Raw genomic sequence first — 42,019 nt, forward strand, 5'->3', positions numbered from 1 at the left:
CCGGGAACCCGACCACGGTGGCGTTCACCCGCAGCCACCCGGCCTCGGGCGTCACCGACGCGGTGAGCTGCACGGACGAGCCCGGATCCGTCGTCGACCGCACCTCGGTCGGCGACGCGGAGACCGGGGCCGAGGCCGACGACCGGGTCGGTGGTGGCTGCTGCGCGGCCACGCCGGGCGCCGTCCAGCGCCCGGCCGCGAACCCGGCGGCGAGCGCCACCACGACCGCGACGACCACCCACAGCTTGTTCACGGCATTCCCCCTGAAGCCCCCGAACCGGCCCCGAGGCTCCCACCCGGCGGCGAGAGGGGTGTACCGCCGAACCGGGGATGCTCCGCCCGCCACCGGTAGCGTGGGGGCATGCCACAGATCACCGTCGAGTACTCCGCCGAGCTGTCCGGGGCGTTCGACCGCCGCGGTTTCGCCCTCGCGCTGCACCAGACCCTGTCCCCGCTGGTCAGCTCGGAGGTGTCGGCGTTCAAGACCCGCTTCCGGCAGATCGAGGAGAGCGTGATCGGCGACGGCTCGCCGGCGGCGATGGTGCACGTGCGGGTCGGGCTGCTGGCGGGCCGGCCGGTCGAGCTGAAGCAGGAGGTGGGCCGGGTGGCCATCGGCCTCGCGCGCGACCACCTGAAGCCGGTCGAGGGCCTGCCGGCGCAGCTCACCCTGGAGGTGTACGACCTGGACCGCGAGCAGTACCAGAAGCTCGTGCTCTGACCGGCCGGACGCCCCGGCGGAAAGCGCTCGCCCAGAGGACCTCGCCGAGCGGCCCGCTCCGGGGCCTGTGACGTGGCACCGGTCGAACCGCCGCCCGCGCGGCCGGCGTGCGCCGCCAATGGTCTGGACAGGTGACGGTGTAGCGCGACTGCCGGACGTCCATCCGGTCAGTCGTGCCCCGAACACGTCCCCCTGAACGGCCGACTCACTGGCACCCTTTGGGACATGGAGATCGGCTGCGGGTTCGCCCCCGCACCAACGGACGTGTTCGCGCACGTCGTGGCCCCGTGGGTCAGCGCGGCGAAAGCCCGCCTGCGCACGGTCCTGGCCACATTGCCCCTGCACGCGGTCGAACCGGCGGTCCTGGCCGACTCGTGCGCCAGACGTCTCACATCGCGCCTGACACACCTGGCGGCACCGGTTCTCGTGCACGAACTCTCCCGCGCCACCGAGCTGCGCGGGGAGGACGAACGCGAGCGGTTCGCGGACTTCCTGAGGCGGAAGCACTTCACGTTCTACCCGGTGCTCGTCCGCGAGCTGGACCGGGAACGCGACACCGCCGTCGAGGTGACCGCCGAGATCGCCGCCCGGTACGCCGCCGACCAGGACCGTCTCGGTGAGACGCTGCTCGACGCCAGGTCCGCGCTCGTCGACGTGGACCCGACCGGCGACCGGCACCTGGGCGGCCGCGCCACCTCGATCCTGTGGCTCGCCGACGGGCAGCGGGTGGTCTACAAGCCGCGCGGAGTCGACGCGCACCTGGCGCTGGCGCGCGTGGTGGAGCTGGTCAACGACCTGGTGGACCTCGGCCTGGCGACGCTGACCACGTTGCCGCGCACCGGTTACGGCTGGACCGAGTTCATCGAGCCCGCTCCCCTGCCGACCGCCGACGCGCGCCCGTACTTCCGGCGGCTCGGCGGGCTGATCGCGGTGCTGCACCTGATGCGCGCCACCGACATGCACCACGAGAACCTGATCACGCGCGCCGACCAGCCCTTTCTCATCGACGTGGAAACCCTTTTCCGGGCGAAGCTTCCCGGTTCCCAGCCCGATCCCGCCGCCGTGGCCCTCGAACGCTCCGTCGCGCGCACCGGCGTTCTCCCCTGCCTCACCGGGCGCGACGGCCTGGTCGACATCTCCGCCGCCGGGGGCGACGAGGGCCAGGAAACCTCGGTCACCACAACGGAATGGGTCGACGCGGGCACCGACGGCATGCGCGCGGTGCGCCGGCCGGAGCTCACCCGCGGTTCGCTGAACCGCCCCACCTGGCACGGGCACCCCGTCGAAGCGGCCGGCCACGCGGACGCGGTGCTGGCCGGGTTCCGCCAGACCTACGACGCGATCTCCACCCACAGCGCGGAGTTCGCCCGCCTCCTGGCGACGTGCGGCCCGCTGCCCGTGCGGATCGTGCCCCGCCCGGCCGCGCAGTACACCGAGATGCTGTTCCTGGCGCGCAGGCCCGCGATGATGGGCGACCCCGAGGCGAGACTCGAGACGCTGCACCACGCCTGCGCCGCTTTCCAGCCGCGCCTGGCCGGAACCGAGGCCGCCGAACTGGACGCGGGCGACGTGCCGCTGTTCACCGCCCGCGCCGACGGCCGCGACCTCGAGTCCACCCGGACCACGCTCCCCGGCGTGCTCGGCGCGTCCGGCCTGGAGGAAGCGCTCTCGTGCCTCGCCGCGTCCGGCCCGTCCGACCGCGCCGTCCAGGAGTGGGTGATCGCCGCGTCCCTGGCCACCCGCCGGTCCGCGGTGGTCGGCCATCCGGCACGCCGGCAGGAGGTACCCGCCGACGACGTCCTGCCGGCCGCGTGCGCGATCGCCGACCGCGTCCTCGCGGCGGGCTTCGGCACCGACCGGGTCAACTGGCTCGGCCTGGAACCCGCGCGGGGCGACCGCTGGCTGGTGCTGCCGATGGGACCGGGCCTCGCGCACGGCCACACCGGCGTGGCGCTGTTCCTGGCCCAGCTCGGCCGGATCAGCGGCGACCGCCGCTACACCGACGTCGCCCGCCGGTCGCTGGCCGCGGTGCCCGACCTGCTCGACACCGTGCATGACAACGATGACCTGATCGCCGCGGTCGGCTCCGGCGGCCTCACCGGGTTCGCGGGCATCGGCTACGCCCTCGCCCGCACGGCGACGCTGCTCGACGACGAGCGGATCGCGCGCTGGGCCCGCGAGACCGTCCGGCTGACCGACCTGGCCGCGGAGGTGAACGCACCGGAACACGGCCTGGCAGCGGCGATGCGCGCCCTCGACGCCGAGATCGGCAGCTCCTACGCCCGTGAACTGGCCGAGCACTTCCCCGACGGCCCCACCGGCCCCGTCCAGTGGTGCCCGCACGGCGCGGCCGCGTGGACCGACGAGGACCTGTCGCTGTGCCACGGGAAGCTCGGGCACGCCGACGTCTCGGCCGGCGACTGGTCCGCCGCGACCCGCCACCGCCGCACGGACGAGGTGCTGGCCGAGCTCGACCGGTACGGCCCCGGCTGCGTGACCCCCGGCACCGTCCCGACCCCGGGCCTGCTCGCGGGCCTCGCCGGGATCGGCTACGGCCTGCTGCGCCTGGGCTTCCCGGACCGCACGCCGTCCGTCCTGCGTTTCGGCACGGTGGACTGACCGGGGTCGAGTACCGTGCGCGGGTGGAGATCACCGACGACCGCGAGTTCCCCGCCGCGCTGGCCGCGCTGGGCGGCATCGACTTCCCGTGGGAGTACGACGAGGAGGCCGACGAGGCCGCCGCGAGCAACATGGACTACGAGCCCTACCAGGAGTTCGACTCCGCGGAGGAGACGACCGGCTGGATCCGGGCGTGGACCGGCAACCAGGAGCTGACCGGCGACGCGTTCCGCGTGTTCGGCCAGGACGGCACCGGCGGCCTGGCCGCGCTGTGGCTGGTGCGCCCCGGCCCGCTGACGGCGCAACCGGTGGCGTTCTTCGGCTCGGAGGGCGAGGTCGGCGTCGTCGCGACCAGCCTGGGCGAGTACCTGTGGCTGCTGGCGGGCGGCGTCGGCCCGCTGGAGGCCGTCGAGTTCGGGACGGACAGCGGCGTGCCGAACGACGAACTGCGCGCCGTCGCCGAGAAGTACTCCGGCAGCGAGCCGCGCACCCCGGCCGAGGTGCTGGCGGCGGCGAAGGCGGAGTTCCCGGACTTCGCCGAGACCGTGCAGTCCTGGTGCCGCTGACGGTGCGGGGGCACCAGGACCGGTGAGGTCAGGCCGCGCCGATCGCCTCGTCCAGGACGGAGAGCCCCAGCGCGAGCTCCTCCTCCGAGGCGGTCAGCGGCGGCGCGATGCGGAACACCCCGCCCATGCCCGGGATCTGCACGATGTTCATGTGCAGCCCCAGCTCCAGGCACTTCGCGGTGATCGGCGCGCTCAGCGACTCGTCGGCGATCTCGAGGCCCACCAGCAGACCGCGGCCGCGCACGTCGGACACCAGCGAGTGGCGCGCGGCGATGTCGTCCAGGCCGTTGCGCAGGAACGCGCCGAGCTTGGCCGCGCGTTCGTCCAGGCGTTCCTCGGCCAGCACGTCCAGCACGGTGTTGCCGACGGCGGCGACCAGCGGGTCCGAGACGTGCGTGGTGAAGAACAGGTAGCCGCGGGCGTGCGCCTCCTCCTCGATCTCCGCGGAGGTGACCACGGCGGCCAGCGGCAGGCCGGCGCCCAGGGTCTTCGACAGGGTCAGGATGTCCGGCACGACGCCGTCGCGTTCGAACGCGTACCAGGTGCCGGTGCGGCACAGGCCGGTCTGGGCCTCGTCGAAGATCAGCAGCATGCCCCGTTCGCGGCACTTCTGCTGCAACGCGGCGAAGTAGCCCGGCGGCGGTTCGAGGATGCCGCCGGAGGACAGGATCGGCTCGACGATGCAGGCCGCGAGCGCGCCGACCGACTGCGCGTCGATCAGGTCGAACGCCAGGTCGAGCTGGGCCTGCCAGTCGCCGGACGGGGCCGGGATCGCGAAGTTGCCGGGGGTGGCGGGGCCGTAGCCCTTGCGGCCCGCGCTGTAGGTCGCGGCCGCGGCGGCGGCCGTCATGCCGTGCCACGAGCGGGCGAACGCCACGACCTCGTGCTTGCCGGTCACCAGCTTGGCCATGCGCAGCGCGGCCTCGTTCGACTCGGCGCCGGTGGTCAGCAGCTGCACCTTGGACAGCGACGGGGGCAGCGTCTCGGCCAGCCGCCGGGCGAGGTCGACGACCGGGCGGCTGAGCATGCCGCTGAACAGGTGGTCGAGGTTCGCGATCTGCCGCTGCACGGTCTCGACGATGCGCGGGTGCGAGTGGCCGAGGATCGCGCTCATCTGGCCGGAGGTGAAGTCGAGGACGCGGCGGCCGTCCTCGGTGAACAGGAAGCTCCCCGACGCGCTGTCGATGATCTCGCGCGTGAACGTGCCGCCGTAGCGGACCAGGTGGCGGTCGACGTCGTCCCAGAAGGTGTCCATGACCTCGAAGCTAGGACGCGCCGAGCATCAGGTCCATCTCACGATCCCAAGCTCGCTGTTCGGAAATACTGCACACCATGACGCTGAACCCGTGGCGCCTGCGCCTGCTCAGCCAGCTCGACGCGCTGGGCACCGTGCGGGCCGTGGCCCAGGCCGCGAACCTGAGCGCTTCGAGCGTGTCGCAGCAGCTCGCGGCGCTGGAGAGCGAGACGCGCACGCAGCTCCTCGAACGGACCGGGCGCCGCGTCCGGCTCACGTCGGCGGGCCTCATCCTGGCGCGGCGGGCCCGGTCGATCCTCGACCAGATGGAGGCCGTCGAGGCCGAGCTGCGCGGCCTGAACGACGAGCCGTCCGGCCGCATCCGGCTGGGTGCGTTCCAGAGCTCGATCCACACCCTCGCCGTCCCGGCGGTGCAGGCGCTCGAACACCCGCACCTCGACGTCGAGATCGTCGAACTGGAACCGCACGCCAGCATGCCCGCGCTGCTCGCGGGCGAGGTCGACGTCATCATCACGACCACCGACTTCGTCGAGCTGCCGGTCCCGAGGGACATCGACGTCGTGCCGCTGGGCGAGGACCCGATCGTGCTGCTCTCGCCGCCGAACCAGCCCAAGAGCGACCTCGCGGCGTGCGCCGACGAGCCGTGGGCGTTCGACGTGCCCGGCTCCTACATGGCGAAGCTCGCGACCCGCCTGTGCCGGCAGGCCGGGTTCGAGCCGAGGGTGGTCGGCCGGTTCAGCAACTACATGCTCACGCTGGAGCACGTCGAGGCGGGGCTGGCGGTCGCGGTGCTGCCCGCACTCGCCGTGGACCGCCGGTTCGACGTCGTCGCGAAGGAGCTGCCGGTGACGAGGAGGATCACCGCGGCCGTGCGGCGGGACTCGCGCGCCGCGATCACCGTGGTCCTCGACGCCCTGCACGCCCAGAAGACGTCCTGAGTCCACCATCTGGACATAGTTGAGATGTCACCTAAACTCGGAACCGGAGTCTCGACCGAGGAGGGGTCCGTGCCGCGGATGTCGGAGCCGTTGCGGAAGCTGGGTTTTCTCACCATCGGGCTGTTCGACGAGAACGATCCGGGTGCGGGCCACCGGTCCACGCTGGACGTGATCGCGCTGGGCGAGGAGCTCGGCTTCGACAGCGCCTGGGTGCGGCACCGGCACCTGCAGTTCGGCATCTCGTCGCCGGTCGCCGTCCTCGCCGCCGCCAGCCAGCGGACCAGCAGGATCGCCCTCGGCACCGCCGTGATCCCGCTCGGCTGGGAGAACCCGCTGCGCCTCGCGGAGGACCTCGCCACGGTCGACGTGCTGTCCGGCGGCCGGCTCAACCCCGGCGTCAGCGTGGGCCCGCCCATGCACTGGGACGACGTCAAGGGCGCGCTCTACCCGGAGACCGCCGACGCCGAGAACTTCGGCTACGACCGCGTGCAGCGCCTGCTGGACTTCGTCGGCGGCGAGAAGGTCGCGTCGTTCAGCGGCGTCGAGGGCATCGAGGTCTGGTCCGACCGCGTCCAGCCGCACTCCCCCGGCCTGCGCGAACGCATGTGGTACGGCGGCGGCAGCCTCCGCTCCGCCACCTGGGCCGGGCGGCACGGCATGAACCTGCTGACCAGCAACGTGGCCCAGGCCGAGGAGTCCGAGGACTTCGCCGAGACCCAGCGCTCCCACGTCCGGGCGTTCCGCGAGGCCGGCGGCGGCCGCGTCTCCCAGGGCCTCGTCGTCATCCCGACCGACTCCGCGACGCCCGAGCAGCGGGCGAAGTACCAGGCCTACGTGGACCAGCGCACGCCCCGCACCGCCTCGCCCGTCGGCCCGCGGCGGATGATGTTCGCCCGCGACCTCATCGGCACCTCGGCCGAGATCGCCGAGCAGCTGTACGCGCACCTCGGGTTCCAGGAAGTCGACGAGGTGGCGTTCGCCCTTCCGTTCAGCTTCGAGCACGAGGACTACGTGCAGATCCTCACCGACATCGCGACGCGGCTGGGGCCGCAGCTGGGCTGGCGACCGGCCTGAGCGCACGTTCCGGTCTGATCATCTCTCGCGATCTGGGAAACTGGACCCGTGCGCGTGGCATTGCTGGGTCCGACGCTCGTCGAGGCCGATGACGGCACACCGGTCGACATCGGTGGTGCCCGTGTCCGCATGCTCCTGGCCCGCCTCGCGCTCGACCCCGGCAGGCCGGTGCCCACGAGCACGCTGATCGACGACCTGTGGGGTGAGCAGCCGCCCTCGGACGCCTCGAACGCGCTGCAGTCGCTGGTCTCGCGGCTGCGCAAGGTCTGCCCCGTCGCACTGGAGCCCGGCGGGTACCGGCTCGGCATCGCGACCGAGGACGTCGACGTCTTCCGGTTCGAACGGCTGCGCGGTGCCGGGCGGCTCGACGAGGCGCTCGGGTTGTGGCGCGGTGCGGCGCTGGCGGACGTGCGGGAGGCGCCGTTCGCCGAGGTCGCGGCGGCGCGGCTGGACGAGGCCCGGCTCGCGGCCGAGGAGGACCGGTTCCGGACCGGGGAGCTCGACGTCGCCGCGCTGACGGCGATGCACGAGAAGCACCCGTTGCGGGAACGGCCGGCGGGGCTGCTGATGCGGGCGTTGTGCGCGCAGGGCAGGCAGTCCGACGCGTTGCGCGTCTACGCCGAGGTGCGCTCCAGGCTCGCCGACGAACTGGGCGTCGACCCGTCGCAGGAGCTGCAGGACGTGCACCTCGCGGCGTTGCGCGGGGAGCTCGGGCCGCGGCCGGTCGCCGACCGGCTGCCGGTGCGGCTCACGAGCTTCGTCGGGCGGGAGGACGAGCTCGACGAGCTCGCCGGGCTGCTGGGGCACGCGCGGCTCGTGACGCTGGTCGGGCCGGGCGGTGCGGGCAAGACGCGCCTCGCGACCGAGGTCGCGGCCCGGCACCCGTTGCACGGCAAGGGCCGGGTGTGGTTCGCGGCGCTGGCCGGCATCCGGGCGGCGGAGGACCTCGCCGGTGCGGTGCTCAGCGCGTTCGAGGTCACGTTCACCGGCGACCCGCTGCGGCGGGCGAGCGAGGGCATGAACCGCATCGCCGAGGTGCTCGGCGCCGGGGAGTCGTTGCTGGTGCTGGACAACTGCGAGCACCTCATCGGCGCGGCGGCCGAGTTCACCAGCGAGCTGCTGCGCCGGGTGCCCCACCTGCGCGTGCTCGCGACCAGCCGGGAACCGCTCGCGATCGACGGCGAGTCGCTGTGCCCGGTCGGCCCGCTCGCCGTGCCCGACGGGCAGGCGGACGTGGCCGGGTTCGGCGCCGTGCGGCTGTTCCTCGACCGGGCGAGCGCGGTGAAGCCGGGGTTCCGGCTCGACGAGTCCACCGTGGACGACGTGAAGCTCATCTGCCGCAGGCTCGACGGCATGCCGCTCGCCCTGGAACTCGCGGCGGCACGGCTGCGGTCGATGACGGTCCGGCAGATCACCCAGCGCCTCGACGACCGGTTCCGCCTGCTCACCTCCGGCAACCGCACCGCGCTGCCGCGCCAGCGGACGTTGCGCGCGGTCGTCGAGTGGAGCTGGGACCTGCTGACGGAGGAGGAGCTGCGGCTCGCGCGCCGGCTCGCCGTGTTCCCCGCGGGCGCCGACCTGGCCGCGATCGAGGCCGTCTGCCTGCCGGACGCGCTGTACGTGCTCACCTCGCTCGTCGAGAAGTCCATCGTGGACGTCATCGAGATCGAGGGCGAGCCGCGCTACCGGATGCTCGAGACGATCCGGGTCTACGCGGACGAGCAGCTCGACTCCTCCGGCGAGAAGCACGAGGTGCTGGGCCGGTTCCGGCGCTACTACCGCGACCTCACCGAGCGGTGGGAGCCGCTCACCCGCACCGCGCGGCAGATCGAGGCCATCGAGGTCTACGAGGCCGAGCAGGACAACATCGTGGCCGCGTTGCGCGGGGCCGTGGACGACCACGAGGTCGAGCTGGCGGCGGACCTGCTCGGCGGGGTGTTCTGGTACTGGCTCGTCAAGGGCGACAACGAACGCGCGGAGATGTCGGTGCGCGACGTGCTGGCGCTCGGCGAGCTGCTGCCGGCCGACCGCCGCGCGACGTTCCGGGCGATGCAGCTCATCATGGCCGCGGTGCCCGGGGTGACGGACGCCGCGGAGGCCGCGCACGTCATCGAGAGCTGCGTGGCCACCGGGGCCGTCGAGCGGTACCCGTCGCTCGCGATCGCGTTGCCGATGCTCGCGTTCCTCAGCCAGAACCACGAGCTCGGGCGGCGCGAGGTGAAGCGGGCGGCGGAGAGCCCCGACCCGTGGGCGCGGGCGGGCGCGGAGTGGGCGCTGAGCTTCATGCTCGTGGAGGACGGCGACCTCGACGGTGCCGAACGGGCCCGTGACCGCGCGTACGACCAGTTCGTGGCCATCGGCGACCGGTGGGGCTCGGCGATGACGCTCGGCATGAAGGCCGCGTTCGTCTCGCACACCGGCGACAACCAGGCGGCGATCGACCTCTACCGGCGCGGTCTCGCCGTGGCGACGGAGCTGCGCTCGCAGGACGACGCCGTGCAGCAGCGGTGGCGGCTCGCGGTCGAGTACTCCCGGATGGGCGACGACGCCACGGCCGAACGCGAGATCGCGGCCGCCGAGCAGTTCGTCCGCGACATCGGCAACGACCAGCTGTCGATCATGCTGGACTACGCGAAGGCGGAGGTCGTGCTGCGGGCGGGCCGGACCGCGCAGGCCCGCGAGCTGAGCGCGTCGTTCCGGCGGCGCGCCACCGCGACGTCGACGCTCGGCTCGTTCGTCGCGGAGTGGGCGGCCACGCTCGACAGCCGCATCGCGCTGGCCGACGGCCTGCTGGACGAGGCGTCCGCCCTGGTCTCGGTGGCGATCGCGACCACGTCCGAGCGCGGCGACATGCCGGACCTCGCGGGCGTCACGGAGCTGCTCGCGGTCGTCCGCGACGCGCAGGGCCGGGACGAGGCGACCCGGCGGTTGCTGGCCTGCGCCCACGTCATCCGCGGGCGCCTCGACATGGGCGACCCGGACGTGCGGCGGCTGGTCGCCCGGTTCGGCGAGCCCGAACGCCTCCCGATCACCAAACCCGAGGCCGTGCAGCAGGTGCGCGAAGAGGCGGGCATCGACTGATGCCCGCCTCCCGGTGGAACCACTCTCACACGCGCCGGCGGTAGGCCCACATCGCGAGCGGGAAGAACACCGCGACCGCGGCGACCATCCAGATCAGCGAGCCGGTGAGCGGCCCGGCGATCGCGCCGCCGTTGAGCAGCCCCCGCAGCGCGTCCGACAGCAGGCTCACCGGGCTGATGTCCGCCCACGCCTTGAGCCAGCCCGGCATCGTCGAGGTGCCGACGAACACGTTGCTGCCGAAGGTCAGCGGCATGATCAGCACGAACATCAGGCCCTGCACGGCCTGCGGCGTCTTGAGCAGCATGCCCACGAACACCGACGCCCAGCAGAAGCACAGTCCGAACAGGATCGCGAGCCCGGCCGCGATCACCAGCTCCGCCGGGCCGGTCTGCACCCGGAAGCCCATGACCACCGCGACGATCAGCAGCACGACGATGCAGACGACGTACCGCACGATGTCCGCGAGCACCGCCCCGATCAACGGGGCCGAGCGGGCGATCGGCATCGAGCGGAACCGGTCGAACACGCCCTTGGAGACGTCGGTGTTGAGCTGCACGCCCGCGGTCATGCTGGCCTGCAGGATGTTCATGACCATGATGCCCGGCACGAGCATCTGCAGGTAGGCGTCCGTGTTCCCGGCGAGCGCACCGCCGAAGAGGTAGGTGAACATCACCAGGAACACGATCGGCGCGATCGTCACGTCCGCCAGCTGCTCGGGGTTCTTGCGGATCTTGAGGATCCCGCGCCACGCCAGCGCGAGCCCGTGCCGCGTCCCCCTGTCCAATGCGATCGTGCTCATGCCAGGCTCCCCTCGGGCTGCTTCGTGCCGGCCTGCTTCGTGCCCGTCAGCGCGAGGAACACCTCGTCGAGGGACGGCAGGCGCAGCGCCAGCTCGTCCGCGGTGATCCCGGCGTCGTCGAGCTTGCGGACCAGCGTGGACAGCAGCACCGGGTCGTTGACCGGTGCCGTCAGCAGCCCCGTGTCGTCGTCGCGGGCCGGCCGGACGCCGGTGAGGTCGCCGAGGATCCGCTGCACGGCGTCGAGGTCGCGCAACGACGTGGGCCGCACCTGCAACGTCTGGCCGCCGACGCGCCGCTTCAGCTCGTCGGGCCGCCCCTGCGCCACCACCTTGCCGTGGTCGAACACCGTGATGGTGTCCGCGAGCTGGTCGGCCTCCTCCAGGTACTGCGTGGTGAGCAGCACCGTGACGCCGTTCGCGACGAGCTTGCGGACCACGGCCCACACCTCGTTGCGCGCGTGCGGGTCCAGCCCGGTGGTCGGCTCGTCCAGGTACAGCACGGACGGGTTGCCGACCAGGCTGGCCGCGAGGTCGAGCCGCCGGCGCATGCCCCCCGAGTACGTCTTGGCGGCCCGCCCCGCGGCGTCGGTGAGCTCGAACTGCTCCAGCAGCTCGGCCGCCCGCGCCCGTGCCCCCGCACGCGAGTGGTCGAGCAGCCGGGCGAGCAGCACGAGGTTCTCCGTGCCGGACAGGTCCTCGTCGACCGAGGCGTACTGCCCGGTCAGCCCGATGAGCGAGCGGACCGCCCTCGGGTCCTTCACCACGTCGTGCCCGTGCACCGTGGCGTGTCCCGCGTCCGGGCGCAGCAACGTGGCCAGCACCCGCACCGCCGTGGTCTTGCCCGCGCCGTTCGGCCCGAGCACTCCCACGACCTTCCCCTCCGGCACCTCCAGGTCGACCCCGTCGAGAGCCTTGGTCTCCCCGTAGTGCTTGACCAGGCCTTCTGCCCTGATCGCCAGCGACATCGTTCGTCCCTCCCTGTGTTGGGGAGGAGTGTGCGCCCGCCGGCTGGCAGCGCGCGCACAGAACGCTGTCAGCGCCTGTCAGCCGCCGTGCGCGGTGCCTCGGCCGCCGACCGCCGGTGCGGTGGATCGTCATCGCTCGCGGGACGTGGACACCGCGAGCTCTCACAGATGTCCGTTGACCAGGTCGGCCGGGACGGGAAATGTCAAGTTGTTGTCATGTAACGGATCGAAGTGTTCACCTACCATCGATGCGCGTGACGACAGCCGATGAGCCACCTCGGACCGAGCACATCACGCACGAGACGATCGAAAACGCCCTGACACGGCACGTCGCGGTGCTCCAAGCGAGTCCGCTGATTCACGGCAAGGCGCGAGCGTTGCTCGAAGACGTCGCCTTCCACCACCTCACTCACCCTTTCGCCGCGGCACTGGCGAAAACGGTGGAGTCTCATCGAATCGACGACTCGGAAGACGGCCACGAGCTGCGCCGGTTGCTGACCGATGGTGGGGTGATCGCGCTGCGGGGCGGCACGATCCAGTTCATTCCCGTCGAGGTCGGGGACTACCTCGCCGCCTGCCGCGTGGTCCGCCGCTTTCCAGGAGGCCCCAGAACGTGGCAGCCCTGGTGCAAGAACTACCTGCATCCCCAGGACGAGTGGCCGTGGCCGGACAGCGGGACGGCGTTGTACCAGGCCGAACTGTGGTGGCGGAAGGCTCGGTCGAAGACGCGCAGACAACTCGACGCCCTGCTGCACCAGAAGCACCGTGAGCACAACGTGCACTTCGTCGCCACGCTGCTTTACAGAAGCCAGGTGGTGGACGACGAACTCCGTGCGAGAACTGTCGAGATCCTGCTGGCGCAACTGACTGAGAAACGGTCGCTCGAAAAGTGGCGGACGACGTTGGCCTCGCTCGACCTTCTCGAGCCCAGGCAGACCGTCACCGCACTGGAGAGACTCGCCGGGCCTGATAGCGGCGCCTCTCCCCTGCGGCGATTGGACGCCGTGGACGAGTTGAGCCAGCGAGATCCAGAGCGCGGCAAGAGCGCTGTCCACACGCTGGCCGCAACGCTGGCGCCGAAGCCGACCAGCGCTCCGGACGAGTGCCTGCAGGTCGCGCAGACCATTCAGCAGCGAGATGCCGAACTCGGCAGCGCAGCCATCCGGGATCTCGCCAGAAACCGGAACATGGGCGACTGGCAGACGAAGGCCGCCAGGCTCACCGGTGACCTGGCGTTGTGGGCCGAACTGGTAGGCGAGAGACGCGGTGTCTCCGACCCCGAGCGGCTGGATTTGCTGGCCGGTCTCGCGGAGGAAGACCAGGTGAAGGCCGTCCGAGCGGCCGATCGGTTCTGGGAGACAGCGACACTCGAGACGACGTTGGTGCACATCGCCGAGCTGATCCGGAAGTACGACCGAGAGGCGGCGTTGCGTCAAGCAGAGAAGACCGCCTGGCCTGCACAACGCGAGATCGCAGGCCCGGTGCGGCTGTCAGCGGTGCACCTGATCGGCGAGCTCGTACCTTCGAGGCTGTTCACAGAACTCGCCAGGCTCTCCCGCGAGGTGCCCGACGAGGAAACGCAGTTCAAAGCCGCCACCGACATCGTCGATGCGGGCGGGCCCGTCACGGCGTTGTACGACCTCGCCGCAAACCGGGTGAAGAGCCGTGACCGCCGCCTCCGGGCGGCGAGGAGAATCGCTCTGGGCCACCCGGACAGCGGTGGCCGGCTGCTCGTCCTCATCGCTGAGGGATATCCGGCGACGGACCCCGAGATGCTGAAGGTCTTGTTCGAGGCACACGCGCTGGCTTCGTCCCCTGCCGCGAAAGCTCTCGAGGCAATCGCCAGAGACAGACGTCGACCTGCGTCGTTCCGCATCCTCGCCGTTGGTGAGCGCGTCTTCGACAAGAAGAAAACCCTCGAACTCTACGTCTACATCGCGACCACTGAGCAGAAGAGCGAGGAAGCCCGCACAGCGGCGCGCAAGGTCCTGCTGATGAACCAGGACGAGGGCGAAGCGCTGATGGCCCAGCTCGCGACAACCTTCAAAGCGAATCCGGAAACTCGACTCGGCTTCGCTCTGGAAGCAGGTGCACGAGGCAAAGACCACCTGTACCAGCTGGGATTGCGCACCCCATCGACCGAGCTGCAGCTGAAAGCCGGCAGCGCACTTTTCCGCATCGACGCGAAGAAGGGCACCGAGGTGCTCGTCAAGACAGCCCGGACCCGCTGGGGAGGTGAGTCCCGTGTCCAGGCGGCCTGCCTGCTGCCCGCCGAGCAGGCGCTCGACGAGTTGGGGCGCATCGCGCGCGACCAGGATCGTGAGCCGGTCCGCGTCGAGGCGGGCATCAAGGCGTTGGAGATCGACGACAAGCGCGGGAAGGAAATCCTGCGAGAGCTGGCACGATGCCGGATCTCCGCATCGTCACGCAGGAGGATCGAGCAACTCTTGGGCCCTGCCGGGTGAATCCCGCGTCGGGCCGCGGCTGGAGTCGTCGTTCTCTCCGCAGCCTGCAGCGGGAGACGAGAACCAGCCGCTGTCAGCCGCCGTGCGCGGTGACGTTGTGCGCGGTGATCTCCTCACCGCAGCACCGGCAGGCGAGGAACGCGTCGGCGGTCTGGCCGCACGCGTTGTGCTCGAGCACGATCGGCGGGCCGCCGGGGTCCGGGACGTGCGCGTCGCCCCACTTCATCAGGATGACGATCGCCGGGAACAGCTCCAGCCCGGCCTGGGTGAGCCGGTACTCCTCGCGGTCCTCCGCGTACGGGACGCGCTGGAGCAGACCAGCGTCGACCAGGGTCCTGAGCCGGGCGGACAGGGTCGGGCGCGGGATCGACAGGTTGCGCACGAACTGGCCGTACCGGCGCACGCCGAAGAACGCCTCGCGCAGGATCAGCAACGTCCACTTCTCCCCCACCAGGTCGAGCGCCCGGCCGACGGACTCGCCGCGGAACCGGCGGTCGTGCGCCGCGGGGTCGATCATCGCAGGCCCTCCCCCGCGAGGGCGGTGAGCAGGCGCCGGCCCGCGGGGTCCTCGGCGGTGGCGGGCACCAGGCCGACGTGGCTCGCGCCCGCGTCGAGGTACTCGGCGACGCGCCGCACGACGTCCCGGGCCGAGCCGATGGCGCCCACGGCCTCGACTAGGTCCACCGGGATGGCGCCGGCCAGTTCCGACCGCGGGCGGCCGTCCCGCGCCTGGGCGACGAGCGCGCCGTGGCCGAGGGCGGTGAACATCTCGCCGTAGCCGGGCGGGGCCAGGTAGACCGCGAGCTGCGACCGGAGCTGGTGCAGGGTGTCCGGGCCCGGGTCGAGGGCGGCGGGCACCCACACGGCGATCGGCGGTCCGGCCTCCACCCGTGCCACGTGGCCGGTGCTGACCAGGTTGAGCACCACTTCGTCGCCCACCTCGGCGGCCACGCGCGTCATCGCCGGGCCGAAGGCCGCCACCGAGATCGATGCGTCGGGAACCGGCTGCGGCAACCGGAACCCGGCCACGCGTTCTCCGTTGAGCAGTGCCCGTGTGTCGCGCACGGTCGCCCGTGTCGCACGCACCGGTGCCCACTCACGCCCGTGCCACTTCGTCACGATCCGCGGGCTCGACGCACCCAGCGCCAGACCGGCACGCCGTCCGGTGGTCGCGACCACGGTGGACAGTCCCAGTGCGAGCGCGACCGGGCTGCGCACGCCGGCGGCCAGCGGCCCGATCTTCAGGGTGATGCCGGAGGTCCGCAGGCCGATCGCCGTGGCCAGGGCGAACGCGTCGAACGTCGCCATCTCCCCGATCCACAGCGTCCCGAACCCGGCCTCGTCGGCCGCCACGGCGATGTCGAGCGCCTCCAGCGGCGGCCGGTCGAGCCAGAACGGCGTCACGACGCCGACGCTCACAGCTGCTCCGTCTGCGCCGGGACGCCGAGCAGCACCTTGCCGGGCACCTCGTACGACGTGGTGTTGATCTGGAAGTGCGCCGAGGCGGTGTGCGCGTCGCGGAACCGCCGCTGCAACGCGGCACCGTCGTAGATCGCGGCGCCGCCGGCCAGGTCGTACAGGTCGGTGACCACCGACCGCGCGGTGCGGGCCGCGTGGGTCGCGGCCAGCCGCAGCGACGTCCGCAGCTCGAGGGACACCGGCTCGGTGCCCTGCGCGGCCTCCCACGCCTGCGCCACGGCCTCGTAGAAGTACGCCCTGGCCGCCCTCAGCGACGCCGTCGCCTCGGCGACCGCCGCCTGCGTCGACGACCGTTCCGCCAGCGTGCGGCGAGAGCCCGTCGGGGTGCGCGCACCGGCCAGGGTCACGAAGTCGTCCAGCGCCCCGAACGCGTTGCCGAGCGCCGCCACGGCGACCGACGAGGCGAAGAACCCGAACACCGGGAACCGGTACAGCGCACCGCCGTGCAGTGGTCCGTCCACAACGGACAGCACGCGCGACGTCGGCACGAACACCTCGTGCGCCACCGTGTCGTGGCTGCCGGTGCCGCGCAGACCGGTGGTGTGCCAGGTGTCCAGCACCTCCAGCGACGCGCGGGGCAGCGCGGCCACCTTCAGCGCGCCGTCCAGCACGAACCCGGCGAACAGCCAGTCCGCGTGCTGGATGCCCGAGCAGAACGACCACTTCCCGGACACCACGACGCCGCCGTCGGCCTCGACGCCACGGCCGCGCGGCGCCCACACTCCAGACGCCACCGCACGCGGATCGCCGAAGACCTCCCGCGCGCCCTCGTCCGGCAGGTAGGCGGCGAGCAGGCTGCTGGTCGCGGCTATCGACACGCACCACCCGGCGGACGCGTCACCGCGGGCGAGCGCCTCGGCGGCCGCGAGCGTCGGGCCGGGTGCCTGCTCCGGACCGCCGAGCGAGGCCGGGACACCCAGCCGGAACAGTCCTTCGGCGCGGATCGCCTCCAGCAGCTCGGGAGCGAGCGCGCCCGCGGACTCCGTCTTCGGGGCGGCTTCCCGCGCCAGTTCGGCCAGCACGACGTCCTCCAGGTTCACTTTTCTTACCGGTTCAGTTTTTTAACTGTAGACCCCGGCACAAGACACGAGGGGCCCCACCCGCCGAACCGGGTGAGGCCCCTCCCCTGCCGATGAATCAGGCGAACGGCGACCTGTCGATGCCGCACGTCTTCTGCGCGGGCAGCACACCGGTGAAGAGGTACTCCCGCTTCACCTTCTCCGCGCACGCGCTGCGCACGTACATCGACGTGTGCCCGTAGCCCTCGACCGTCAGGAACCCGGTGCGGGCCAGCTCCGCGGCACCGTCCTGCGCACCGTGCAGCGGTGTGGCCGGGTCGTACCTGCTGTTGATGAACAAGATCGGCGCCGACGTCCGGCGGTTCCACGGGCCCGTGTAGCGGTCGTCGTCACGGCCCTGCCAGAACGCGCAGGCCATCATGTCGAACACGACGGCCCGCCCCCAGTACGGCACGCGCTGGTCCTCGCTCGCCCCGTACCGCGTGTACGCGGCGGTGTCGCGCGGGAAGTCGCTGTCCGAGCACTGGACCGCGTTGAACGCCTCGAACCGGTTCGAGGTGTAGTCGGCGGCCGCGGTCGTCGGCGAGGCCGGCGCCTCCCAGACCCCCTGCAGGATCCGGGCGGTGTCCTGCCACGTCTCGGGCTGCGCGAGCGCGTCCCAGACGGTGCTGATCAGCGTGACCCGGTCGAACCGGCCGTCCGGCGTGGTGACCGGGGAGGCCGTCACGCGGGCCACGAGGTCAGCCCACTTCTGCCTGAGGTCGCCCCCGGCGAACGCGCAGTTCGCGCCCGGCGCCGCGCAGAGCTCCAAGAACTGGCCGAACGTCTCGGCCACGCCGCGCGGCACGTCCTGGCGGGTGTCCAGCGGCACGGTCGTGCCCTGGTCACCGTGCCCGGTCGCGTTGCCGACGAAGTCGAGCGAGCCGTCGAACGCGAGCGCGCGGACCTTGTCCGGGAACAGGTTCGCGTAGATCGCGCCGAGGTGCGTGCCGTACGAGATGCCGTGGTACGTCAGCTTCTTGTCGCCCACGGCCTTGCGAAGCAGGTCCAGGTCCCGGGCCGTGTTCGCGGACGAGACGTGGTCCAGCAGGTCGCCGGACTTCGCCTCGCACCGGCTCACGAAGTCGCGGTAGCCGTCGTAGAACGCGGGCTCCTGCGCCGCGGTGTCCGGGTAGACCGGGATCGAGTTCAGGAAGGCCTGCTGCTCCTCCACGCTGTCGAAGCAGCGCACGGTCGCCGACCGGCCGACGCCGCGCTGGTCCCACGACACCAGGTCGAACCGCGACCGCAGCTCGGACGAGAACAGCCACTCCCACCTGCCGCGCGCCCGCAACCGGTCGACGCCGGAGGCACCGGGGCCGCCGAAGTTGACGAACAGCGACCCGATCCGCTTCGCCGGGTCGGTCGCGGGCAGCCTGATCAGCGCGAGGTCGATCTTCGTGCCGCCCGGCCGGTCGTGGTCGAGCGGGACCTTCGCGGTCGAGCACTGGAACCCGTCCTGGCAGTCCTGCCAGGACAGGACGGGCGTCTGCGCCTCCTCGGCGGCGCCGGCGGCCGGCGCGAGACCGATCACCAGCGCAGCCGTGATCATCAGAGATTTCATTCGGCTCCCCAGATGTCCTGAACCTCTCGATCACCGAGACGTCCGGGGAGGCGGCGGGGTTGGCTTCCATTCGCGCCCGAATCAACCGCTCAGGGCATGTGTCGCGGTCGCTCCCCCGTCCACCACGAACTCGCCGCCGGTGCAGTACGCGCTGTCGTCGCTCGCGAGGAACAGCACCACGTTCGCGACGTCGTCGGGCTGCCCGATCCGCCGCAGGGCGAGCTTCTTGCCGATTGGCGACACGTCGATCGGCCGGCCCAGCGCCTCGCTCACCATCGGGGTGTCGATCGCTCCGGGGTGGACGGAGTTGACCCGGATGCCGTGCTGGCCCAGTTCCATCGCGGCGACCTTGGTCATGCCGCGGATCGCGAACTTCGATGCCGTGTACGCGACGAGGTAGGGCATGCCACCCAGGCCCTCCACGGACGACACGTTGACGATCGAGCCGCCGCCGGCCTGCTTCATCGACGGCACGACCGCGCGCATGCCTAGGAAGCAGCCGACCTGGTTGATGCCGATCACGCGCTGGTAGTCGGCGAGCGTCGTCTCGGCCAGCGCGGAGAAGTGCAGGACGCCCGCGTTGTTCACGAGAACCGTGATGTCGCCCAACGTCTCCACGGTGTGCGCGACCGCGTCGGCCCACCCGTCTTCCGACGACACGTCGAGGTGGAAGAACTCCGCGCCCAGCTCGGCCGCGAGCTCCTTGCCCTGCTCGTCGAGGACGTCGGTGATCATCACCCGCGCGCCCTCGGCGGCGAACCGGCGTGCCGCGGCCGCGCCCTGGCCCCGTGCCGCCCCGGTGATCAGGGCGACCTTCCCGTCGAGCCGCATCTACATCATCTCGTCGGTCAGCGGCATCATCACGGTCTTGAGCTCGGTGTAGGCCTCGTAGGCGCTCTGCCCGCCCTCACGGCCCAGGCCCGACTGCTTGTAGCCGCCGAACGGTATGTGCGGTTCGAGCTGGAAGCCGTTGATGCCGACCATGCCGACCCGCAACGACTTCGAGACGCGGAACGCGCGGCGCACGTCGTTGGTGTAGACGCCCGCGCCCAGCCCGTACTCGGTGTCGTTGCCCAGCCGGACGGCCTCTTCCTCGCTGTCGAACGGCACGACGGTGAGCACCGGGCCGAAGATCTCGTCGCGGGCGATCGTCATGTCGTTGGTGGCGTCGGCGAAGATCGTCGGCGCGACGAAGTTGCCGGACGCGAGGTCTCCTTCGAGGCGGGTGCCGCCGGTGACGAGGCGGGCACCGTCCTCCTGGCCGCGTTCGACGTAGCCGAGCACACGCTCCAGCTGCTTGGAGTTGATCAACGGGCTGGCGAGCACACCGGGGTCGAACGGGTCGCCGAAGGTGACCGCGCCCGCGAGCATCTGGGCGGTGGCGACGAACTCGTCCTGCACCTCCCGCGCGACCAGCGCCCGCGTGTGCGCGACGCAGGCCTGCCCGGACAGGCCCATCGTGACCATGCCCATGCACGTCATCGCGGCCAGGCCGACGTTCGGGGCGTCGGCGAACACGATCGCGGGCGACTTCCCGCCCAGTTCCAGGGAGACGCGCTTCATCGTCCCGGCGGAGGCCTCGACGATGCGGCGGCCGACACCGCGGCTGCCGGTGAAGCTGATCTTGTCGACGAGCGGGTGCGTGATCAGCGCCTCGCCGGTGGGGTTGCCGGGGCCGGTGACGAGGTTGACGACACCCTCGGGCAGGCCGGCCTCGATCAGCAGCTCGACCATCCGGATCACGCAGAAGCTCGCGTACTCCGACGGCTTGAGCACGACCGTGCAGCCGGCGGCGAGCGCGGGGGCGATCTTCTGGGCGAAGAGCACGAACGGCGCGTTCCACGGCAGGATCGCCGCGACGACGCCGACCGGTTCGCGGAACGTCATCGCGAGGTGGTCGCCGCCCTGGTACGGCGGCAGCGTCTGGCCGCCGACCTTGTCGATCCAACCGGCGTGGTGGTCGAAGATGTCCGCGGCGATGTTCACCGACGTGGCGTAGATCTGCCCGAACGACAGCGGCACGCCGTTGTCCAGCGCCTGCAAGCCCTTCAGCTCGTCGGCGTGCTCGCGCAGCAGGTCGCCGTACCGGCGCAGCACCTTGATGCGCTCGCCCGCCCTCGCGCGCGGCCAGGTGCCCTCGTCGAACGCCTTGCGGGCGGCGCGCACCGCGGCGTCGACGTCCTTTTCGGACGCGACGGCGAAGCTGCCGATCTCCTCGCCGGTGGCGGGGTGGTGGTGCGTCCAGGTCTCGTCGGTCTCGCGGAACTCGCCTCCGATGAGGAGCCGGCCGTCCTTCAGGCCCAGCGTCTCGCGGTGCGGTTGGACGGTGAGCGTCACAGCTCCTCCTAGAACGCCCCGAATCAGAGGCTCATCGTGTCCGTACAGGCGAACGTCCTGCGCGGGTCGCGATCGGCGAAGTGGCCGTCGAGATCCGCGAACGCGTCGAACTTCTGCTCGACGGCCGGCGGTGCCATCAGCGCCACCATGCCGCCGTGCACGACGAAGACCTGCCCGTTGATCTTCTCGCCGGACGGTCCCGCCAGGTGTGCCACGAACTTCGCGACGTGCTCGGGCGCCAGCGCGTCGTCGCCCTCCGGCGCGTCACCGAAGACGTGCGCGGTCATCTGCGTGCGCGCGCGCGGGCAGATCACGTTGGCACGCACGCCGTAGCGGCTGGTGCCCCGCGCCGCGGCGAGCGTGAGCGCCGTGATGCCCGCCTTGGCCGCCGCGTAGTTGGCCTGTCCCTCGGAGCCGAGCAGGAAGGCCTCCGAGGAGGTGTTGACGAGCCGGGCGTACACCGGTTCGCCCGCTGCCTTCGACTGCTGCTTCCAGAACGCGACCGCGTTGCGCGACAGCAGGAAGTGCCCGCGCAGGTGCACCTTGACGACGAGGTCCCACTCCTCGTCGGTCATGTTGAACAGCATCCGGTCGCGCAGCACGCCGGCGTTGTTCACCACGACGTGCAGGCCGCCGAACTGCTCGACGGCCGCGGCGACGAGGGCGTCCGCGGTGCTCCGCTCCCCCACGTCGCCCTCGACCACGACGCACTTCGCGCCCAGCTCCTCGGCCGCGGCCGCGGCGGCACCGGCCGCGCCCGGCAGGTCGTTGAGGATCAGGCTCGCCCCGGCACGGGCCAGTTCGAGCGCCTCGGCGCGGCCGAGCCCGGCTCCCGCGCCGGTGACGACGGCGACCTTCCCCGCAAGGTCCACAGGAGACTCCCCACGATGTCAGTCGAACAGGATGACCTGGCGGATCAGGGAACCCCCGCCGCGCAACGCCTGCAGGCCCTCGTTGACCTCCTCGAGCCTGATCCGCTTGCTGATCATGCCCTCGAGGTCGAGCCGGCCCTGCCGCCACAGCGCGATCATCCGCGGCACGTCGCGGCGGAAGTTCGCCGTCCCGTAGAACGACCCGTGCAGGGTCTTGTCGTGCAGGAACAGCTCCTGGGCGCTGAAGGAGACCATCGCGTCGGCCCGTCCGGCGCCCACGACGACCGTGTGGCCGCCGCGGCGGGTGAGGTCCCACGCCTGGCGGATCGTGGCGGGCAGGCCGACGACGTCGAACACGTAGTCGAAGCCCATGCCGAGGTTCAGCGCGTTGTTCAGGTCGGCGACACCGTCCGGCACGGTCGCGTGGGTGGCGCCGAACCGTTGCGCCACCTCGTGCTTCTCGGTCACCGGGTCGACCGCGACGATCCGCGCCGCCGCGGCGAGCCGCGCGCCCTGGATCACCGCGACGCCGACGCCGCCGCAGCCGATCACCGCGACGCTGGAGCCCGGTTCGACCTTCGCGGTGTTGAGCACGGCGCCGACACCGGTCAGGATGCCGCACGACAGCAGCGCGGCGACGTCCCACGGCACATCGTCGTCGATCTTCACCGCGGCGTCGGCCGGCACGACCATCTCCTCGGCGAACGCACCGAGTCCGGCGTAGCCGAAGGCGGGGTTTCCGCCCACGACGAAACGCGGTGACGTGAACGCCGACAATGTGTGTACGAGGCACAGATGTGCCTGTCCCGTCACGCATTGCGCGCACTTCCCGCACGGCGGCACGAACGTGATCGCCACGTGGTCGCCGACCGCGAGCTGCGTCACGGCGCTGCCGATCTCGACGACCTCACCCGCGCCCTCGTGGCCGATCACGCCGGGGGCGAGCGCGGGCAGCGTTCCGTCCATCGCGGACAGATCGCTGTGGCACACCCCGCAGGCCTTGATCTTGATGCGGACTTCCTGGGGCCCCGGAGCGGTGGTCGTCACGTCGTCGCGGAGCTCGAGCTTGTCGTCGCCCACCTGGTTCAGCACGGCAGCCTTCACCGGTATCACTCCTCGCTGAGCTCACGGCCGAGGTACCCGTCGCACACTAGAATCTGTTCCTGTTCATGACAAGGCCCATCAGCGTGAGAGCCGCAGCGCGCCCATCGGGCACGACGCGACGGCGCGTTCGGCCGCGGCCTCCTCGGACGGAGCCAGCTCACCGTCCCGGATCTGCAGAACCTCGTCGTCGTCAAGGTCAAACACCGCAGGCAGCACTGCCGTGCACTCACCGTGCGCCTCGCACAGCGCGGGGTCGACGCCGACCTTCATCCCGGCCTCCTGACATGAAGTAGAACTTGTTCTAGAGTAGCGGGCATGCGCATCGGTTTCACGCCCGAACAGGAGCAGTTGCGCCAGGAGCTGCGGGCGTACTTCGCCGCGCTCATGACGCCCGAACGCCGGGCCGCGCTCGCCGGGGGCGGCGACTACGGCGACGCCGGGACCTACAAGGAGACCGTCCGGCAGATGGGTCTCGACGGCTGGCTCACGATCGGCTGGCCGCAGGAGTACGGCGGGCGCGACCGGCCGATGCTCGAACAGCTGATCTTCCTCGACGAGGCCTCCGCCGCGGGCGCGCCCGTGCCGTTCCTGACGCTGAACTCGATCGGGCCGACGATCATGACCTACGGGACGCCCGAGCAGAAGGCGTTCTACCTGCCGAGGATCGCCTCCGGCGAGATCCACTTCGCCATCGGCTACTCCGAGCCCGAGGCGGGCACCGACCTCGCCGCCCTGCGCACGCGGGCCGTGCGCGAGGGCGACGACTACGTGATCAACGGCCAGAAGATGTGGACCAGCCTCGTCCAGTACGCCGACTACGTCTGGCTGGCCTGCCGCACCGACCAGGAGTCGCGGCGGCACCGCGGGCTGAGCATCATCATCGTCCCCACGTCCGGCCCCGGCTTCTCCTGGACCCCGGTGCCGACGATGTCCGGCCCGACCACCAGCGCCACCTTCTACGACGACGTGCGGGTGCCGGCGGCCAACCTCATCGGCGCGGAGCACCAGGGCTGGAAGCTCATCACCAACCAGCTCAACCACGAACGCGTCGCGCTCTGCTCGGCCGCGCCGTTGCAGACCGCGTTGCGCGAGGTCCGCCAGTGGGCCGGCGAGACCGGTGCCCTCGACCACGAGTGGGTGCGCCTGCACCTCGCCCGCGTGCACGCCAAGACCGAGTTCCTGAAGCTGATCAACTGGCGCATCGCCTCCGGCGCCGGCGAGGCGCCCTCCCCGGCCGAGGCCTCCGCCACCAAGGTGTTCGGCACCGAGTTCGCCACCGAGGGCTACCGCCTGCTGATGGAGGTGCTGGGCGCCAACGGGATCGTGCGCGCCGGCTCTCCCGGCGCACTGCTGCACGGCCGGGTGGAACGCATGCACCGCTCGTCGCTGATCCTCACGTTCGGCGGCGGCACCAACGAGATCCAGCGCGACATCATCGCGCGGGCAGGCCTGGGACTGCCCGCCGTGCCTCGATAGGTCGGGAGACGCCATGGACTTCACGCTCACCGAGGCGCAACGCGAGCTCGCCGCGCTCACCCGCAAGATCCTCGACTCGTCGGACGCGCCGTGGGCCGACCTGGTCAAGTCCGGTGTGGTGCCGGAGCAGCCGGGCGAGTTCGGCGTGCTGGAGCAGTGCGCGGTCCTGGTCGAACTGGGCCGTGCGGTCGCCTCCGTGCCGTACCTGCCGGTGGTGGTGGCGTCGTCGGCGCTGGCCGAGTTCGGCACGGCCGACCAGCGCGCCCGCCTGCTGACGCCGGGAACCGTGCTGTCCGTGGCGCTGTCGGAGTCCGGCGGGGTGAAGACCACCGTGCCGTTCGCCACGACGGCGGCCGCGTTCCTGGTGGCGCACGACGGCCAGGTGTTCCTGGCCGACGCCGCGGACCTCGAGATCGTCCCCCAGGAACTCGTCGACGGCACCGACGCGGGCTCGTTCGAGTTCCCGGTCTCCGGCGAGGTCGTCCCCGGCCTGACCCCGGAGTGGCTGATCACCCGCTACACGCTGGGGTTGTGCGCGGTGCAGCTCGGCGTGACCGAACGCGCGCTGGAGCTGACCGCCGGGCACGCCCGCACACGTGTGCAGTTCGACCGGCCGATCGGCAGCTTCCAGGCCGTGGCCCAGCGGCTCGCCGACGCCTACGTCGACGTCGCGGCGATCCGCCTGACGCTGTGGCAGGCCGCCTGGCGCCTCGCCGAGGGACTTCCGGCCGACGCCGAGGTGGCGACGGCGAAGTTCTGGGCCGCCGACGCCGGGCACCGCGTCGCCCACACCGCCGTGCACGTGCACGGCGGTACGGGCATCGACATGAGCCACGACGTGCACCGCTACTTCACAGCCGCCAAGCGCAACGAGTTCGAGCTGGGCGGGGCGACCGCCCAGCTGCTGAAGCTCGGTGCGATGCTTTGATCAGCCGCACCAGAACCAGCGCGCGGGGTGCGAGCTCCCGCCGGCGTCCTGGTACGTGCCGATCAACGCGCCCTCGTCGCTGATGTCGCCGTAGTGGGACGGGTCCGGCAGGCTGGCGGAGTCCACCGCGTACCGGATCCCCCACTGCCACAACGACGGGATGCCGTCGACGGAGCCGAACACCACGCTGCCGCTGGACGTCCTGCCGAACGGCTTCGTGCCCCCTTCCCAGGTGGCGACGTGCCGGCCGTCGAGGTCGTACTCCACGAGCCCGGTTCCGCCCGGGTACAGGACCCGGTCGTCGTCGAAGACCATCGGTTCACGCCCGCCGGGCAGCTGGGTCACCCGCGGCCTTGCCAGGTCGACGACCATCGCCGTGCTCCGGGTCAGTTGCACGGACCGGAAGTCGTCGCTGATCCCGACGGCCGTCTGGCCGACGAGGTACGACACGGGACCGTCGACCGGCCAGACGATGATCTGGCGTTCGCTCGGCAGGCCGTGGCGCCACAGTTCGCCGATCACGTCACCGCGTTCGTTGACGGCCTTCGCCTCGGTGCTGTGGCCAGTCGGCGTGTAGAGCGCCTCGTAGGCGCCGTCGCGGTAGCGGAAGGCGACGGACCGGCCATCGCTCAAGAAGTGCTGGGCGCCCACGACGACGCCGCTGTCGTTCACGTCCTTCGGCCGGACCGAGATCCCCGAAGGGCCGGGCGACGCCATCCGGACCAGGGAGCCGTTGTCCCACAGCAGGCCGTGCCGGGCGATCTGGTCGCCGATCTCGGTTTCCCCGACGATGTAGCGGTTGTTCTCGCTGCTGCCGGTCGTCTTGGCGTACCTCGCCCCGTCCGGCAGCGGCAGGTCGTGCGCGATCCACCGGCACGGGTCCGCCGCGGCCTGAGGCGCCGCGACCCCCGACATCAGCAGCACCACTCCGAGAAGCACACCCGACTTCATCAGTCCTCCACCTCGTCGCATCAGCCGCACCAGAACCAGCGCGCGGGGTGCGAGCCGCCCCGCGCGTCGTGGTAGACACCGATCAACGCACCCCCGTCGGTGACGTCACCGTAGTAGTTCTCGGAGACCACGGGCTGCTTCGCCGAGTCGACGGAGTAGTGGATGCCCCACTGCCAGAGCGTGGCGACGCGGTTGATGGCGCCGAACACCACGTGACCGCTGGACGTCCTGCCCCACGACCACGTGCCGCTGTCCCAGGTGGCGACCAGGTCACCGGTCAGGGCGCGCTCCTCCAGACCGGCCGCGGTGGCGTAGAACAGCCGGTCGTTGTCGAGGACCATCGGCCGCCGGGCGCCGGGCAGTTCCACCTGCTGCCCGGTCGCGAGGTCGTTCACGAACCCCGAAGTCCGGCTCAGGTGCGCATACCTGCCGGTGTCGCTGATCCCGACCGCGATGTAGGACGGAACGCGCGTCATCGTCCCGCTGCGGGGCCAGACCACGACGTCCCGGGTCTCCGGGTCGTCCTCGTGCCACACCTCGCCGACGACGTCACCGAGGTTGTTGACGCCCTCGGCGCGCGAGCTGTGCCCGGCGGGCGTCGGCAGGAGCTCGAAGGAACCGCCCTGCCAGCGGAAAGCGAGCGAGCGCTGCTGGCCGTAGAACACCTGGCGGCCGACGACGACGCCCTCGTCGTTCACGTCCTCCGGGCGGACGCCGATCGAGGACGAGCCGGCGGAGGGCAGCCGGGTCAGCACCCCGTTGTCCACAGCAGGCCGCTCTGCCCCACGTCGCTGCCGACCTCGGCCTCGCCGACGATGAACCGGTTGTCCTCACTGCTGCCGCTGGTCCTCGCCCACTCCGAGTTCGCCGGCAGCGGCAGGTCGTGCGCGATCCACCGGCACGGCTCGGCCGCGGCCGACTGCGGCCCGGCGGCCGTCGTGGCGAGCACCAGCCCGCCGATGAGCACGCCGAAGACACGTCTTCGCATCTGTGTTGCCCCCAAGAGATCGTCCCCAAGTCGGCAACACGATACGTCCTGTCAGTCCAACTCGGTCAACCTTTTCACCGTGCTGCGGTACTCCGCGACGAGGTCGGCCATCACGTCGGCCACCGGACGCACCTCGTTCATCCGCCCGACCACCTGGCCGACCGGCATCGACACCACGGACGGGTCGTCGGACCGGGAGATCCGCAGGTGCGCCTCGCTGACGAGCAGGTTCTGCAGCGGCATCGGCAGCGGTTGCGGGGCGTCGGGCGACGTCCAGGCCTCCGTCCACCGGGTCTTCAGCAGCCGCGCGGGCTTGCCGGTGTAGATGCGCGTGCGGACGGTGTCGCTGGACCCGGCCGCGAGCAGCGCCTGCTGGGTGCTCGCGTTGCCGAGCGCGTACTCGGCGGTGGTGAGCCAGTACGAGCCCATCCACACCCCGGAGGCGCCCAGGGCCATCGCCGCCGCGGCCTGCCGGCCCGAGCCGATCCCGCCCGCCGCGAGCACCGGCACGTCGACGGCGTCGACGATCTCCGGCACGAGCACCATCGTCGCGACCTCGCCCGTGTGGCCACCGGCCTCGTACCCCTGTGCCACCACGATGTCCACGCCGTTGGCCACGTGCCTCCGGGCGTGCTCGCCCTTGCCCGCCAGCGCCGCGACGGGCACGCCGGCCGCGTGCGCGCGCTCGATCACGTCGGCCGGCGGTGAGCCGAGCGCGTTGGCGATGAGCCGGATCGGGTGTTCCAGCGCGACGTCCACATGGGACCGCGCGACCGAGTGCAGCCACCCGAGCACGCCCTCGCCGCCCTCGCCGTCCGGCAGCGGTGGCACGCCGAGCTTCAGCAGCGTCTGCTGCACGAACTCCTTGTGCGACTGCGGGATCAGCGAGGAGAGGTCGACCTGCGAGCCCTCCTTCGGGATGGTGGCGGGCATGACGATGTCGACGCCGTAGGGCTTGCCGTCGCAGTTGTCGTCCATCCACGTCAGCGCGCGGTCGAGGTCCTCCGCGTCGTTGAACCGCACGCACCCGAGCACGCCGAGACCGCCGGCTCTGCTGATCGCCGCCGCCACGTGCTCGGACGGCGTGAAGCCGAAGACCGGGTGCTCGATGCCGAGCTCGTCACACAGGCTGGTGCGCATGGTCCTCCACGTGGCGCTGCGCCCACTGGTAGTCGGGTTTGCCGCTGGGGGTGCGGCCGATCTCGTCGACGAGCCACAGCGACCGCGGGACCTTGTAGCCCGCGAGGGTCTCGCGGACGTGGGCGTCCAGTTCGGACAGTGTCGGCGTGGCGCCGTCGCGCGGGTGCACGAGCGCGCCGACCCGCTGGCCGAGCAGCTCGTCCGGCACGCCGATGACGAGCGCGTCGAAGACGTCCGGGTGCGACTTGAGCGCCGACTCGACCTCTTCGGGGAACACCTTCTCGCCGCCGGTGTTGACGCACGCGCTGCCGCGGCCGAGCAACGTGATGTCGCCGTCCTCCTCGAACCTCGCGTAGTCGCCGGGCACGGTGAACCGCTTGCCGTCGACCTCGACGAACATCCGCGCGGTCTTCTCCGGGTCCTTGTAGTAGCCGAGCGGGATGTGCCCGCCGCGCGCCAGCTTGCCGACGACACCGGGCACCGGGTCGAGCTTGGTGCCGTCGTCGTCGATGACGATGGTGTCGTCGTTGAGCTTCACCTTGGTGCCGTCGGTCTTCGCGATCTCCTTGGGCACCGCGCCGATGCCGGTGGACCCGGTCTCGCTCGACCCGATCGACTCCAGCAGCGTCGTGTGCGGGAGGAGCTCCTGGAACTTCCTCTTGACCGGGAACGAGAAGAGCGCGGCGCTGCTGTTGAGGATGTAGAGCGAGGACGCGTCGTACTCGCCGCGTTCGAACTCCTCGACCAGCGGCCGGCCCATCGCGTCGCCGGTGATCGCCGCGACCTGGACCTTCTCCCGTTCGATCACCCGCCAGACCTCCGCGGGGTCGAACTTCGGCACCAGGACGACGGTGCTGCAGCTGAACAACGCCCCCAGCACGGCCCACTGCGCGGCGCCGTGGATCAGCGGCGGCAGGCAGAGCCGCACCATGCCGTAGTCCTTGCCGGACCTGGCCTGGTGCCACTCGTCGGTGAGGCGTTCGCCGGTGATGAAGTCGATGCCGCCGCCGAGCGTGCGCCACACGTCCTCGTGCCGCCACATCACGCCCTTGGGCATGCCGGTCGTGCCGCCGGTGAAGAGGATGTAGAGGTCGTCGGGGCTGCGCGGCTCGAAGTCGCGCTCGCCGGACTCCTCCGCGAGCGCGGTCTCGTAGTCGGTGCCCTCGAACGGTTCCCCGGTATCGTCGTCGATCACGACGGCGTGGCCGGGCACGCCGACCTCCGCGACGAGCGGCGCGTACCGCCGTTCGTGCACGATCGCCTTCAGGTCCGCTTCCCCGAACAAGTACTGCAACTCGTTCTTGGTGTAGCGGTAGTTCACGTTGATGGCCACGGCGCGCAGCTTGTAGACCGCGAGCATGGCCTCGACCAGCTCGATGGAGTTGCGCGCGTAGAGCCCGACGTGCGTTCCCGGTGACACGCCGTGCTTTGCCAGGTGGTGAGCCAGTTTGTTGGCACGTGACTCGAGTTCGGCATAGGTGGTCCGCCGGGGGCCGCAGATGAGCGCGGTCCGGTCGGGCACGGTGTCGGCGGCGTGTTCAACGAGGTCTGCGACGTTGAGGGCCATGGTACGCAAAGTAGAACGTGTTACTGTTCTCGACAATCCCCCGTGCGGTCAGACTCGATCCAGGAGGCGCGCGAATGAAGACCACGACGGAACCTCACGCGTTGGTGGAGATGGTCGGCAACGTCCTGGTCGTCACGATGAACCGGCCGGAGGTCCGCAACGCGCTGTCGGGCCCGATGCTCGCGGTCATGCGCGAGGCGTGGGACCGCGTCGACTCCGACCCGGACGTGCGCGTGTGCGTCCTGACCGGCGCGGGCGGCGCGTTCTGCGCGGGCGCCGACCTCAAGGCCATGACCCGGAACCACCCGAGCGACAACGCCGGCAAGTTCGACTTCTCCGTCATCGAGCCGCTGCTGAAAGGTCGTCGGTTGACGAAACCGCTCATCGCGGCGGTCGAAGGACCCGCGGTGGCCGGCGGCACGGAAATCCTTCAGGCGACGGACATCCGCGTCGCCGGCGAGAGCGCGCGCTTCGGCGTCTCGGAGGCCCGCTGGGGCCTGTACCCGCTGGGCGGCTCCGCGGTCCGGCTCCCCCGGCAGATCCCCTACACCGTGGCGGCGGACCTCCTGCTGACCGGACGGCACATCCGCGCCGCCGAGGCCAAGGAGATCGGCCTCATCGGCCACGTCGTGCCGGACGGCCAAGCGCTCGACAAGGCTCTCGAACTGGCGGCGCTGATCACGGCCAACGGCCCCGTCGCCGTGCGGAAGATCTTGCAGACCATGCGGGAGACCGAGGGCATGCACGAGAACGACGCGTTCACAGTGGACGCGCGACTGGGCATGGAGGTCTTCGGCAGCGAAGACGCGAAGGAGGGCCCTCGCGCCTTCGCCGAGAAGCGCACGCCGGAGTTCAAAGGTCGCTAGCAGCCCGGTCGCTAGCAGCCCGGCACGAAGAAGTCACCGGGCGGCACCCACGGCGTGCCGGGCCAGAAGATCCTGCCCTCCGGCCGGATCTGGCGGGTGAAGGCGTACCTGTGCGAGTCCCGGCTGACCTCGGGGTCGTGCGGCCAGTACTCGTCCCAGATCTCGACCTTGCGGACGTTCCAGTACCCGAAGACGTTCTCCGGGAAGCTGGCGCTGTTGTAGCCGGTGTACTCGTCGCGGCGGATCCACGTGCGGGCCGCGCCGTCGAGATCGGCCTCGGCGACGAGGTTGGCGGCGGAGGTGTGGTCGACGTGGTCGGTGCCGGGGCTGTCGCGGTGGCCGACGCTGCTGCCGGACCGGATGTACTCCGGGTTCGCGTACCCGATGAGCGTGCGCAGCATCGAGGTGAAGGACTGCCTGGTGTACGAAGGACGCCCGTCGATCGGACGGGCGACGTAGGTGTTGCCCGTGCCGTCGTGCAACATCCGGTACAGGTCGCCCTGGGGATCACCGCCGGGATCGGCGCACCCGCCGGACGCGCCGTGGACGTAGGTGAACACCAGGCGCACGTTGGTGCCGTTGAGACGGTTCGTGGCCAGCGGGTGGCCGTCCACCCACAACTCCTCGTACGTCCAGTTGTTGGCCACTCGGGCGGTCTTGGCGTAGGCGGCCCGCTCTCCCTCGATGCGCTGGTTCGCATAGCTCAGCGGGTCCCTGGTGTGGACCTCGCCCGCGGTGAGGTAGACGACCCAGACGTTGTAGCCCGCCTCGACGTCCGAGGCGATGTCGGGGTTCATGAACAGCAGGTCGTCGTCCTGGTGCGCGACGAACGACATGGTCGTCCTGACGGGCGCGGCCGCCTGTGCGGGTGTCAGCGTCGTGGCGACCAGGACCGATGAGGCCAGCAAGGACAGCAGTGTTCGGTGCATCTCTCCCCCAGGTTCGAATGCGCTGCGTCCCAGGGTACTTCACGGACGAATTCGTTTGTCCCCGTAACAACAGAGATTGACTGGCCGATCAGCCAGCTATCACACTCCGGGAGCTGGAGTAAGGGGCCAGTCGTGAAGCACTCCGATCAGTCGACCGAGAACGACCTCGGCGGCGACGTCAGCGGCACGGCGTTCCAGGCCGGGTCGATAGAGATCAACGTCGGCACCCCCGGAAGACGATGGCAGCGCAAGGCGTTGCGATGGCTGAGCGTGCCCGCGGTGGCGGCCGTGCTGGGCGGTTCGGCCTCCGTCGTCGACCTCGTCTCGTCGGACGACCAGGTGCTGCAGCTGCCCGCCACGCCCACCTCCGGCCCCGCACCGGACCCGGCGGTCCCGACGACGCCGCCACCTCCGCACACCACGACCGCGCCCGCACCGGCGCGCGTGACGGTTCGCCCCACGACGCAACAGGGTTCGGTCGCGCGGCCGGCCGGCACCACGACTCCTCCACCGCCGCCGGTGACCACCACCACCGAGGCCTCGCTCTCGCCCGCCGCCGCCCCGCCGGTCGTGGGCGTGCGCTACAGCGGGTCACTGCGGTTCGGCAGCTACCACCTCGACCCCCGCCAGCCGCGCGACAACGCGGGCACGAACGTGTGGCCGCTGACGCCCGGCCGGCTGCACGGCGACCCCGGCTACCGGCTCGCCGAGTGGTTCGCCGACGGTCTCCCCGGGCAGGCGGAGTGCCTGGCCCACCTCTCCGCGAACTCCACGCAGGACGCGGAGAACCTGGTCGCGGGCAGCCGCGTGTGCGGGATGACGCCGCACGGCCGCGTCTTCCGGATCGAGGTCGCGGTGGTCGACCCGCAGACGATCGAGGGTCACGTCACCGTCTGGGAGCTGGACTAGTGCGGTGACCGCGCTAGACGTCGTTGCCCGCGATGTACCCGAACGTCATCGCCGGTCCGATCGTCGAGCCCGCCCCGGCGTAGCTGCGGCCCATCACGGCCGAGCTCACGTTGCCCGCCGCGTACAGGCCGGGGATCACCGACCCGTCCGGGCGCAGCACCCGCGCCCGCGCGTCGGTCACCAGGCCGCCCTTGGTGCCCAGGTCGCCGGGCATGATCTTGAACGCGTAGAACGGCGCCAGCCACAGCGGGGCGAGGCACGAGTTCGGGACGACCGCCGGGTCGGTGTAGTAGTGGTCGTAGGCGGAGTCGCCGCGCCGGTGGTCGGTGTCCCGGCCGGCCAGCGCCTGGCCGTTGAACCGGCTGACGGTCGCCTTCAGCGCGGCGCCCGGCACGCCGATGGCCGAGGCCAGGCCGTCGAGCGACCAGTTCTTCACCACGGCGCCGGACTGGTACCAGCCGTCGGGCAGCGGCAGGGCCGGCGCGACGTCGGCGAACAGGTACCGGTTGCGGTAGTTCTGGTCGACGATCAGCCACGACGGGATGCACGGGTCGGCCGGGTTCTTGTCGTACATGACGTGCACGACGTCGCTGTAGGGCGCGGCCTCGTTGACGAACCGCCTGCCCGCCGCGTTGACGATCAGGCCGCCGGGCAGCGTGCGTTCGGCGAGGCAGAAGTACGGCGAGCCCGGCGTCGGGATCACCGGACCCCACCAGGCGTCGTCCATGAGGTCGAACGCCGCCCCGGCGCGCTGGCCCGCGCGGTGGCCGTCGCCGGTGTTCTCCTTCGCGCCGACCGTCCACTGAGTACCGATGGGCTGGCGTTGGTACTGCGCGCGCATCGCCGCGTTGTGCTCGAAGCCGCCGGAGCCCATGATCACGCCGCGCCGGGCGCGCACGACGCCGCGGGACGTCAGCACTCCCCTGACGGCGCCGTTCTCCACGACCAGGTCCTCGAGCCCGGTGTTCAGCCGCACCGGCACCCCGGCCTGCATCAGGCCCGCGCGCAGTCCGCCGGCCAGGGCCTGGCCCATCGTCAGGGGCTTCTGCCCGGCCAGTGCCGCCGCCGTCCCCCGCGCCAGTGCGGCGGCCGCGGTGGCGGCGCCCTTCGCGTTGACCAAGGCCAGGTTGAGCCACTTGTAGTCCGCGCCGAAGATGACCATGCCCGCCGGCACGGCCAGGTAGGGCGCGTTGAGGTGCGCCAGCTCGTCGCCGAGGACGCGGCCGTCGAGCACGTCGGGCTCGATCGACCGGCCCCGCGCGATGCCGCCGGGCAGCTCCGGGTAGTAGTCGCTGTAGCCGTCCATGTGCCGGAAGCGCAGCGGGCTGTTGCGCATCACGAACGAGATCATCTGCGGCCCGTGCGCCAGGTAGGCCTGCTGGCGCGCGATCGGGATGTCGCCGACGACGGCGGCCAGGTACTGCGCGGCCTTGGCCGGGGTGTCCGGAACGCCCGCGGCGAGGATGACCTCGTTGTTGGGGATCCAGATGCCGGCACCGGACCGGGCCGCCGAGCCGCCGAACGTGGGCGCCTTCTCGAGCACCACGCAGCTCAGGCCGCGTTTCGCGGCGGTGAGGGCGGCGGTCATGCCGGCCGCGCCCGAGCCGACCACCACGACGTCGAACTCGTCGGCGGCCTCCGCCGCTGCGGGTCTGGCCAGTCCCGAAGCCAGCGCGAGGCCGGCTCCGGCGAGCACCTGACGGCGGTTGAGGGTCATGGGGTCGCTCCCGGCATCGTCTTGCGGTGGTCCCAGCTGGCCGTCCTGGTCGGACGGAAGAGCACGGCGACGCGCCTGGACATGGCTTTGCGCAACGCCTCGCGGGCGGTCTCGTCCTCGCCCACCTCGCCGAAGTTGCGCGCCACCACGGCGTCCACGACCGGGCCGAGGTCGGTGAACTCGGTGACGCCCTCCATGTGCACGCCGCGCAGCTGGTCGTAGGTCTCCCCCGCCTCCGCCAGCACGCTGCAGCGCGGGTCGCGGCGCAGGTTCACGATCTTCTGCGACTTGCGGTCGGTGCAGAACACGATGTCTCCGCCGAGGAACGCGAACCACATCGGCGCGAGGTGCGGCAGGCCGGTGCGCCCGATCGTCGCCACGACCAGCGTCCTCTGCTCGCGCAGGAACGCCCCGGTCTCGGCCGGCGACATCTTGATCAGGTCACGCACGGTCTTTGAGCTTTCGCTTGTAGAGCTTGCCGTTGGGGTCGCGCGGCAGTTCGTCCACGTACTCGATCGTGCGCGGCAGCTTGAACTTCGCGAGCCTCGTCCGCGCGAACTCGAGGATCTCCTCGGTCAGCGCGGCATCGCCCTCGACACCGTCGGTCGGCTGCACGACGGCCTTGATCTCCTCGCCCCAGTCCGCGTGCGGGACGCCGAAGACGGCGACGTCGGCGACCTTGGGGTGGCAGACGAGCTCGCCCTCGATCTCGGCCGGGTAGATGTTCACCCCACCGGAGATGATCATGTCGTTCTTGCGGTCGCAGAGGAACAGGTAGCCGTCCTCGTCGAGGTACCCGATGTCCTGCAACGTGAACAGCTTGCCCACGCGTGCGGCGCGGGTCTTCTCCTCGTCCTTGTGGTACTCGAAGGTCGAGTCGCCCATCCGCATGTAGACGAGCCCCTGCTCGCCGGCGGGCAGCTCGGTGCCGTCCTCGTCGAGGATCTTGATCTCCGACGTCGGCCACGGCAGGCCGACGGACCCGGGCTTGCGCAGCCACTCCTGCGCGGAGATCGCGGTGCCACCGCCCTCGGTGGCCGCGTAGTACTCGATGACGACCGGCCCCCACCAGTCGAGCATGCGGCGCTTGACCTCCAGCGGGCACGGAGCGGCGCCGTGGATCATCGCGCGCAGGGAACCCGTGTCGTACCTGGACTTCACCTCGTCGGGCAGCGCGAGCAGGCGGTGGAACTGCGTCGGCACCATGTGGCTGTGGGTCACCTCGTACCGCTCGATGAGCCGCAGCATCTCCTCCGGCGACCAGTGGTCCATCAGCACGGCGGCGTGCCCGAGCTGGATGGAGATGGTCACGAAGTTGAGCACCGCGGTGTGGTAGAGCGGCGACCCGCACAGGTGCACGTGCCCGTCGTGCGGCTTGATCCCGAAGATGCCGAAGAACCAGGGCGCGGACCCCGGCACGGCGTCGGGGTCCGCGCCGGTCAGCGGCCTGCGCACACCCTTGGGCCGCCCCGTGGTGCCGGAGGTGTAGAGCATCGGCGACCCGGTCGTGCGGACGTCGGGCCTGCCCTCCTCGCCCTCGCCGAGCTTCGCCAGCGGCGCGAACCCGGCGATCTCGCCGACCGCGAACCGTGCGCCCCGCGGCAGGCTCGCCGACGCCTCCACGGCCGCCTGCGCGAACCGCTCGTGCGCCACGAACGCCTTGGCGCCGCTGTCCTGCACGAGGTACGCGACCTCGGCACCGGTCAGGTGCCAGTTGGCCATCACCACGTAGAGACCGGTCTGGTAGGCGGCGAAGTACACCTGCACCAGCTCGGCGCTGTTCGGCAGCATCAGCACGATGCTGTCGCCGGGTTCCAGACCCATCGCCTGGAACCCGCGCCCGTACCGGTTCGCGGCCTCGGCCAGCTCCCGGTAGGTGATCTCGTGACCGTCCGGGCCGACCAGCGCGACGGTGTCGGGCTGGTCCGCGGCGATGTTCCAGAGTCCAGTGACCACACCCCCAAAGTAGAACGCGTTTCACCTACTGACAAGCCTCCGAGACGGCCTTGATCGAGGCAACGTCGCGACACCCGACGAGCAGCATCGTGACGCCCGCCGACTCCCAGCGGCCGATCTCCTCGCGGACGTGCTCGGCCGTGCCGACGATGCTGATCTCGGCCACCAGCTCGTCCGGGACCACCCGCGCGGCCTCGTCCTTGCGACCCGCCTGGAACAGCGCGCCGATGTCCTTCACCGCCTCGCCGTACCCCATGCGCGTGAACACCTCGGCGTGGAAGTTCATCCCCGGTGCGCCCATCCCGCCGATGTAGAGCGCGACGAACGGCTTCAGCATCGCCCTGACCGACACCGGGTCGTCCGTCACCACCACCTGGCAGGTGGCCGCGATCTCGAAGTTCTCCCTGCTCCGGCCGCCGCGGGCGAACCCCTCCCCGAGCCACTCGTCGTACATGCCGGCCAGGCGCGGCGCGTAGTAGATCGCGAGCCACCCGTCGGCGATCTCCGACGTCAGCGCGACGTTCTTCGGACCCTCCGCGCCGAGCCAGATGGGCAGGTCAGCGCGCAACGGGTGGGTGATCGGCTTGAGCGGTTTGCCCAGCCCGAGCGCGCCGGGACCCCGGTACGGCAACGGGTAGTGCGGTCCCTCGTTGACGACCGGCGCCTCGCGGGCCAGCACCTGCCGCAGGACCGAGACGTACTCCCTGGTCCTGGCCAGGGGTTTGGCGAACGGCCGCCCGTACCAGCCCTCCACGACCTGCGGCCCGGACACGCCCAGCCCCAGCACGAACCGGCCGCCGGACAGGTGGTCGAGCGTCAGCGCGTGCATGGCGCACGCGGCCGGTGTGCGGGCGGACATCTGCACGACGGACGTGCCGAGCCGCACCCGTTCGGTCTCGGATCCCCACCACGCCAGCGGGGTGAAGGCGTCCGAGCCCCACGCCTCGGCCGCGAACACCGCGTCGAAGCCGAAACCTTCCGCCGCCGCCACGAGTTCGGCGGCGTTCGAGGGCGGACCGGCGCCCCAGTAGCCGAGCTGCAGACCGAGCTTCATGGGCTCATCTTGCCACCATTTCGAGAACCTGTTTCACTTTGATCTGTGACCAAGCCGCTGAGTGCTCCACTGGACGTCGGCTTCGACTACACGCGCTCCACCGGCCCGACGATCGGCCGGTTCCTCTCGGATCTGCGCCGCCGCAGGGTGACCGGGATCCGCGGATCGGACGGCCGTGTGCACGTGCCGCCGCTCGAGTACGACCCCGTGACGGCGCAGCAGCTGTCCGAGTTCGTCGACGTGGCGTCGACCGGTGTCGTGCGCGGCTGGTCCTGGATCCCCGAACCGCTCGAAGGCCAGCCGCTCGACCGTCCGTTCGCGTGGGCGCTGATCCAGCTCGACGGCGCGGACACGTCGCTGCTGCACGCCGTGGACGCCGGTTCGCCCGATGCGATCTCGACAGGCGCACGTGTCCGGGTGCGGTGGCGTGCCGAACGGGTTGGCGCGATCACCGACATCGAGTGCTTCGAGCTCTCCGACTCCCCCGCCGACCCACCGGTCGAGGCGGAGGACGTCTCGATGGTGATCACGCCGGTCAACCTCCACTACACGCACTCCGCGTCGCCGACGGAGGACCCGTTCCTGCGCGGCCTGATGGAGGGCCGGCTGATCGCCCAGCGCTGCCCCGCCTGCGAGAAGGTCTACTTCCCGCCGCGCCCCGCGTGCCCCACCGACGGCGTGCCGACGACGGACCAGGTCGAGCTGTCCGACCGCGGCACCGTCACGACGTTCTGCGTGGTCAACGTGCCGTTCCTCGGCCAGCGCATCCCGCCGCCGTACGTCTCGGCCTACGTGCTGCTCGACGGCGCGGACATCCCGTTCCTGCACCTGCTGCTCGGCGTCGCACCCGAGGACGTGCGAATGGGCATGCGCGTCGAGGCGGTGTGGAAGCCCCGCGAGGAGTGGGGCCCGACGATGCAGAACATCGACCACTTCAAGCCCTCCGGCGAGCCGGACGCGGCGTTCGACTCCTACTCCCGGCACCTGTGAGGCTCGCATGCGTGAGGTTGCGGTAGTCGGGTTCGCGCAGACGCCCTGCGTGCGCGAGACCGACGGCACCACCAACGGTGTCGAGATGCTGGTGCCGATCTTCCACGAGGTGCTCGGCGGTCTCGGGCTCACCAGGTCCGACATCGGGTTCTGGTGCTCGGGCTCGTCGGACTACCTGGCGGGGCGCGCGTTCTCGTTCGTCTCGGCGGTGGACGCGATCGGTGCCTTCCCGCCGATCGCCGAGTCGCACGTGGAGATGGACGCCGCGTGGGCGCTCTACGAGGCCTGGGTGAAGCTGCAGTGCGGCGAGGTCGACACCGCCCTGGTGTACGGCTTCGGCAAGTCGTCCGCGGGTCAGCTGCGGCGGGTCATGGCGATGCAGCTCGACCCGTACGTCGTGACGCCGCTGTGGCCGGACACCATCGGGCTGGCGGGCATCCAGGCGCGGATGGGCATCGAGGCCGGGCTGTGGGACGAGCGCGCGATGGCGTCCGTGGCCGTGCGGAGCCGGTCCAACGCGCTGTCGAACCCGCTGGCTCAGCTCTCGGGCACCTACGACGTCGACTCCCTGCTGGCCAGCGACTACGTCGCGGACCCGTTGCGCCGCCACGACTGCGCTCCGATCACCGACGGCGCGGCCACGATCGTGCTGGCTGCGGGTGACCGCGCACGGGAGCTGTGCGCGCGTCCCGCGTGGATCACCGGGTTCGAGCACCGGGTCGACTCGCCGTCGTTCGGCACCCGCGACCTGACGACGTCCCCGTCGACCGTGGCCGCGGGCAAGGCGGCCGGGGTGGACGGTGTCGAGGTGGCCGAGCTGCACGCGCCGTTCAGCCACCAGGAGATCCTGCTGCGCCAGGCGCTCGGGCTCGGCGACGACGTCGCGGTGAACCCGTCCGGCGGCGTGCTGGCGGGCAACCCGATGTTCTCGGCCGGACTCGCCCGCATCGGCGAGGCGGCCCGCCGGGTCCACGACGGCGCGGCGTCGCGCGTGCTGGGTCACGCCACGAGCGGCCCGCTGCTCCAGCAGAACCTCGTCTGCGTGATGGAAGGGCGGGAGTAGATGCGACCGGCAGCTGTGGTCGGCACCGGCCAGACGCACCACGCCGCGAAGCGCCTCGACGTGTCGATGGCGGGCCTGTGCCGCGAGGCGATCGACCGCGCGATGGCCGACGCGGGCGTCGACTGGCCGGACATCGACGCCGTGGTGCTCGGCAAGGCACCGGACCTGTTCGAGGGCGTGATGATGCCCGAGCTGTTCCTGGCGGACGCGCTGGGCGCCGTCGGGAAACCGCTGCTGCGCGTGCACACCGCCGGTTCGGTCGGCGGCAGCACCGGAAACGTGGCCGCGTCCCTGGTCCAGTCCGGAGTGCACGACCGCGTGCTGGCCGTGGCGTTCGAGAAGCAGTCGGAGTCGAACGCGATGTGGGCGCTCTCGGTGCCGACGCCGTTCACGATGCCCGTGCACGCGGGCGCCGGCGGCTACTTCGCGCCGCACGTCCGCGCCTACATCCGCCGCGCGGGCGCTCCCGAGCACATCGGCGCGATGGTCGCCGCCAAGGACCGCCGCAACGGCGCCCTGAACCCCTACGCGCACCTGAAACAGGCCGACGTCACCGTCGAGTCGGTGCGGGCGTCGAAGATGCTGTGGGACCCGATCCGGTACGACGAGACGTGCCCGTCGTCGGACGGCGCCTGCGCGGTGGTGATCTCGGCCGAGCCGACGTCCTCGCGTGCCGCCTGGATCCGTGCGACCGCGATGCGCACCGAGCCCACCACGTTCGCCGGCCGCGACCAGGTCAACCCGCAGGCCGGGCAGGACTGCGCGCGGGCGTTGTGGAAGCAGGCGGGCATCACCGACCCGCTGTCCGAAGTGGACGCCGCCGAGATCTACGTGCCGTTCTCGTGGTTCGAGCCGATGTGGCTCGAAAACCTCGGTTTCACCGACGTCGGCCAGGGCTGGAAGCTCACCGAGGCGGGCGAGACCGAGATCGGCGGCCGGCTGCCGGTGAACCCGTCCGGCGGCGTGCTGTCGTCGAACCCGATCGGCGCCTCCGGCCTGCTGCGCTTCGCCGAGGCCGCCATGCAGGTCATGGGCACCGCGGGCGAGCACCAGGTCGACGGCGCGCGGGTCGCGCTGGGCCACGCGTACGGCGGTGGGTCGCAGTTCTTCGCCATGTGGGTCGTCGGATCGGAGAAGCCATGAAGTTCACCGTCGGCATCGCGATGAGCCCGCTCGACCAGCTGACGGAGCTGGCCCGCTGCGCCGAGGAGTGCGGGTACTCGTCGATCGCGCTGCCGGACTCCCTGTTCTTCTCGGAGAAGGTGTCCGCAGACTACCCGTACACGCCGGACGGCTCCCGGATGTGGAACCCCGAGACGCCGTGGGTGGACCCGTTCGTCGCCGCGGCGGCGATGGGCGCCGTCACGTCGCGCATCCACTTCTACACGCAGGTCCTGAAGCTGGGCTCGCGCAACCCGCTGCTGCTGGCCCGCCAGGTCGGCTCGGTGGCCCACCTGACCGGCAACCGCTTCGGCCTCGGCGTGGGCCTGGGCTGGTCGCCGGAGGAGTTCGAGTGGTGCGGCGTGCCGTTCAAGAACCGCGGCCCGCGCGTGGACGAGATGATCGACGTGCTGAAGCTGGTGCTCGGCGGCGGGATGGTCGAGTACCACGGCGACTACTTCGACTTCGACCGGCTGCAGATGTCGCCGGCACCCACTTCGCCGGTGCCGTTCTACGTCGGCGGCCACACCCTGCCCGCGCTGAAGCGGGCCGCCCGCGTCGGTGACGGCTGGACCTCTGCGATGATCAAGTTCGCGGACCTCCAGTCGGTGATCGCGCAGCTGAAGGACCTCGGGGCGTTCGAGCGGTCGTTCGAGATCCAGGCCGTGTGCATCGACCGGTACGGGGTGGACGGGTACCGGCAGCTGGAGGAGATCGGCGTCACCGACGTGATCGTGGTGCCGTGGCTGTTCCACGGCGTCGGGTTCGACGGTGGGTTGCAGGCCAAGAAGGACGGGCTCCGGCGGTTCGCCGACGAGGTGTTGGGAGAGTTCTCATGACCGCCGTGACTTGGAAGGCCTCCGAGGTGGAGACGCCTGCACGGGTTGCTTCCTGGCGATCCATGGACGCTGTCGTGCGTGGGGCCAAGGAGGAGTGGCTGGCCCTGTTCGCCCCGGATGCCGTGGTCGAGGATCCCGTCGGGCCGTCCATGTTCGACGCTTCGGGGGCCGGGCATCACGGGGTGGCCGGGATTTCCGGGTTCTGGGACATGGCGATCGGGCCTGTCGAGCGGTTCGAGTTCGAGATCCACGACTCGTTCGCTGCTGGGTCCGAGTGTGCCAACGTTGGGGTTATTCGGGCTTTCTTGCCTGGTGGGGCTTCGGTTTCCACCGAAGGGGTGTTTGTTTACCGGGTTGGGGAGGATGGGCTGATCCGGTCTGTTCGGGCTTTTTGGGAGACTGAGCGGGCTTTGGGGACGTTGACCGGGGCTTGATTCGTTTCGGGGTGGTCACCTTGGCGTGCGTCCGTGCCTGTTCCAGCGTGGGCGTGCCCCCCCGGACGAAAGACCTGGGTTCCATCGCCGCTCCGCGACGATCCGCGATTGGGGCTTGACTTCGGGGCCCTTGCGAGGCGCTGTGGTCGGCCGGAAA

Annotated in this window: 38 protein-coding genes and 1 pseudogene; 16 read left to right on the forward strand and 23 right to left on the reverse strand. The window is 71.2% G+C overall.

Going from position 1 to position 42,019, the window contains the following annotated elements:
• A pseudogene (locus ACFWGZ_RS13105) lies at positions 1-253 on the reverse strand (hypothetical protein); the annotation flags it as partial.
• Positions 254-361: 108 nt separating this feature from the next.
• Between ACFWGZ_RS13105 and ACFWGZ_RS13110 the strand changes: the two are divergent.
• The 3 genes from ACFWGZ_RS13110 (at position 362) to ACFWGZ_RS13120 (ending at position 3,903) form a co-directional block, all read left to right on the forward strand.
• On the forward strand, positions 362-718 hold the full coding sequence (locus tag ACFWGZ_RS13110) for a 5-carboxymethyl-2-hydroxymuconate Delta-isomerase (protein ID WP_382451703.1): 357 nt from the start codon (positions 362-364) through the stop codon (positions 716-718).
• Positions 719-943: 225 nt separating this feature from the next.
• Positions 944-3,337, forward strand: coding sequence for a type 2 lanthipeptide synthetase LanM family protein (locus ACFWGZ_RS13115; protein WP_382451704.1), 2,394 nt, complete (start codon positions 944-946; stop codon positions 3,335-3,337).
• A gap of 23 nt (positions 3,338-3,360) precedes the next feature.
• Positions 3,361-3,903, forward strand: a complete 543-nt coding sequence (locus tag ACFWGZ_RS13120) for an SMI1/KNR4 family protein (protein ID WP_382451705.1) — start codon at positions 3,361-3,363, stop codon at positions 3,901-3,903.
• A gap of 28 nt (positions 3,904-3,931) precedes the next feature.
• Here the strand turns inward: ACFWGZ_RS13120 and ACFWGZ_RS13125 are convergent, their stop codons facing one another.
• Positions 3,932-5,158, reverse strand: coding sequence for an aspartate aminotransferase family protein (locus tag ACFWGZ_RS13125; protein ID WP_382451706.1), 1,227 nt, complete (start codon positions 5,156-5,158; stop codon positions 3,932-3,934).
• Positions 5,159-5,235: 77 nt separating this feature from the next.
• Here ACFWGZ_RS13125 and ACFWGZ_RS13130 point away from each other — a divergent pair, with 77 nt between their 5' ends.
• The 3 genes from ACFWGZ_RS13130 (at position 5,236) to ACFWGZ_RS13140 (ending at position 10,251) form a co-directional block, all read left to right on the forward strand.
• Complete coding sequence (locus tag ACFWGZ_RS13130; protein WP_382451707.1) at positions 5,236-6,096, forward strand: LysR substrate-binding domain-containing protein; 861 nt, start codon at positions 5,236-5,238, stop codon at positions 6,094-6,096.
• A 78-nt stretch (positions 6,097-6,174) separates the two neighbouring features.
• Positions 6,175-7,170 carry an LLM class flavin-dependent oxidoreductase gene (locus tag ACFWGZ_RS13135; protein ID WP_382451740.1) on the forward strand — a complete coding sequence of 332 codons (996 nt, stop codon included), beginning with the start codon at positions 6,175-6,177 and terminating at the stop codon, positions 7,168-7,170.
• 48 nt (positions 7,171-7,218) lie between these two features.
• On the forward strand, positions 7,219-10,251 hold the full coding sequence (locus ACFWGZ_RS13140) for a BTAD domain-containing putative transcriptional regulator (protein WP_382451708.1): 3,033 nt from the start codon (positions 7,219-7,221) through the stop codon (positions 10,249-10,251).
• 25 nt (positions 10,252-10,276) lie between these two features.
• On the opposite strand, the gene ACFWGZ_RS13145 is transcribed toward ACFWGZ_RS13140, so the two are convergent.
• The gene (locus tag ACFWGZ_RS13145) at positions 10,277-11,050 is read right to left on the reverse strand and encodes an ABC transporter permease (RefSeq protein ID WP_382451709.1); all 774 of its coding nucleotides are present in this window, start codon (positions 11,048-11,050) and stop codon (positions 10,277-10,279) included.
• Entirely contained in the window at positions 11,047-12,015 is a 969-nt protein-coding gene (locus tag ACFWGZ_RS13150) for an ATP-binding cassette domain-containing protein (protein ID WP_382451710.1), read from the reverse strand. The genes ACFWGZ_RS13145 and ACFWGZ_RS13150 overlap by 4 nt, the downstream gene beginning before the upstream one ends.
• Before the next feature lie 254 nt (positions 12,016-12,269).
• On the opposite strand from ACFWGZ_RS13150, the gene ACFWGZ_RS13155 reads away from it, so the two are divergent.
• Positions 12,270-14,480: a hypothetical protein gene (locus tag ACFWGZ_RS13155; protein WP_382451711.1), complete on the forward strand. Its 2,211-nt coding sequence runs from the start codon at positions 12,270-12,272 to the stop codon at positions 14,478-14,480.
• A 73-nt stretch (positions 14,481-14,553) separates the two neighbouring features.
• Here ACFWGZ_RS13155 and ACFWGZ_RS13160 read toward each other — a convergent pair whose 3' ends face one another.
• The 9 genes from ACFWGZ_RS13160 to ACFWGZ_RS13200 form a co-directional block, all read right to left on the reverse strand.
• Positions 14,554-14,997 (reverse strand): winged helix-turn-helix transcriptional regulator, encoded by a 444-nt coding sequence (locus tag ACFWGZ_RS13160; RefSeq protein ID WP_382451712.1) that lies wholly within the window; start codon positions 14,995-14,997, stop codon positions 14,554-14,556.
• Positions 14,994-15,899: an LLM class F420-dependent oxidoreductase gene (locus ACFWGZ_RS13165; protein WP_382451713.1), complete on the reverse strand. Its 906-nt coding sequence runs from the start codon at positions 15,897-15,899 to the stop codon at positions 14,994-14,996. The genes ACFWGZ_RS13160 and ACFWGZ_RS13165 overlap by 4 nt, the downstream gene beginning before the upstream one ends.
• A complete protein-coding gene (locus ACFWGZ_RS13170) occupies positions 15,896-16,999 on the reverse strand; it encodes an acyl-CoA dehydrogenase family protein (protein WP_382451714.1) in 1,104 nt (367 codons plus the stop codon). The genes ACFWGZ_RS13165 and ACFWGZ_RS13170 overlap by 4 nt, the downstream gene beginning before the upstream one ends.
• A gap of 97 nt (positions 17,000-17,096) precedes the next feature.
• On the reverse strand, positions 17,097-18,581 hold the full coding sequence (locus ACFWGZ_RS13175; RefSeq protein WP_382451715.1) for an alpha/beta hydrolase: 1,485 nt from the start codon (positions 18,579-18,581) through the stop codon (positions 17,097-17,099).
• Between the two features lie 81 nt (positions 18,582-18,662).
• The gene (locus ACFWGZ_RS13180) at positions 18,663-19,412 is read right to left on the reverse strand and encodes a glucose 1-dehydrogenase (RefSeq protein WP_382451716.1); all 750 of its coding nucleotides are present in this window, start codon (positions 19,410-19,412) and stop codon (positions 18,663-18,665) included.
• Positions 19,413-20,918 carry an aldehyde dehydrogenase family protein gene (locus tag ACFWGZ_RS13185; RefSeq protein WP_382451717.1) on the reverse strand — a complete coding sequence of 502 codons (1,506 nt, stop codon included), beginning with the start codon at positions 20,916-20,918 and terminating at the stop codon, positions 19,413-19,415.
• A 23-nt stretch (positions 20,919-20,941) separates the two neighbouring features.
• Entirely contained in the window at positions 20,942-21,790 is an 849-nt protein-coding gene (locus ACFWGZ_RS13190) for an SDR family NAD(P)-dependent oxidoreductase (protein ID WP_382451718.1), read from the reverse strand.
• Positions 21,791-21,808: 18 nt separating this feature from the next.
• Entirely contained in the window at positions 21,809-22,894 is a 1,086-nt protein-coding gene (locus ACFWGZ_RS13195; RefSeq protein WP_382451719.1) for a Zn-dependent alcohol dehydrogenase, read from the reverse strand.
• A 78-nt stretch (positions 22,895-22,972) separates the two neighbouring features.
• Entirely contained in the window at positions 22,973-23,164 is a 192-nt protein-coding gene (locus ACFWGZ_RS13200; protein ID WP_382451720.1) for a ferredoxin, read from the reverse strand.
• A 45-nt stretch (positions 23,165-23,209) separates the two neighbouring features.
• Between ACFWGZ_RS13200 and ACFWGZ_RS13205 the strand changes: the two genes are divergently transcribed.
• Together ACFWGZ_RS13205 and ACFWGZ_RS13210 are read left to right on the forward strand one after the other, a co-directional pair.
• The gene (locus ACFWGZ_RS13205; RefSeq protein WP_382451721.1) at positions 23,210-24,370 is read left to right on the forward strand and encodes an acyl-CoA dehydrogenase family protein; all 1,161 of its coding nucleotides are present in this window, start codon (positions 23,210-23,212) and stop codon (positions 24,368-24,370) included.
• Positions 24,371-24,383: 13 nt separating this feature from the next.
• Positions 24,384-25,298, forward strand: coding sequence for an acyl-CoA dehydrogenase family protein (locus tag ACFWGZ_RS13210; protein WP_382451722.1), 915 nt, complete (start codon positions 24,384-24,386; stop codon positions 25,296-25,298).
• On the opposite strand, the gene ACFWGZ_RS13215 is transcribed toward ACFWGZ_RS13210, so the two are convergent.
• The 5 genes from ACFWGZ_RS13215 to ACFWGZ_RS13235 are packed head-to-tail and all read right to left on the reverse strand — an operon-like array spanning position 25,299 to position 29,944.
• The gene (locus ACFWGZ_RS13215; protein WP_382451723.1) at positions 25,299-26,249 is read right to left on the reverse strand and encodes a hypothetical protein; all 951 of its coding nucleotides are present in this window, start codon (positions 26,247-26,249) and stop codon (positions 25,299-25,301) included. It lies immediately after the preceding gene.
• Positions 26,250-26,269: 20 nt separating this feature from the next.
• Positions 26,270-27,016 carry a hypothetical protein gene (locus ACFWGZ_RS13220; RefSeq protein WP_382451724.1) on the reverse strand — a complete coding sequence of 249 codons (747 nt, stop codon included), beginning with the start codon at positions 27,014-27,016 and terminating at the stop codon, positions 26,270-26,272.
• Positions 26,998-27,237, reverse strand: a complete 240-nt coding sequence (locus tag ACFWGZ_RS13225; RefSeq protein WP_382451725.1) for a hypothetical protein — start codon at positions 27,235-27,237, stop codon at positions 26,998-27,000. Before ACFWGZ_RS13225 ends, ACFWGZ_RS13220 begins: the two co-directional genes overlap by 19 nt.
• A 51-nt stretch (positions 27,238-27,288) precedes the next feature.
• Complete coding sequence (locus ACFWGZ_RS13230) at positions 27,289-28,377, reverse strand: NAD(P)H-dependent flavin oxidoreductase (RefSeq protein ID WP_382451726.1); 1,089 nt, start codon at positions 28,375-28,377, stop codon at positions 27,289-27,291.
• The gene (locus ACFWGZ_RS13235) at positions 28,358-29,944 is read right to left on the reverse strand and encodes an acyl-CoA synthetase (RefSeq protein WP_382451727.1); all 1,587 of its coding nucleotides are present in this window, start codon (positions 29,942-29,944) and stop codon (positions 28,358-28,360) included. The genes ACFWGZ_RS13230 and ACFWGZ_RS13235 overlap by 20 nt, the downstream gene beginning before the upstream one ends.
• 74 nt (positions 29,945-30,018) lie before the next feature.
• Between ACFWGZ_RS13235 and ACFWGZ_RS13240 the strand changes: the two genes are divergently transcribed.
• Positions 30,019-30,810: a crotonase/enoyl-CoA hydratase family protein gene (locus tag ACFWGZ_RS13240; RefSeq protein ID WP_382451728.1), complete on the forward strand. Its 792-nt coding sequence runs from the start codon at positions 30,019-30,021 to the stop codon at positions 30,808-30,810.
• Between the two features lie 11 nt (positions 30,811-30,821).
• Here ACFWGZ_RS13240 and ACFWGZ_RS13245 read toward each other — a convergent pair whose 3' ends face one another.
• Positions 30,822-31,739: a PIG-L family deacetylase gene (locus ACFWGZ_RS13245; RefSeq protein WP_382451729.1), complete on the reverse strand. Its 918-nt coding sequence runs from the start codon at positions 31,737-31,739 to the stop codon at positions 30,822-30,824.
• A 132-nt stretch (positions 31,740-31,871) separates the two neighbouring features.
• Between ACFWGZ_RS13245 and ACFWGZ_RS13250 the strand changes: the two genes are divergently transcribed.
• Positions 31,872-32,648, forward strand: a complete 777-nt coding sequence (locus tag ACFWGZ_RS13250; protein WP_382451730.1) for a hypothetical protein — start codon at positions 31,872-31,874, stop codon at positions 32,646-32,648.
• A 13-nt stretch (positions 32,649-32,661) separates the two neighbouring features.
• On the opposite strand, the gene kstD is transcribed toward ACFWGZ_RS13250, so the two are convergent.
• The 4 genes from kstD to ACFWGZ_RS13270 are packed head-to-tail and all read right to left on the reverse strand — an operon-like array spanning position 32,662 to position 37,375.
• On the reverse strand, positions 32,662-34,365 hold the full coding sequence (gene kstD / locus ACFWGZ_RS13255; RefSeq protein WP_382451731.1) for a 3-oxosteroid 1-dehydrogenase: 1,704 nt from the start codon (positions 34,363-34,365) through the stop codon (positions 32,662-32,664).
• Complete coding sequence (locus tag ACFWGZ_RS13260; RefSeq protein WP_382451732.1) at positions 34,362-34,814, reverse strand: pyridoxamine 5'-phosphate oxidase family protein; 453 nt, start codon at positions 34,812-34,814, stop codon at positions 34,362-34,364. The genes kstD and ACFWGZ_RS13260 overlap by 4 nt, the downstream gene beginning before the upstream one ends.
• Positions 34,807-36,321 (reverse strand): acyl-CoA synthetase, encoded by a 1,515-nt coding sequence (locus ACFWGZ_RS13265; protein ID WP_382451733.1) that lies wholly within the window; start codon positions 36,319-36,321, stop codon positions 34,807-34,809. The genes ACFWGZ_RS13260 and ACFWGZ_RS13265 overlap by 8 nt, the downstream gene beginning before the upstream one ends.
• A gap of 25 nt (positions 36,322-36,346) precedes the next feature.
• Entirely contained in the window at positions 36,347-37,375 is a 1,029-nt protein-coding gene (locus ACFWGZ_RS13270) for an LLM class F420-dependent oxidoreductase (protein WP_382451734.1), read from the reverse strand.
• A 45-nt stretch (positions 37,376-37,420) separates the two neighbouring features.
• Here ACFWGZ_RS13270 and ACFWGZ_RS13275 point away from each other — a divergent pair, with 45 nt between their 5' ends.
• The 5 genes from ACFWGZ_RS13275 to ACFWGZ_RS13295 are packed head-to-tail and all read left to right on the forward strand — an operon-like array spanning position 37,421 to position 41,862.
• Positions 37,421-38,365, forward strand: coding sequence for a Zn-ribbon domain-containing OB-fold protein (locus ACFWGZ_RS13275; RefSeq protein ID WP_382451735.1), 945 nt, complete (start codon positions 37,421-37,423; stop codon positions 38,363-38,365).
• A 7-nt stretch (positions 38,366-38,372) separates the two neighbouring features.
• On the forward strand, positions 38,373-39,428 hold the full coding sequence (locus ACFWGZ_RS13280) for a thiolase domain-containing protein (protein ID WP_382451736.1): 1,056 nt from the start codon (positions 38,373-38,375) through the stop codon (positions 39,426-39,428).
• The gene (locus tag ACFWGZ_RS13285) at positions 39,429-40,571 is read left to right on the forward strand and encodes a thiolase domain-containing protein (protein ID WP_382451737.1); all 1,143 of its coding nucleotides are present in this window, start codon (positions 39,429-39,431) and stop codon (positions 40,569-40,571) included.
• Positions 40,568-41,428, forward strand: a complete 861-nt coding sequence (locus ACFWGZ_RS13290; protein WP_382451738.1) for a TIGR03619 family F420-dependent LLM class oxidoreductase — start codon at positions 40,568-40,570, stop codon at positions 41,426-41,428. Before ACFWGZ_RS13285 ends, ACFWGZ_RS13290 begins: the two co-directional genes overlap by 4 nt.
• Positions 41,425-41,862 (forward strand): nuclear transport factor 2 family protein, encoded by a 438-nt coding sequence (locus tag ACFWGZ_RS13295; RefSeq protein ID WP_382451739.1) that lies wholly within the window; start codon positions 41,425-41,427, stop codon positions 41,860-41,862. The genes ACFWGZ_RS13290 and ACFWGZ_RS13295 overlap by 4 nt, the downstream gene beginning before the upstream one ends.
• Positions 41,863-42,019: the final 157 nt, after the last annotated feature.

The sequence above is a fragment of the Lentzea sp. NPDC060358 genome (genome assembly GCF_042725365.1).
GTDB lineage: Bacteria > Actinomycetota > Actinomycetes > Mycobacteriales > Pseudonocardiaceae > Lentzea.

Coding starts and splice junctions, on each gene's coding strand:
- ACFWGZ_RS13110 (WP_382451703.1), top strand. CDS start 362: ATGCCACAGATCACCGTCGAGTACTCCGCCGAGCTGTCCGGGGCGTTC.
- ACFWGZ_RS13115 (WP_382451704.1), top strand. CDS start 944: ATGGAGATCGGCTGCGGGTTCGCCCCCGCACCAACGGACGTGTTCGCG.
- ACFWGZ_RS13125 (WP_382451706.1), bottom strand. CDS start 5,158: ATGGACACCTTCTGGGACGACGTCGACCGCCACCTGGTCCGCTACGGC.
- ACFWGZ_RS13130 (WP_382451707.1), top strand. CDS start 5,236: ATGACGCTGAACCCGTGGCGCCTGCGCCTGCTCAGCCAGCTCGACGCG.
- ACFWGZ_RS13135 (WP_382451740.1), top strand. CDS start 6,175: ATGTCGGAGCCGTTGCGGAAGCTGGGTTTTCTCACCATCGGGCTGTTC.
- ACFWGZ_RS13145 (WP_382451709.1), bottom strand. CDS start 11,050: ATGAGCACGATCGCATTGGACAGGGGGACGCGGCACGGGCTCGCGCTG.
- ACFWGZ_RS13150 (WP_382451710.1), bottom strand. CDS start 12,015: ATGTCGCTGGCGATCAGGGCAGAAGGCCTGGTCAAGCACTACGGGGAG.
- ACFWGZ_RS13160 (WP_382451712.1), bottom strand. CDS start 14,997: ATGATCGACCCCGCGGCGCACGACCGCCGGTTCCGCGGCGAGTCCGTC.
- ACFWGZ_RS13175 (WP_382451715.1), bottom strand. CDS start 18,581: ATGAAATCTCTGATGATCACGGCTGCGCTGGTGATCGGTCTCGCGCCG.
- ACFWGZ_RS13180 (WP_382451716.1), bottom strand. CDS start 19,412: ATGCGGCTCGACGGGAAGGTCGCCCTGATCACCGGGGCGGCACGGGGC.
- ACFWGZ_RS13200 (WP_382451720.1), bottom strand. CDS start 23,164: ATGAAGGTCGGCGTCGACCCCGCGCTGTGCGAGGCGCACGGTGAGTGC.
- ACFWGZ_RS13205 (WP_382451721.1), top strand. CDS start 23,210: ATGCGCATCGGTTTCACGCCCGAACAGGAGCAGTTGCGCCAGGAGCTG.
- ACFWGZ_RS13210 (WP_382451722.1), top strand. CDS start 24,384: ATGGACTTCACGCTCACCGAGGCGCAACGCGAGCTCGCCGCGCTCACC.
- ACFWGZ_RS13215 (WP_382451723.1), bottom strand. CDS start 26,249: ATGAAGTCGGGTGTGCTTCTCGGAGTGGTGCTGCTGATGTCGGGGGTC.
- ACFWGZ_RS13225 (WP_382451725.1), bottom strand. CDS start 27,237: ATGCGAAGACGTGTCTTCGGCGTGCTCATCGGCGGGCTGGTGCTCGCC.
- ACFWGZ_RS13230 (WP_382451726.1), bottom strand. CDS start 28,377: ATGCGCACCAGCCTGTGTGACGAGCTCGGCATCGAGCACCCGGTCTTC.
- ACFWGZ_RS13235 (WP_382451727.1), bottom strand. CDS start 29,944: ATGGCCCTCAACGTCGCAGACCTCGTTGAACACGCCGCCGACACCGTG.
- ACFWGZ_RS13240 (WP_382451728.1), top strand. CDS start 30,019: ATGAAGACCACGACGGAACCTCACGCGTTGGTGGAGATGGTCGGCAAC.
- ACFWGZ_RS13245 (WP_382451729.1), bottom strand. CDS start 31,739: ATGCACCGAACACTGCTGTCCTTGCTGGCCTCATCGGTCCTGGTCGCC.
- kstD (WP_382451731.1), bottom strand. CDS start 34,365: ATGACCCTCAACCGCCGTCAGGTGCTCGCCGGAGCCGGCCTCGCGCTG.
- ACFWGZ_RS13270 (WP_382451734.1), bottom strand. CDS start 37,375: ATGAAGCTCGGTCTGCAGCTCGGCTACTGGGGCGCCGGTCCGCCCTCG.
- ACFWGZ_RS13280 (WP_382451736.1), top strand. CDS start 38,373: ATGCGTGAGGTTGCGGTAGTCGGGTTCGCGCAGACGCCCTGCGTGCGC.
- ACFWGZ_RS13285 (WP_382451737.1), top strand. CDS start 39,429: ATGCGACCGGCAGCTGTGGTCGGCACCGGCCAGACGCACCACGCCGCG.
- ACFWGZ_RS13290 (WP_382451738.1), top strand. CDS start 40,568: ATGAAGTTCACCGTCGGCATCGCGATGAGCCCGCTCGACCAGCTGACG.
- ACFWGZ_RS13295 (WP_382451739.1), top strand. CDS start 41,425: ATGACCGCCGTGACTTGGAAGGCCTCCGAGGTGGAGACGCCTGCACGG.